Genomic DNA, 57671 nt, shown 5'->3' with positions numbered 1-57671 from the left:
CTGTCGCTACAATGTACACTTCACGCGATCGCGCACGAGAAGCGTCTGGCTTACGAATCTTAACTTTCGTAAACAGGGAGCGAATTTCCCGTAGGTATTCATCAAAGCCATCTCCCTGGAACACCTTCACCAGGAAACTTCCGCCTGGTGCAAGTACATCACGACACATTTCCAATGCTAATTCAACCAGATACATTGATTTAGGTATATCGACTGCCGGAGTACCACTCATATTCGGGGCCATATCAGACATGACCACCTGAACTTTTTTATCCCCAACACGCTCAAGCAAAGCTTTCAGGACCAGTTCATCACGAAAATCGCCCTGAAGGAAATCGACACCAACGATAGGATCCATTGGTAGAAGATCACATGCGATGATCCGCCCTTTACCACCGATCTGGGTTACAACATATTGGGACCAACCACCAGGCGCAGCACCTAAATCCACGACTGTCATACCCGGTTTAAAAATCTTATCGCTCTGTTGTATTTCATCAAGTTTAAACCAGGCGCGGGAGCGTAGCCCCTTTTTCTGCGCCTGAATTACATATTTATCGCTAAAGTGTTCTTGTAACCAGCGACTGGAGCTAGCCGAACGCTTTTTATTAGACATCTCTTTTTCCAACTATCTTAATTAAGAGCCCGCGCATCTATTGCTTAGCTCGCGTAAACTCCCCAATCGACGTAGACCGATTTGGTGATACACATGAGATGGCGGTAGAATGAACCGTTTTCAATCCCAACTTAAGCAAAAAAGACGATGAATCTGAATAACAAACAAAAACAGCACCTGAAAAGCTTGGCCCATCCGTTAAAACCAGTAGTAATGCTGGGCAATAACGGGCTAACCGAAGGGGTGCTGGCTGAAATCGAACAAACGCTGGAACATCATGAACTTATTAAGGTGAAGATCACTGCTGAAGAGCGTGAAACCAAAGCCCTAATTGCTGATGCCATCGTGCGTGAGACCGGTGCCGTTAACGTCCAAATCATCGGTAATATTTTAGTGCTCTATCGCCCAGCAAAAGAGCGCAAGATTATTTTACCGCGTTAATGACGCCTGTTTTATAGAAAAGGTGCCATGCACTTTGTTCTGATAAAAGGCCGCGAGCGGCCTTTTACTTTTCTTTACAACTTCATTTCTTATAAAAAATGTGTACTTACTATTCAGATGGACAAGTATTACACATAATCTACATGAAGAATTTCATATTCTACTTCGCCGCCTGGAGTACGAATAACAACCACATCATCGACTTCTTTACCAATCAGGCCACGAGCAATAGGTGAGTTAACTGAAATAAGATTTTGTTTAAAATCAGCTTCGTCATCACCCACAATCCGGTATTGCTGCTCTTCTTCGCTATCTACATTTAATACACGCACCGTCGCGCCAAAAATAACGCGGCCGTTATTTGGCATTTTGGTGATATCAATAACCTGCGCATTAGAAAGCTTGGCTTCAATTTCTTGAATACGGCCTTCACAGAACCCTTGCTGCTCGCGGGCTGCATGATATTCCGCATTTTCTTTTAAATCGCCATGCTCACGGGCATCAGCAATATCAGAAATAATTTTAGGCCGACGCACGCCCTTTAAATAATCCAGTTCTTCACGCAATTTATCTGCGCCACGTACCGTCATCGGAATCTGTTTCATCTTTTAAATACCTCTAAATCTATCCTGTTCAAAAAGCCGTCATCCTAACGTTTTCGAATGAAAATGCGGCTAGCCTAATGCCCTACCCGCCTCCAGGCGATAAACAAAAAAAATCACCCCCGGAGCCAAAACCCCAAGTCAGGATCAATTTTGCATTTTGATATGCATTTTAACGTAGAGTTCCTTTAGGGTCATCGTTTACTTTCGCCCTCGTTGCACCGTAGTATGGCAACACGTTATTCAGCAGTTATACCGAAATTATGCATTTTTCACGAATTGTCAGTGGATTGGCCTGTGCTATTGCGCTCAATATCAGCATATCTAACGCCAATGCGGCTCAGGTTGAGAATTACACACAATATCTGCCTGATGGGGCAAATCTTGCGTTAGTCGTACAAAAAATCGGGGCCACCACCCCGGCAATAGACTATCACGCCCAGCAAATGGCCCTGCCCGCCAGTACACAAAAAGTCCTGACGGCGCTGGCCGCGCTGTTACAGCTTGGCCCTGATTTTCGCTTCAATACCACATTAGAAAGCCACGGTACGATCACCGATGGGGTATTACGTGGCAATTTAATTGCGCGTTTTGATGGCGACCCCACCTTAACACGTCAGCAGTTGCGTAATATGGTAGCGACGCTAAGAAAAGCAGGTGTGAAGCAAATAGCAGGCGATTTGATCATTGATACGTCGGTTTTTGCCAGTCATGACAAAGCCCCTGGTTGGCCGTGGAATGACATGACGCAATGCTTTAGTGCCCCACCAGCGGCGGCTATTGTCGACCGTAACTGTTTTTCTGTCTCTCTCTATAGCGCCCCCAATCCCGGTGATATGGCATTTATTCGTGTTGCCTCCTATTACCCAGTGCAGATGTTCAGTGAAGTTCGTACCTTAGCCAAAGGCTCGCCAGATGCACAATATTGCGAGTTAGACGTTGTTCCAGGTGAATTAAACCGCTTCACACTTACCGGTTGCCTGACACAACGTAGCGAACCGCTGCCATTGGCCTTTGCGGTACAAAATGGAGCCAGCTATGCCGGGGCTATTTTGAAAGATGAACTGAAGAGAGCTGAGATCCAAATTGACGGCAGTTTGCGCCGCCAAACTACGCCAAATGCAGCAGGAACCGTGCTAGCACAAGCACAATCCGCGCCGCTACATGACTTGCTAAAGATCATGTTGAAAAAATCTGACAACATGATTGCCGATACCGTGTTCAGAACGATTGGTCATCAGCGTTTTGGGGTGCCGGGTACATGGCGCGCCGGCGCTGATGCTGTACGTCAGGTTTTACGCCAAAAAGCGGGTGTGGATCTGGGGAACAGTATTGTCGTGGATGGTTCGGGATTATCACGCCATAACCTGATTTCACCGGCAACCATGATGCAGGCACTGCAATATATTGCTCAGCATGACCAAGAGCTTAACTTTATCTCGATGCTGCCATTATCAGGCTATGACGGCACATTACGTTATCGCGGTGGGCTACACGAAGCGGGGGTAGATGGTAAGGTTTCGGCTAAAACTGGGGCATTACAAGGCGTATATAATCTGGCTGGATTTATTACTACCGCCAGTGGGCAACGTATGGCATTTGTCCAATTCTTGTCGGGCTATGCAGTGCCTCCCGAAGATCAAAAAAATCGCCGGGCACCTTTGGTTCGTTTCGAAAGTCGCCTGTATAAAGACATTTATCAGAATAACTGAGAACCATGAAACTACTGATTGTTGAAGATGACGAACTGCTGCAGCAAGGGATAGCGATGGCACTGACCAACGGGGGTTACGCCTGCGATTGTGCCGGTACCGCAGCCGAGGCGCACAGTTTATTGCTAACCAGTCAGTACAGCATGGTGATCCTCGACCTCGGATTACCGGATCAGGATGGGGCCGCATTATTGCGTCAATGGCGTCGCCAACATATCACACTGCCGGTGCTGATCCTCACTGCCCGCGATGCACTTGAAGACCGGGTTGATGGGTTAGATGCTGGCGCTGATGATTATCTGATAAAACCTTTCGCGTTAGCCGAGTTACTGGCGCGCGTCCGGGCGCTGATCCGCCGCTATCAAGGGCAGAGTGACAATCTGGTGCAGCAAGATGACCTGAGTCTTAACTTATCAACGCAGCAGGTCTGTTTGCAGGGCCAACCGTTGGAAGTGACTCCCAAGGAGTTTGCCATTCTCTCACGGTTAATTATGCGAGCCGGTCAAACCGTCAATCGTGAAATGCTGCAACAGGATCTTTATACCTGGAATGATGATCTCGGTTCTAACACGCTGGAAGTGCATATTCATAACCTACGACGTAAATTGGGCAAAGATCGTATCCGGACGGTGCGCGGCATCGGCTATCGACTGGAAGTTCTATGATGATCAGTATGCGCCGTCGTCTTATTTTAATGTTGGCGTTAATATTACTGGTTACTCAGTTGATCAGTGCATTCTGGCTCTGGCATGAAAGCCAAGAACAAATTAGCTTCCTGGTTGATGAAACTCTCAGTGCAAAAGTGCGCAATGAGCGAGTGGATACCGAAATAGCCGAGGCTATTGCTTCACTGCTTGCGCCGTCACTTATCATGATGGCCATCACCCTATTGCTCTCGTTCTGGGCGATCAGTTGGATCATTCGGCCACTGGATCAATTACAGCAGAAATTAGCTGAGCGTTCGGCTGATAATCTCACCCCGGTTGTTGTAAACAGTGACATGCAAGAAATAGTCTCTGTCACCTCAACACTCAATCAACTGTTATCCCGGCTCGCCAATACCATCCAGCAGGAACGCCTGTTTACTGCCGATGCGGCACATGAGCTACGCACTCCTCTTGCCGGTATTCGGTTGCATCTTGAGTTGATGGAGCAGCAAGGTATTGCTGAAAGTAAGCCGCTCATCAGCCGCATTGATTTATTAATACATACCATTGAGCAATTGCTGATGCTGTCCAGAGCTGGGCAAAATTTTGCCAGCGGGCTTTATCAGACATTGGACTGGGTTGAAAATGTGGTGCAACCATTGCAAGAGGAGCTCGCGGAGATGTGTGCGCTTCGCCAACAGACCTTGCAGTGGAAAATTCCTCCCCATGCTCAAACCCAGGGCGACGCCACATTGCTACGTTTGATGCTGCGTAATTTGGTCGAAAATGCCCATCGCTATAGCCCGGTTGGTAGCCAAATATCCGTCAATATTGCCGCTGATGCACAGGGCACAGTATTGCAAGTCATTGATGAAGGTCCAGGAATAAAACCGGAACAAGCAGGTGAACTGACACAAGCATTTCGCCGTATGGACCAACGCTATGGTGGCAGTGGCTTAGGGCTAAACATTGTTATCCGCATTGCCCAATTGCACCAAGGCCGGCTGACACTGGAGAACCGCCTTGACCGCTCCGGATTAGTGGCACAATGCTGGATACCGACAACGACTCATCGTTAACTCTCCGCAGATTAAACAAAAGGGCCACCACGAATGGCAGCCCTTGTTCAAATCTGACGCTATTAACCAATCACTGCTGTGGGACTTAACGCTCGTAGATAAACTCTACGCCGTCATCATCTTCTTCATCCCAATCATCATCGTCTTCGGCTTCCGCTTCGGCTTCCACTTCAGCCAGTTGTTCACGGTGATAATCATCCCACATGAATTCAACTTTTTCTGGCGCGCTTTCAGCAATAGCCATCGCTTTGGGTTGCGAGTTAAGGAAGTTCATTACATCCCAGCATAGCGCATTCACATTTTCGCGATTCGCTGCCGAGATCATATAATACTTATCTTCCCATCCCAGAGCTTCTACGATCGCTTTAGCGCGTGCTTCAGCTTCTTCCGGGTCTACCAGGTCGATCTTGTTGAAAACAAGCCAGCGTGGCTTCTCAGCAAGGTTCTCACTGTACTGCTGCAATTCATTAATAATGATTTTGGCATTTTCGACCGGATCAGATTCATCAATCGGTGCTAAATCCACTAAATGCAACAATACGCGGCAACGTTCCAGATGTTTCAGGAAGCGAATACCCAAGCCAGCACCTTCTGAAGCGCCTTCAATCAGCCCTGGAATATCGGCCACCACAAAGCTCTGTTCGTGATCCATACGTACCACACCCAGACTTGGGATCAGGGTGGTAAATGGATAATCAGCCACTTTTGGTTTCGCGGCAGAAACGGCACGGATAAAGGTCGACTTACCGGCATTAGGCAGCCCCAACATACCGACATCAGCCAGCAACAGCAGCTCTAACGTCAGATCGCGTGTCTCGCCTTCGGTGCCCATGGTTTTCTGACGTGGAGCACGGTTTACTGAAGATTTGAAACGGGTGTTGCCTAAACCGTGGAAACCCCCTTTCGCGACCATCAGGCGCTGACCGTGACGGGTCATATCACCCAAAATCTCGCCGGTTCCTTGGTCCAGTACACGAGTACCGACCGGAACTTTAATGGTGATATCTTGACCACGTCTCCCGGTACAGTCACGGCTCTGACCATTTTGCCCACGCTCAGCGCGGAAAGATTTCACAAAACGGTAGTCGATCAAGGTATTGAGGTTTTCATCAGCCAGCAGGTAAATATCACCGCCGTCGCCACCATCACCACCGTCAGGGCCGCCATTAGGAATATATTTTTCGCGACGGAAACTGACACAACCGTTCCCACCGTCGCCGGCTACAACCAGAATCGTAGCTTCATCTACAAACTTCATTTACTTTCTCCGTAACTCATTCATCAAGCTGCTATTTTTACCGAGCAACCTGATTTATTTCTGTCCGACGTGGCCACCAACGGTGCCCAATTGCGGAAAACATTGCACCTGCCACTACCACGAATGCGCCGACGTATCCCACAAAGTTGAGGGAAGGTGCGGCAAACATATCTGGCCAGGCCAGCGCCAATAAAATTGAAAAAAACAAGGTAAACAGCGGCGTCAAAGTGACGAGAGCGCTTACCTGCGCTGCCTGCCAGCGCGCCATGGCTTCAGCCAAAGCGCCGTAGCCAACCAGGGTGTTAACCCCACAGAACAGTAAACAGGCAAGTTGCCACCCATTTAGCTGCAAAATAACGGCTGGCTTCGCTAATGGGAACAGTGCTATTGCACATAAAGTGTACAACAATAATAAGATTTGTTGCGATGCCATACGCCTTAATAGCACCTTCTGAGCGACACCATAGCTGACCCAGACCACCGCCGCACAGATGCCTAATACCACACCAAGAGTGTAATCCGTCAGCCGAGTAAAGATTTCATGCAGACTGGTGTTAAAAAATAACAGCAGGCCGCAAATCAACATACCCGCGCCAATAACTTGGCTGATGCGCATCCGCTCCTTTAAAATCAGGACACTGGCAACCATCATCCCAACCGGTGAAAGCTGCCCGATAACCTGAGATGTCGTCGGACTAAGATATTGTAATGATGAGCTGAAGAAGATGAAATTCCCCAGCAAGCCACAGGTCGCAATGATCAGTAATACCAACCAGCGACGTTGGCGAAAAAGTTTAAGAGAGGGCAACTGACGACGCGAAGCCAGAATAATCCCCAAGCCGATAGCTGCCATCATAAAGCGATACCAAACAATGGTATAAGGCTCCATAACTTCGAGCACTTGCTTCATTGCAATCGGCAAGGCACCCCAGAATACGGCAGTGGTTAGTGCCAAAAAAATACCTAAACCAGCCTGCTGCTTCGTATCCATTTTTTACCAGGGGGGTTAACCCAGAAATGTAAAAAGCCCCGCAACGAAATTGCAGGGCTTACATCTATTTACAGGACGCGAAAAACTTATTCAGCTTCGATGCTGATAAATTTACGGTTTTTCGGGCCTTTAACTTCGAACTTGACTTTACCGTCAGCCAAAGCAAACAGAGTATGGTCTTTGCCGCAACCTACGTTGATGCCTGCATGGAACTTAGTGCCACGCTGACGAACGATGATGCTGCCTGCCAGTACTGCTTCGCCGCCAAAACGTTTTACGCCAAGACGTTTACTTTCGGAGTCACGACCGTTACGAGTCGAGCCACCAGCCTTTTTATGTGCCATTTATCCGCTCTCCTAAATCTTAAGCGCTGATGCCGGTGATTTTAACATCAGTGAACCACTGACGATGACCTTGCTGCTTACGGTAATGCTTACGACGACGGAATTTAACAATCTTAATCTTCTCGCCACGACCGTGAGCAACTACCTCAGCCTTGATCTTGCCACCATCGACTAAAGGAGCGCCGATATTGATTTCTTCACCGTTAGCAATCATCAGAACTTGGTCAAACTCAACAGTTTCACCAGTTGCGATGTCCAGCTTTTCCAGGCGAATGGTTTGACCTTCGCTTACTCGGTGTTGTTTACCACCACTTTGGAAAACCGCGTACATATAAAACTCCGCTTTCCGTGCACTCCACTTTTGTAGTCCAGAGCGCACTATAAATATTCACAATAGGGCGCGAATTCTACGCAAAAATGTAGTGAATGACAAGTATATAATCAGCACAAGAGAAGAAAAAAAGCACAGTTTCTTACATCTCGTTTATTTGATAGATTTTTCAAGTACAATCATAGTCTCAGGGAACGTCATGTAATAATGTGGGCGGTAATCTCATCGCAGTTAAAGAGAAAAACAGCTGAATATAACAATGAACCTAGAAAAGATTATCGAGTTAACCGCGCCAGATATGGCGGCAGTAAACACAACAATTCTCGACCAGTTGAACTCTGATGTTGTCCTTATCAATCAGTTGGGCCATTACATCATCAGTGGCGGTGGAAAACGAATCCGTCCAATGATTGCTGTTTTGGTAGCCCGAGCGCTGAATTATCAGGGCAACAAACATATCACGGTCGCAGCATTGATTGAATTTATCCATACAGCGACTCTGCTGCACGATGATGTTGTCGATGAATCAGATATGCGTCGTGGTAAAGCCACAGCGAATGCTGCATTTGGCAATGCTGCCAGTGTATTGGTGGGCGACTACATCTATACACGTTCATTCCAAATGATGACCAGCCTTGAATCACTGCGGGTTCTTACATTGATGTCAGCAGCAACTAACGTTATTGCTGAAGGCGAAGTTTTGCAGCTCATGAACTGCAATAACCCTGACATCACTGAAGAAAATTACATGCAGGTCATCTATAGCAAAACCGCTCGCCTGTTCGAAGCAGCATCACAGTCTGCTGCCGTGCTGGCAGATGCCAGTGAAGAACAAGAACTGGCATTACAGAATTATGGGCGTTATCTCGGTACTGCCTTCCAGCTTATTGATGACTTGCTGGATTACAGCTCTGATGGCACCACTTTGGGTAAAAATACCGGTGATGACCTAAACGAAGGCAAACCGACCCTGCCGTTACTGCATGCAATGCATAATGGCACACCAGAGCAAACAGCGATGATCCGGCAAGCAATTGAACAGGGTAATGGCCGTCATTTACTTGAGCCTGTCTTGCAGGCCATGCAACAGTGCGGCTCTCTGGACTATACCCGCCAACGTGCTGAGGAAGAGGCAGATAAAGCGATTGCTTCATTACAGATTTTACCTGAAAGCCATTATCGTCAAGCCCTGGAAGGGTTAGCGCATATTGCCGTGCAACGCTCATTTTAAGAAATGATTAGGAAACTCTGGCGTAACTGCCCGAGTTTTCCTTCTCACAAACAAACCAAACACAGTCCAGCCTACCAACCACTTCATATCTAAGCCATTTTATAGCTTATTGCCGACTTTAGCTGATAAAGGTGAGAGCTGATTATTGCCCCCACTGACTCGCACTAATCCGTCTTCAGTCGCTCTATAAGACTTTTAGCACCTTCGCGAAAAATGAAAGTAATGACCTGCTCCCTTTCTGTCTCGGTAAAACGATAATAGGCTTCAACCCATAGAGACAGCGGGTCTTGTCGCGTCGGCGTATACTTGGCGGGATCTTCCCTTAACTGTAATGAATTCAGTATCGTAGTGGGTAAACTCTCAATATGATACTCAACAGCCTTTCCCTGCACACCACGGCGGCGGCGCTGTTCCCATCCCTCACGTTTAGCCATGAGGTTTACTCCTTGTGGTGATGACGGTAGCCCATCAAGACCTGCCAATTCCTTAGCGGCAAACCACTCTTTTTTCATGGCGTTGCTTCCTAATATGCGTTGTGACACAAAACAGGAATATTTAGAAAACATTTAAAATTTTTCAGAAAATAAATGTTACTATGCTTCTAAATGATTACTTTATGTTCACAGTACGATTAACAATGTACCGTTATTTATATCACTAACACGTCAGCTGCTTAGAAAAAAAAAGGATTAAAGATGATTTTAAGGAAATCTGATTGGCATCCAGCCGACATCATTGCGGCACTACGTAAAAAAGACACCACACTGGCGGCCCTCTCTCGAAAAGCGGGCTTAAGTTCATCTACACTTGCCAATGCGTTAACACGCCCTTGGCCAAAAGGGGAATGGTTGATTGCTGAGTGCCTGGACATTCATCCTTCTGAAATCTGGCCAACACGCTATTTTGATGCAAAGACAGGGGTTCTTCTTGACCGAAAAGTAAGGATACGCCAGGCCAATGTACCGGCATAAAAAAACCGCCGATGAATAATGTCGGCGGTTGATGCGGCCATGTTCAGAGGTCACTTTCGCCTTCTGTAATGGCCATACTCTCTATTATCACTTTCTATGCCCAAGTCATTAGCGCTATGGCAGACACCTGAATCATTAACCTTGGTCAGTGATTCAGGTGAACAAAAGCCACTGCGACATCAAACAACTCAGATATAGGTGTTATTTGACGAACTCTTCGCCCAACTTGATATCGTTATGTAACACATCAAGCATGCTGTCCAGTGCCTGCTGTTCAAAAGCACTCAGTTTGCCAATGTCTTTACGTTCAGCAACACCGTTTTTACCCAACAGGATTGGCTGAGCAAAGAAGCGGGCATATTTGCCATCGCCTTCAACGTAAGAACACTCAACAACATTGCTTTCGCCTTGCAGAGCGCGAACCAAAGAAAGACCAAAACGTGCCGCAGCCTGCCCCATGGACAGAGTCGCAGACCCGCCACCGGCTTTTGCTTCAACAACTTCAGTACCCGCATTCTGGATACGTTTAGTTAAATCGGCCACTTCTTGCTCAGTGAAGCTGATACCAGGGACTTGCGACAACAATGGCAAGATAGTAACGCCAGAGTGACCGCCAATAACTGGCACTTCGATATCCTGAGGTTGCTTCCCTTTCAGTTCAGCAACAAAGGTGTTTGAGCGAATGGTATCCAGTGTGGTGATACCGAATAATTTGTTCTTATCGTAAACACCGGCTTTTTTCAGTACTTCTGCGGCAATAGCAACAGTGGTATTGACCGGGTTAGTAATGATACCGATTAGCGCTTTCGGGCAAGTGCGCGCGATTTGCTCAACCAGATTACGGACAATACCCGCATTCACATTGAACAGGTCTGAACGATCCATGCCTGGCTTACGTGCAACACCAGCAGAAATCAGAACAATATCTGCTCCTTGCAGTGCTGGAGTAGCATCTTCGCCGCTGAAACCTTTAATATTAACAGCAGTAGGGATATGGCTCAGATCAACCGCGACACCTGGAGTCACTGGCGCGATATCATATAATGAGAGGTCTGAACCTGAAGGAAGCTGGGTCTTGAGTAGAAGAGCGAGGGCCTGGCCGATACCACCAGCAGCACCGAGAACTGCAACTTTCATCCTATACTCCTTATTATATTTAATTTAAATTTGCCGTGAATTCATCTATTTACGCACCTTAATTTATTGCGATTTTAAACACAATCTATTAACAGTCAGATTGAGATATCACGCATCAAAAAGGCGCATAATGCGCATGTATTTTAGAGTAAATCGCTTATTCATTAATGATATAGCGCACATTATTCTAAAATTTACTGAAGTATTCATGACAGGTTAATCGGCGGTTACATTACACCCTTCTGTTACATCAGAACAACATCATTTTAATAACATTTTGGTTACCAATTCCGAATACTAATAAAAGGCTGATTTAGCATAATCGTAACAGTAAGGTGATGTTAAAATTCCAATACACCTTGATATCAGGGCTTTTATCGCCAATACTCCATAGTCATGTTGAATAAAAATTCATTTAAATGCATAATAATCCCATTTACTATTGACTGCTCAGGGCATAAAAAATGCGTAACCCCGCAAAACAAGAAGATCTTATCAAGGCGTTTAAAGCGTTATTGAAAGAAGAGAAATTCAGTTCTCAAGGTGAGATCGTTTTGGCCTTGCAGGAAGAAGGCTTTGAAAATATCAACCAATCCAAAGTTTCGCGCATGTTGACCAAATTCGGAGCGGTCAGAACGCGCAATGCAAAAATGGAGATGGTTTATTGCTTACCTGCTGAGCTGGGTGTGCCGACAACCAGCAGCCCGCTGAAGAATCTGGTATTAGATGTTGATTATAATGATTCGGTGGTTGTCATTAATACCAGTCCAGGTGCAGCCCAGTTGATCGCTCGTCTGTTGGATTCATTAGGTAAAGCAGAAGGTATTCTTGGTAGCATTGCTGGTGACGATACTATCTTCACCACACCTGCCAGAGGTTTTACCGTTAAGCAGTTGCATGAGGCTATCCTCGGGCTATTTGAGCAAGAACTTTAATCTCCGCACCTTGCTATCTGATCTAAAGATGCGGCTATATCTCTATATGATATGCCGCATTTGCTCTCTCAAACCCATAACACCAACCTAAGAAACAGGAAATATCACTGCTTCTTACTTTTAAAACCATTAGATAACACTGCCTTTCCCCGATAGATGGTCAAAGCTGCCATTCTATTTCGCACTTTTAGTCAAAAACACTTATCACATTGAAAATATTATACTTTTACTAAAAGTTGCTGTTTTTTAACCACTTTTTATTCCTTTTCGTTCTAAAAAAGTAGTAACCAACGATAAAGTGACATCAAATATTATTAGCCCGCTATTAATATTCTCAGTTACTAGATGTATACTCATTTTCGTGACGTAAATCACACTTATTGTGAAGTGATAAAAGAATAACTAGAGGCATAAACATGAACGTTAAAACTACTATCGCAACCATTAGCATTCTATCTGCACTATCATTTGGCGTTTTTGCAGCAGATTCCATCAGCGATAATCAAGCCGCTAATTTGAAACCCATGGGCACTATTACTGTGAGTGGTATCAACGGCGCACCCTCTGATATTCGTCAGGCTCTGTCTGATAAAGCCGATGCTATGGGTGCAAAAGCGTATAAAGTTATCGAAGCACGCGCAGATAATAACTGGCACGCCACCGCCGAGATTTACCAGTAAGTCTTTGCTCGCCACTATTGGCAATAGATGTGTAAGACAACATCGAAATTCGAATTAAATAACCAGTAAAAACAACAAACTGAAAGTATCAAAATCCATGATAAGCACTTTTGGGTTGTTGTGAACTATTGAGGAAAAATCATGAAAATCAAAACGACTCTGACGGCTCTTAGCCTACTTTCTGTTGTTGCTTTCGGTGCTCAAGCAGCACAATCAATTGATGCTGCGCAAGCCAGCAAAATGACTGACTTAGGTGCTATCAGTGTTAGCGGCATTACTGGTGCCCCTTCTGATATTGAACAAGCCATCGCAGATAAAGCAGACAGCAAAGGCGCTACCGCTTACAAAATCATTGGTATAAATGATGATAATGGCTGGCATGCCACTGCGAAGATTTACAAATAAGTTAAGCAATAAGCATGAAAGTAAATGCCCCATTTAGAGGGGCATACTTTCGAACACGATGGTTTATCCAATCGGTTGAAACATTAATTTTCAGCATATTGAATAGAGTATTGATTGAAACAAGGTCTTGATGGACCCCTTGGGGCACGTCAGCACCACAACAGAATAATCCCTCGTCGTCTATCCGACGAACCCTTTTACCCCCGCTCTGCGGGGGCTTTTTTTATCCAGCTTAGTCCTGAGGTTGGGCGTCTTGCTCGGCTTTTTTAGTTAGGGCACTCAATAGCTTATCGTGAATCCCACCAAAACCGCCGTTACTCATCACCAGAATATGATCACCGGGTTGAGCTGTCTTCACGACCATATCAACCAGCGTATCAATATCGGCACTCCAATGTGCAGGCTGAATACAAGCCTCTGCGACTTCCACCACTTGCCAAGGAATGTGTTGAGGCTGGAACAGGAACACTTCATCGGCACGACCTAATGACGGTGCCAACTCATTTTTGCACAATCCCAGTTTCATGGTGTTAGAGCGAGGCTCCAGCACCGCCAAGATTCGTGCCGTTCCTCCCACTTTGCTGCGCAGTGCCGCCAGCGTGGCAAGGATAGCGGTTGGATGATGAGCAAAATCATCATAAACAGTCACCCCATGAGCTTCACCACGAAGTTCTAGCCGACGGCGGGCGTTAATAAAATCACCCAAAACCCGACAAGCATCGGCTGGCAAGACCCCCACATGGCGGGCAGCAGCAATGGCCATCAAGCCATTATGCATATTATGTTCGCCCACCAGTGACCAACTGACCTCACCCACTAATTCATTATCGAGAAACACTTCATAGACACTGGCATCAATTGACACTTTACGAGCAAACCAACTGCCGGTTTCACCAACCAGCTCTTGCTCACTCCAGCACCCCATCGCCATCACTTGCTTGAGATGATTGTCATTATCCGGAACAATGATTTTGCCTTGCCCTGGGACGATGCGAACCAGATGGTGGAATTGCTTCTGGATCGCTTTGAGATCGTCAAAAATATCAGCATGATCAAACTCAAGATTATTCATGATCAAGGTTCTTGGGCTGTAATGAACAAATTTGGAGCGCTTATCAAAGAAGGCGCAATCATATTCATCAGCTTCAATCACAAAGAATGGGCTATTGCCTAACCGGGCTGAAACCTCAAAATTCCCCGGCACACCGCCAATCACAAAGCCGGGTTCATAACCGCAAGCTTGCAAAATCCAGGCAACCATCCCGGCAGTGGTGGTTTTACCGTGGGTCCCGGCAACAGCTAATACCCAGCGCTCTGGCAACACATGGTCATGTAACCATTGTGGGCCGGAAACATACGGGATGCCTTGTTCTAATACGGCTTCAACACACGGATTACCACGGGTCATGGCATTACCGATGATGACTAAATCTGGGGCTGGATTCAGTTGCGCGGGATCATACCCCTGGATCAAGTCGATCCCTTGATTCTCCAGCAGGGTGCTCATCGGCGGATACACGTTAGCATCCGATCCCGTCACTTCATGCCCTAATGAACGGGCGAGCATTGCCAGGCCGCCCATAAAAGTGCCGCAGATACCTAATATGTGAATGCGCATAAATTTTCCGTATTAATAAGCTTCGAATTTGTAGCCATTCTACCGCTCAGAATCAAAGAGAAGAAATGGAATTGCCTATGAATCATTCTCACCTTTGGGCTACACTGCTGCCATTGGGTGAGTTGTTCGTTAATAAATCGATATTTAACCGTAGATTCAGGGATTGTGTCATGAAAACGTTAGGCGAATTCATCGTTGAGAAACAGCTAGACTTCTCTCACGCCACCGGCGAATTAACTGCATTACTTTCAGCAATCAAACTCGGCGCAAAAATCATTCATCGCGATATCAATAAAGCAGGACTGGTTGATATTTTAGGTGCCAGCGGTGTTTCTAATATTCAGGGCGAAGACCAGATGAAACTGGATCTGTTTGCCAATGAAAAATTGAAAGCTGCCCTCAAAGCCCGTGGCGAAGTTGCTGGTATCGCCTCCGAAGAAGAAGATGACATTGTTATCTTTGATGGCGGGCGAGCAGAAAATGCCAAATATGTGGTTCTGATGGATCCGCTGGATGGTTCTTCAAATATTGACGTGAATGTGTCCGTCGGTACTATTTTCTCCATCTATCGTCGTATTACCCCATTTGGCACCCCAATTACCGAAGCCGACTTCCTGCAACCGGGCACCAAGCAAGTTGCGGCAGGTTATGTGGTTTACGGTTCTTCAACCATGCTGGTATATACCACCGGTTATGGTGTCCATGCTTTCACTTACGATCCTTCACTGGGTGTTTTCTGTTTATCCCATGAAAAAGTTCGCTATCCCGCAACCGGTTGCATGTATTCCATCAACGAAGGGAATTACATTAAATTCCCACTGGGTGTGAAGAAATACATCAAGTATTGCCAAGAGCAGGATGAAGCCACCAAGCGCCCATATACTTCGCGCTATATTGGCTCACTGGTAGCCGACTTCCATCGTAATCTATTGAAAGGCGGCATTTATATTTACCCAAGCACTGCCAGCCATCCACAAGGGAAATTGCGTTTGCTGTACGAATGCAACCCGATGGCATTCCTGGCAGAACAAGCCGGTGGTAAAGCAACTGATGGGGTTAACCGCATTCTGGATATCGTGCCGGAGAAATTGCATCAGCGCGCACCTTTCTTCGTCGGCACAAAATCCATGGTTGAAGATGCAGAAGGCTTTATTGCTAAATTCCCGGATGATGAAGAAGCGAAGTAACTGGCGCGAGTGCCGTAAAAAAGCCACCGATTAGTTTGGTGGCTGGATGTTTATGGCAAAGACCAGAGAGCAGCGGCCCTAAGCCGCTGTTTTTTTTATACGACAGCCAGTTTATCGCCCTGCAATTTGAATACCGCCATGCTGGCGGACAATGCATCGGCTTGTTCCTCTAATGAACGCGTCGCGGCTGCGGCCTGTTCAACCAAAGTCGCATTCTGCTGGGCAACCTGATCCATTTGAGCAATAGCCACATTCACTTGCTCAATTCCGCTACTTTGTTCATAAGTCGCAGCGGAGATCTCGCGCATCAATGCGGTCACGCGACTGACCTCACCCGCAATCTCAAACATGGTTTTCCCTGCGGATTCAGCCATATCCGCCCCTTCACGTACCCGATGTTGTGATTCAACAATCAAGTCTTTAATCTCTTTGGCTGACTGCGCACTGCGCTGTGCCAGATTGCGCACTTCGCCCGCCACCACAGCAAAACCACGCCCCTGTTCACCGGCCCTGGCCGCCTCTACCGCTGCGTTAAGCGCCAGAATATTCGTCTGAAATGCAATGCCGTCAATCACGCTAATAATATCGGAGATACGCCGCGAACTGGTGGTGATCGCCTGCATCTTATCCACCACATGGCTAACAGCTTCACTCCCTTTATTGGCAATATCCGACACACTCATCGCCAGACGATTAGCCTGATCCGAGTTTTCAGCATTCATTTTTACCGTCGCGGTCAACTGTTCCATACTGGCCGCCGTCTGCTCCAATGAAGAGGCCGACTCTTCAGTACGTGCCGCCAAATGACTGTTACCCGCAGCCAACTCCCGCGAACCGACACCAATTTGCCCGCCAACATCACGTACATTGCTGACCGATTCCACCAGCGACTGCTGCATGGTTTGCAAGGCTCTTGCCAGCCGCGCCAATTCCGTATTGCCGTCACTGTTAATGTTATGAGTTAAATCACCATCGGCTATATATTCAAGCTGATGAATTGATTGCTCCAATGGCTGCAAAATAATGTACTTAAGCGCGAACCACGCCAGCACCGCAGAAATCAGCGTAATCAGCCCCGCCGCAACAATGATGGCCAATTTGATGTTGGCTGCACTGGTGGCTTTATCAATTTGCAGTTGTCCCGCATCCAGTGCATAGCTGCGAAAAGTAGCGACATCATTGTTAAATGCTTTGCTGATATCGGTGATGCTCTTTTCCAGCACCTCATAATACTCATCGGCATAGCCCGCCTTGATGGCGGCCAGCATGGGAACTACGCCCTTATCAACATAATTTTTATAACTTTTCTGGATGTTAGTTGCCAGTTCCTGCCCGTCTCCCCGGTCAGATACTGCGCTGACAAAACGTGCCATTTCTGTTTGTGATAATGCCAGCGAATCCTCGGCCTGCTTTGCCGTTTGCAAAGATTCATCAATCAGCCCTATCTCTAATTGATGGATGGCTAGTGCCGCTTCAGTTCTGGCACTTAAGGTGGCATTAAAGCTATTCGATAACGATCCCAGTTCCTCCCCCTGGATTTGATTTATTATTTGTAGCGAGCGCGAACTCTCCTGGATTGAATTTATTCCAATCACACTGACAATTAATAGAATCAAAGACATAAGGCTTAGTTGAGCAATAAGCCCATTCTTAATGGTAATCTTTTTTAACATCGGTTTTTTCCGGTTATGTGCAAATGGTTAAGATTACAAAGCGTTAGCATTACAGCGGACAGTCTTATTGTTTGATTTAGTTATCGGCTGTAATAATGTCGTCTTGAACCATCGCCAGAAAAACAGCTTAAAATAGATACATTTAGATAATGACGGTATTTTATCTCAATGGAATAGCCTTGATTCAGGCAATCTCACCACCATCAAGCAGTGAAAAGGACAGGAATTCACATAAGACTTGGCTATAATAGCCGGCACTCCATTTCTGGTTTGATAAAAGGAAACCGACATGAGCTTGAACCAAGTACCCGCAGGTAAAGACCTGCCAGAAGATATTTATGTTGTGATCGAAATCCCTGCCAACGCCGATCCAATCAAATATGAAATCGACAAAGAAACCGGTTCTCTGTTTGTAGACCGTTTCATGTCTACTGCAATGTTCTATCCGTGCAACTACGGCTACATCAATAACACCTTGTCATTAGATGGCGACCCAGTTGATGTGTTGGTGCCAACGCCGTATCCGTTACAGCCAGGCTCAGTTATTCGTTGCCGCCCAGTTGGCGTGCTGAAAATGACCGATGAAGCGGGTGAAGATGCCAAGTTGGTGGCTGTTCCACACAGCAAACTGACCAAAGAATATGACCACGTTAAAGACGTGCAAGACCTGCCAGAGCTGCTGAAAGCACAGATCAAACACTTCTTTGAGCATTACAAAGATCTGGAAACTGGCAAGTGGGTGAAAGTTGACGGTTGGGAAGATGCCGCAGCAGCTAAAGCCGAGATCCTGTCCTCTTTCGAACGTGCGAAGAAGTAATTCTTTGTCGCGGACGTCATAAAAAACACCGCCCTTGAGCGGTGTTTTTTTATGGCTATTTAACTTTACAGCTTATTATTTTCTTCATGGCGCTTTAACCAATCGCCACTGTAGATACGCGGTAGCCCTTCAATCGGTAGACGATAAAGGTATATCCACGCACTGCCATAAGGCGTCTGGATCAACTCACGCCGATAATCTTTGGTATTACTTTTCAGCTCATCTAACTCATTCATAATAGACGAGTTAATACGATAAACTTCACAATGCACGGTGCCGTCTCCGGGCACAACTGCCGGATAATGACCTAAATCGTACATATCAAAACCTTCCAGGTCATGTTCACCCAATAACTGGGCGTCCGTCATCCAATGACTATTACCTTGCTTGCGTCGTAAACTACCGTAGACAATAATTCGCATTGTTAGAACTCAAACTGATAAAGCACATCTAATGCCTGATCAATACCAGACACCGCTTCCAGATACAACCTGGGCATCAACCGATAACGTAATGTTAACGTAGCCAGCGAGTCAAATATACCCACACCGTATTTTACTTGCAGATCTTTAGTGACATATCCACTGACAACCACTTGTGAGCTATCGCCAACCCCCTGAGTATCCAGTGCCAGGTTGCTTACACCAAATGCCTCGCCAATTTTACCCACAAGTTTACCACTTTGTGCAACCCCCATACCGACCAGCATGGACGTCATCAAGCCGCTGTCAGCCCCAGAATTGCCCAGCCCCTGCCCACGTAGCAGATAAGATAATGCTTCTTGCTGGGACATCGCCGGATCCGAGAAGATCTCCAGCCGTGGTGAGTCCGCCATTCCCGTCACCCGCACGCCAGCCGTCACACCGTCGGCAGTAGCATCAGGATTTCGAATGGCTTCGATATTGAGTAGCGGCTGATCCGGTGGGCCGGAGAACAGCAATACCCCTTTGTTAACAATTAAATCCTGACCATAAGCACGGAAACTACCAGACGGAATATTAATCTGCCCATTCAAACCTAAGCCGCGCTGGTCCTGCACCATTTTCAAGTCGCCCTGTAAGCGCGCTTTAAGGCCAAATGCATTCAGGCGAACATCATTACCAACGTGAATCACCAGATTACTGTTAATTGGGATACTGGTAGAGCGCGGCGAAATAGGTTTCAGATCGTTATTTAGCATGACTTCGTCAGGTGAAACCCCCACGGCACTTTCTGGCACTTCCTGCACGGTAATACGCGCCCAGGGAATATCGACTGAGCCATTCAGAGTAAACAGCTGTGGCGTGGCTTCAAAGACAATGTCCGGGGACACATCTATCCGCACCATTGGCGGAACCGTCACCCGCAGCTTGTTACCTTTGGCGGCAATCCGGGCACGCCAGGCATTGATATCACGCCAGTCAGCATCACCAGAAAGATTGAGTTGCCCTTGAGAAGTGCGGATTAAGCCCTCTAATGTTGAGGTCATTCCGTCAAAATTCATCACCAGACGCCCTTCGGTGATATCAAATGGCATCCAACTGCCGTCAACATCTACGTTATCCAGCGCCAGGCGGCCAAAGACCAGTGGGCTTTTCGCATTCCCCCCCAAACGCAGATTAGCATTTAAAGTACCCGCGGCTTTTTCGCCATCACTCAGAATCGGGTTAATCATGGCCAGCGAGAAGTTACTGATAGCAATGTTACCGGATAGATTACGCCGCCCTTCTGGATCAGCAACCTGCACCTGCCCGGAGAACTGGCCATTATTGACCAGCTTAACCAACCAGTCCGCACGCACTTGGCCATTGGTCAAGCCGCCATTCAAATTCAATGTTTCAAAGGCTATCGGCAGCGGATTACCCTGCACCATTTGCTGCACTTTGACACCATTGCCACTGAGTGAAACCCGCACATCCGGCAAAGCGCCGCCCGCTCTCCAGCTGACATCCGCGCGCCCAGTGAATACCCCGCTCATGGTGGTATCTGGGCCAAGGAAAGGTTTAATCATGGCGAGATCAAAGCGATTGAGTACCACACTCGCCTGCCCACTCGGGCCAGCTTCTATCGCTCGCGGCACACACAGTTCCGCATTGGGGTTAAGCCAACAGTGTGGCCCAATAGTGACCTGCTGTAGGGTATTTTGGTAATCCAATGCAATGGCACGGCTGATACGCCATTCACCAACCGGCGTGTCAAAGCGCGTATTATTGAGGGTACCGCGCCAGCGTTCTTGCTGCCGGTCGAAGCTCCCCTCCAGTGCCAACTGACCAGACACCGGCTCACCTTGCATATTCAGGCGCAACTGATGCTGCCTTTCACTGCCACGCGCCTCCAACGTCAATAAGCTAATCAGCAAGTCAGCTTGTTTAAGTTGCTCGACCCTGATGGCTAACTGGCCTTGGATTTGGTCGGTCGAACGCACGTCACCGTCAATTTTAACCCGATTAATGGTCAATTCTTGCCATTGCAGGCGGCTCGCCGTGAGATCGGCCAACAGTTGTGGCGCTTTAAGGTTGCCGCGTAATTTCAGTGTTCCGTTCACCACGCCGCCCAACCCCGGTAACGCGCCATCAAGCTGCGGGGCGTCAACATTGGCATCGAGCTGCCAGTTATCGCCAAGGTCGCCTTTCACATCCAAATTATTGCGCCCTAACGCCAGCTTGATGCCGGGAATATGCCACTGACCCGCCGCATTCCCGGTCAAAGAGCCACGCGCGGTTACGCGATTTTGCTTCACATTGCCATCCAGCGTCAGCTCTGGTACCTGTAATTGCCAGCTACCGCCATGGATACTGCCGCGAGTCACCATCTTGCCATCCAGTTTTGCTGGCCACTCCGGCCACTGCTTCGCGGTATTAATACCTGACAGCGTTAACACCGAGTTCCAGCTAATGGCTTTGCTCCAATCCACCACACCGGTAAGGTCAGTGTTACCTTGCAGTGCCGCCAGACGCAAACGCGTCAGATTGAATTGCTCGACATTGCCTTTACCATCCAAAGTGAATACCGCTGGCGGCAAATCGGTGCCTTTAAAATCAGAGCGAATTGAGAGTGCGTAATCTGTCGCCTGCCCGTTAAAACGCATTCTGAGATTATCGAGCTGAAACTGAGGCTCGCCACTCAATGGCCAACGCAACTGCTTGCTTTGCAAGGTTAATGCCAGAGGCAATCCCGCCTGAGCCAGCGCAGTTTCTGCGGCTAGCTGTGCACTGACCGGGCCAGATAAATTGAGATCGACTTTGAGCTGCTCACGCAATGCGCCGCCAACCGTCAGTTTTACTTTCTCGCCTTTCAGTGGTTCGATGTTCAACGCACTGTTAACCACCATACTGAGCGGCCACTTATCAGCAAGTTGTGCCTCACCATGGGCAGACAACCCACCCTGTGGCGATTTAACATCCAGCGTATCCAGAGTGACCCGGTTATCCAGGGTACTGGCACGTAGCAAAAGACTGCTGATAAGGACATCGGTATCACCAGTAAGCCGCAGTTGTTGCCCTGAAATCTCCTTAATATTCAAATCCAGTGGCAAACGAAAATCAGGTAAGTCCGGCAGTAGAGGTTTGGCGAACAGCTCTTTTAGCGTCTCTCCCAGAGGAGTTTCTGGCTCGGCCGGGGCTGCGGCCTGTTGCTCAATAGCTTGTTTGGCGGCAATCGCGGTTTCAACCGCCGGTTTCGCCGCATCAGGGACAATAGCCGGTACCGTTTTCGGCAACGCTATCAGTAACCCGCTGATTTTAGTTGGCATTAAGTCCAGCGCACGCTGTTGCCAATGTGCGCCAGTTCGGAATTCATCCAGCGAAATTGCGGTATCATCAATAGTGACGTTGACATTATTGAGCGACAACAGGCGCAAAGTAAGGGGATACGGGGTGCTCAGCTCGCCCATCGGCTCGGTGCTGGCTGGTGCCGGAGCCGCAGGTGGCATGGCCTTGGTATCCACCACCACATCGACATCCTGGGCTGTCAGAGCATTAACACATAATTCGCTGCGTTTTAGGCAAGAGAGCTGCAATGACAGATGAAATTGCCCCGCTTTGACCGTCACACCCGGCATTTGGTACTGAATACCCTTGAGTGTCAGATCACGCCAGCCACCGCTGACACTGGCAATATCCAAGCCGGGCACCCAGCGTGCGGCGCTGTTGATGACAAAATGCAAACCGCTGGTGGTGCCGAGTAAGCCCACCACAGTTCCTACCAACAGTAGGATAATGAGCAGAAACGCAATACTGAGTCTCTTTACCCACCTTAGTTTCTTTACCGGCATCGGTTTTTTTACCGGCATCTGTTCCTCTATTTGCGTCATAGCTCAGGCCCCAAACCGATATAAAATTGCACGCCACGTGCTTCGTTGTCACCAATAGGTTTCGCGATATCCAGCTTAATCGGGCCAACAGGGGAAGCCCAGCGCACCCCAAACCCGGCACCGGTTTTTAAATCACTCTTGCGAATATCATTTACCGCTTCACCGGTATCGACGAATACCGCCCCCCACCAACGGCCAGTGACGTTATATTGATATTCCACAGAGCCAGTCGCCAATTTAGAGGCACCGGTTAACTTACCTTCGCTATCACGCGGAGAAACATCACGGAACTTATAGCCGCGAATACTGCGGTCCCCACCGGCGAAGAAGCGCAGTGATGGCGGGACACGGTCAAAATTATTGGTTTCAATCCAGCCCAGGTTGCCACGCACCACAAAGCGGTTTTTCTCACCCAAGGTGCGTATCCACACGTTTTGCGCCTGGAAAATGCCGAAATCAACATCAGAGCCCCACGTGGTATCCGACACATCAATCGAGTAACGCTGACTGTCGCCCCAGACCGGCATAGCGCCACCGCGCTGGCGGGTACGGTTAATACTCACCCCCGGATACAGCAACATGGTGGTGTCGGTCACACTGCCCTGAGTAAAGTGATCCAGACTCCAACGCAGGTTTATCGCCCGCTGCCAACCACTGGAAAGATCCCAGAAGCGAGCGACGTTAAGTGTGGTGGTATCTGATTTGGTGTCATTGAGGTCAGTGCGTTTAAACCCGCCCTGCAACAGGTAATACTGCTCAAGAGGATTTTTTAACAGGGGAATGCGATAACTGAAATCCAGTGTTTGCTCAGGTGCCGACAGTGTGGTGCTGGTCGTCAGACTGTGGCCATAGGAGTTCATCCAAGGCTTACGCCAACTGGCGGTCAGGCGCGGGCCGACATCAGTCGCATAACCGCCCCCCAACTCAACAGTATTTTCGGTGCGTGGCGTGACAACCGCATCGAGCGGCAAAATTTTGGTCTTTTTGGCATCGCGGAAATCCGGCGAAACCACCACTGAGTTAAACCAGTTAGTGGCAGACAAACGGCGGTTCAGTTCGGCCAGATCATCAGCCGAATACAGCTGCCCATCATGAAAAGGCACCAGATTTTGCAGGAAATCCTCACGGATTTGTGAACCCTGGAAGATAACTTTACCGAAGCGGTAGCGCTCGCCGCTGTCGAAATCAATATCCCAAAAAGCCTGGCGCAGTTCGGCTGCTACACCTAACTGGCTTTTGATCATATTGGCGTCAAAATAACCACGACGCAAAGCCAGCCCCGTCAGTGAGCTTTTGAAGTTGTCAAAATCGCCATGATTTAGGACTGAGCCAATTTTTGGCGTATCGCGGCGCACCAGCGCCAGATAATCAGGATCAGTTTTCGCCCCGCCTTGTAGCACGATATCCACACCGGCAATCAAAACCGGTTCTCCGGGCACCACCTTGGCGATTAAAACCGAGCGGGCCGGAGCCGGACGCTCTTGTAAATCAAAGGTAATGGTGGGGTCGTAATAACCCAAAGCCCGCAGCCCCTGACGAATCGCTTCATCCACCCTTGAGCGGAAACGCCCGTCGGCGGTGACTTCATCAGTACCAATTGTTGATAAACGCGCCCTGACGTTTCGCTCTAAATCCCCGCTAAGACCCTCAACCTGCAACCGAACATTGGCAGCATAGGCAATAGGTGTAGCGAGCAATACACACAAAAAACAAAAAATGGGGTATCGTGGCACGCGTACTCCTAGCTTATTAATTATACTTTCCTGTAAAACGGCCTCGCGGACGATCAAAAATTCAGTGGCAATACTCACACTATCATTCCGCATTCAAAGACTGATTTAAGCCTATTACTCCTAAAACTCCACCTTAAGCCGCTACATTAACGCAGAATGGGTCTTATTGTGTGCAAACTCGCAATCAGATACAACTGTCTGTCGCGATTCACTGTAAACATCTTGTTAGTCATTTGCTGTAAACTTAAAATTCACTGTCAACATCGGAGTCTATTGTGGTGCAAAATTTTGATAAAACCGCCGTCATTGATGCGGCGAATGCTTTGCCGGGGCGACTGACACCGATGCCGGTTGCAACTCTGCATGTTGTGAATGGGCACTCCATGACGCATATCCCTGAAGGTATGGAAGTAGCTATCTTCGCCATGGGCTGTTTCTGGGGCGTCGAGCGCCTGTTTTGGCAGCAACCGGGGGTCTATAGCACCGCCGCGGGCTACAGCGGTGGCTATACGCCAAACCCAACCTACCATGAAGTGTGCAGTGGGCGTACCGCCCATGCCGAAGTGGTTCGTGTGGTTTTTGACCCAAGGGTCATCAGCTATAAGCAACTATTGCAGATTTTCTGGGAAAATCACGACCCAGCACAGGGAATGCGTCAAGGGGGCGATGTTGGAACACAATATCGTTCAGCTATTTACGTCTTGACGCCAGAGCAGGAAGCACAGGCTCAAGCGAGCAAAGTACAGTTCCAGCAAGCCATGGAACAAGCGGGCGACCACCGGACGATTACCAGCGAAATCGCTCCCGCGCTGCCGTTTTATTACGCCGAAGATGACCACCAGCAATATTTATACAAAAATCCACATGGATATTGTGGCTTAGGCGGGATTGGGGTTTGTATGCCACCCAATTTGTAAGGCTGGCGGCGCTCTCATCGCTGCTGCTATACTAGCCGGGCTGTTCACTCAGCCCGATAACGGTTTTCTTCCGTTGTCTTAAAACTCAACATGAACTATATACCCTATATATTTCAAGGCGCAGGCAGGCGGCAAGCAAGAGCCTCCGATGAGCTTGCGCGAGTCAGTCATTTGGGTGAGTTGAGCAGTCAAAGCATCTGTAACTTGAAAGATGACCGGTATGGCCTTCCTTAAGATCGCCGACGCTATCGTCGGTACGACACGGATAGATTATGTTAAACAGTATTTTACTGATTCTTTTTTTAATTGCAGTGAGTGCCTTTTTCTCGTTATCCGAGATTTCGCTGGCCGCATCACGCAAAATTAAATTAAAACTTCTGGCAGATGAAGGCGATATCAACGCCTTACGGGTACTTAAACTACAAGAGACTCCGGGGATTTTCTTCACCGTGGTCCAGATTGGGCTGAATGCCGTTGCCATTCTCGGTGGTATTGTCGGTGATGCGGCATTCTCTCCGTCCTTCAGAGTGGTATTCGAACGCTTTATGTCACCTGAGCTTGCCGATCAAGTGAGCTTTATTTGCTCATTCGTTCTGGTCACCAGCTTATTTATTCTGTTTGCCGACTTAACCCCGAAGCGCATCGGTATGATTTCACCTGAAGCGGTTGCCGTGCGAATCGTCAACCCGATGCGCTTCTGCCTGATGATTTGTCGTCCATTAGTTTGGTTCTTCAATGGAATGGCCAATCTGATCTTCCGCTTATTTAAGCTACCAATGGTTCGAAATGACGATATAACTTCGGACGATATCTACGCCGTGGTGGAAGCGGGCGCATTGGCCGGGGTGCTACGCAAGCAAGAGCATGAACTGATTGAAAACGTATTTGAGTTGGAATCACGCACGGTTCCATCTTCAATGACATCACGTGAAAGTGTGATTTATTTCGATCTGCGGGAAAGTGAAGACAGCATCAAAGAGAAGATTTCGACGCATCCGCATTCGAAGTTCCTGGTTTGTGATGGTCATATCGATCAAGTGGTGGGTTATGTTGACTCCAAAGACTTATTGAATCGGGTTTTGGGCAACCAGAGCCTGGTACTGAGCAGCGGTGTGCAAATCCGCTCGGCCTTGATTGTGCCGGATACTCTGACACTGTCTGAGGCGCTTGAGAGCTTTAAGACGGCGGGTGAAGACTTTGCCGTTATCCTTAACGAATATGCTTTGGTCGTTGGGATAATTACCCTGAATGACGTAATGACCACCCTGATGGGGGATTTAGTCGGTCAGGGGCAAGAAGAGCAAATTGTGGCCCGTGATGAAAACTCATGGTTGATTGAGGGCGGTACGCCGATTGAAGACGTGATGCGCGTGCTGCATATCGATGAATTCCCGCAGTCCGGCAATTATGAAACCATCGGCGGCTTTATGATGTATATGCTGCGCAAAATTCCAAAGCGCACTGATTTCGTCAAATATGCCGGTTATAAGTTTGAAGTGGTGGATATCGATAGCTACAAAATCGATCAGTTATTGGTAACCCGGCTCAGTGACCAACCTGCGCCGATACTGCCAAAAGCCCCGCATGAAAGCAGTGATGCATAGATAATGCATCCTAATAGATTGAATTAATAATAGTTTGAAACATTAGCGGCCCCGATTAAGGGGCCGCAATTAAATTAGTCTAGGGTATGACCCAAAGTCATTGATGTTGCAGCTAGGCTGAATCCCGATGAACTAACTCAAGTCAGTGATTCGCGGCTAACAACGCTGCAACTCCAAATACGCAGAGTATCAGCCCATCTCAGCTTGCAAACGCATCACCTGCCGATTAACTTCTGACATCACCTCAAAGTGGCGTTTATCCCTAACTTTCGGGATTAAAATCTTGCCTTTATCAAACTCAAAAGCCCCCATGTCTTTGATATACAACCGACCACGGAATAACGTTTTGACATACATCGCGATTTTTGCCGGGTTGTAACGTTGGAAGATCCTCATTGTTTTACTTTCCTCCCATAGCACCAATACGTACCTTTTGGCGGCTTAGCGACCAAGATCACAGGTAGCGTAAGATAATTGCAGAGTAATAGACCTAGAGTATGGGCTTAAGTTCCCCCAAAATCAGTCATTGATGCTGGATTTACATAAAATTACAGAGCCACGCAGAGAAAATGAGAGATCGAGACAGAATAACCATCTAGTAAATGTCAGAAATAATTATTTTCAACAAACAGGACAGACCTCCGATCTGCACCTATTATTGGAAAACTGATACCCAATAATTTCCAAGGTACAGGAATAAGTGCCCAACATGACTCATAAGATCCTAAAGGACATTCCATGATAAAAAATAGCCTGCTTATCCTATCGCTGCTGTTCACCCCCGTCATCGCCAGTGCTCATACACTCCAACTTGACCAGCGTGTACCGCCGGTGGGGGTCAGCGATAAAGGCGAATTAAATTATGATAAGGCTACTGATCAGTTTAGCTATAAAAACTGGAATAGCTCGCAATTGCCCGGCAAAGTGAGAGTCATCCAGCATATTGCTGGCCGCACCTCGGCAAAGGAGTTGAATGCGCCGCTAGTAGAAGCCATCAAGCACGCTAATTTGCCACACGATCGTTACCAAACGACGACAATCGTCAACACCGATGATGCAATCATTGGCACTGCCATGTTTGTGCGCAGCAGCATTGAAAGTAATAAACGTGAATTCCCTTGGTCACAGTTTGTGGTAGACAGTAACGGGAATGTTCAAAAGGCCTGGGATCTGGCGGCGAAAGGTTCGGCAATTGTGGTGCTGGATCAGCAAGGAAACGTTAAATTTGTCAAAGATGGCGCACTGACGCCGGAAGAGGTGCAGCAGGTCATTGCCCAACTGCACCAATTACTGAAGCCTTAAAACAGCGACACTCTAAAGCCGGGGTTCAGGAAAGATTCACGCGGGGTATAAGAAAGTGGCTTACCCTGCCAATCATGAACCAGTGCCCCGGCAGCAATGGCGACAGCATGCCCGGCTGCGGTATCCCACACATTGGTTGGCCCGAAGCGAGGGTACAATTGCGCTTTCCCCTCCGCCACCAAACAAAACTTGAGTGATGAGCCGACCGAGACCGTCTGATGCTCGCCCAGTTGCGACAAATAATCTTCCAACTCGGCATCACTGTGAGAGCGGCTTACGACTACCAGCGGTGGCAGTGCATCTCGCACTTGAATTTGCATACGCCGGCCCCCCTCTTCCTTCCACGCCTTGCCATCTTCGGCGCTGTACATCACTTCAGTCACTGGGGTGTAGACCACCCCCAACACCGGTACCCCTTGGTCAATCAGGGCAATATTGACGGTGAATTCACCATTGCGGTTCAAAAATTCTTTGGTGCCATCCAGTGGGTCAACCAACCAATAGCGCTGCCAATGCTGGCGCACCGCCCATGTCGGCGGATCTTCTTCAGATAACAGGGGAATATCGGGGGTCAATGCCGCCAATCCAGCTTTGATAATTTGGTGAGCCGCAAGATCAGCCGCAGTGACTGGTGAATCATCTTTTTTATGGGCCACATCAAGGGGCTTATCACCCTGATAGACCGCCATAATCGCCACGCCTGCCTCGCGGGCTAACTGGCAAATTTGCTCTAACATCATCCACCCCTTGGTATTATGAGTCATGTCGAATATTGATAGTCAGAATGTATCTGATTGATCTCAGTTGATCGGAAATGGCCTCAAGACATTTTGTCCACTCTACATTCATTTTAGAACGCAAAGCTAAAATAAAAATTAATCATCACAATGCTTATCCCCGGTTGGGCAGACTAATAATTTCCCTGCCAAATAGCCACCTTTGTCATCTAACTTTGAATAAAATCAGTGGCATCAACCTGCTGCAACTGTGAGCACCTGCGCGTTATCTCAATGCGTTTTCTGCCAAACTTCACACTTTATTATGACAATTTATTAAATTTACATATTCTTTTGCGATACATGTCGAATTGTTTTCTTAATGGAAAAGCCACGATGGAGAAAGCCATGTCTAAGCGTCCGCTGACGTTATCCCTGCTTGCCAGCCTGATTGCTGTCGCGACATCCATGTCTGTGTTCACAACACAAGCCGCTACCGTTGACTTGCGAGTACTGGAAACCACCGATTTACACAGCAACATGATGGATTTCGATTACTACAAAGATAAGCCTACCGAGAAGTTCGGTCTGGTGCGCACGGCCAACCTAATTGAAGCCGCCCGCCAACAAGCAACCAACAGTGTGCTGGTGGATAACGGAGACCTGATTCAGGGCAGCCCGCTGGGTGATTATATGGCAGCCAAAGGACTCAAAGCCGGGGAAATTCATCCGGTCTATAAGGCAATGAATACCCTGGACTATGCAGTGGGTAACATCGGCAACCATGAGTTTAATTATGGTCTGGATTATCTGAAAAAATCGCTGGCAGGGGCCAAATTCCCCTATGTAAATGCCAACGTCATTGATGTCAAAACGGGTAAGCCACTGTTTCAGCCTTATTTAATTGTCGACACTCCGGTAAAAGATCGCGAGGGGAAAACACACAATCTACGGATCGGCTACATTGGTTTTGTGCCGCCACAAGTGATGATATGGGACAAAGCCAACCTGAGCGGCAAAGTCACCGTTAACGACATCACCGAAACCGCTCAAAAATGGGTACCGGAAATGCGCAAACAAGGCGCTGATTTAGTGGTGGCGATCCCCCACTCCGGCCTCTCCAGTGACCCTTATAAAACCATGGCTGAAAACTCGGTTTATTACCTCAGCCAAGTGCCGGGTATCGATGCCATCATGTTCGGTCATGCCCATGCCGTCTTCCCAAGCAAAGATTTTGCCACTATCAAAGGCGCGGATATTGCACAGGGGACATTGAATGGTATTCCTGCGGTGATGCCGGGCCAGTGGGGCGACCATCTGGGTGTGGTAGATTTTGTCCTGAATAATGACCAAGGCCCATGGCAGGTGACTCAAGCCAAGGCCGAAGCGCGCCCTATCTTTGATAAAGCCGCGCAAAAATCGCTGGCTGCCGAAGATGCAAAATTAGTGAAAGTGCTGGCCGCTGATCATCAGGGCACCCGTGATTTTGTCAGCCAACCCATCGGCAAAGCATCAGATAATATGTACAGCTATCTGGCGTTGATCCAAGATGACCCAACCGTACAAATCGTGAATAACGCCCAGCGCGCCTATACCGAACACTTTATTCAGGGCGATCCTGATTTAGCTGACTTGCCGGTGCTTTCTGCCGCCGCGCCGTTTAAAGCGGGTGGACGTAAAAATGACCCGGCCAGTTTTGTCGAGGTAGAGAAAGGTGAGCTGACCTTCCGTAATGCCGCTGACCTGTACCTTTACCCGAACACGTTAGTGGTGGTAAAAGCCAGTGGTGCAGAGGTTAAGCAGTGGCTCGAATGTTCTGCTGCGCAATTTAATCAAATCGATGTGAACAGCAGCAAGCCGCAATCACTCATTAATTGGGATGGTTTCCGTACTTATAATTTCGATGTTATTGATGGGGTTAATTACGAAATCGATGTGAGCCAACCGGCGCGCTACGATGGTGAATGTGCATTGATTAACGATAAAGCTGAGCGGATTAAAAACCTGACATTTAACGGCAAACCTATCGATCCAACAGCGACGTTCCTGATTGCTACCAATAACTACCGCGCCTACAGCGGTAAATTTGCTGGCACTGGTGACAGCCATATTGCTTTCGCCTCCCCGGATGAGAACCGGGCCGTTTTATCGGCTTATATCAGCGCTGAAACCAAAAAGCATGGGCAAGTCACTCCACAAGCCGACAATAACTGGCGTCTGGCAACTCTTGAGAGCAAACAACCGCTGGATATCCGCTTTGAAACCTCGCCAAGTGCTAAAGCGGCTGAGTTTATTAAGCAAAAAGCACAATATCCGATGAAAGCGATGGGAACTGACGACATCGGTTTTGAGGTTTACCAAATCGATTTACAGCAGAAATAATCTAAGTCAGTGCTATAAATGCAAAAAGGGCGACATTATGTCGCCCTTTCTCATATCACTGCCGGGGATATTACAGAATTTCCAGCAGTTCCACTTCAAACATCAACGCACTGAATGGTGGAATAGTTGCACCGGCACCACGCTCGCCATAAGCCAGGTTGTGTGGGATGTACAACTTCCACTTAGAGCCCACTGGCATCATAGACAGAGCTTCAATCCAGCCGGGAATGACGCCGCTAACCGGGAACTCTGCGGGTTGGCCGCGCTCAACTGAGCTGTCAAATACGGTGCCGTCAACCAAGCGACCGGTGTAATGCACACGTACGCGGTCTTGGCGGGATGGAATCGGGCCGTCACCCGCCTGCAACACGGAGAACTGCAAGCCAGACTCAGTCGTGGTAACGTCATCACGCTTGGCATTCTCTTCCAGGAAAGTTTTCCCTTCTTCAACCAAAGCCTGCTGGCGTTCAACACGGACTTTATCAGCACGCTCGTGAACTTCACGCAATGCACGGTGCACAACATCAACAGGAACGGTCGGTGTATTCCCTTCCATCGCGTCACGCAAACCTGCCAATAATGCTTCTGGCAATAAACCTTCCAGCCCGGACTCTTGCAATTGTTGCCCGATTTGTAAACCAATTCCGTAGCTTGCTTGCGCTTCAACGCTTTCAAAAGAAGGGGTTGTCATGGATTTTCCTTTAGTCGCTAATCATGTCGAAGCCGCAAGCATAACAGCAGCAGGGGAGCGCGGTAAAATCTTGCTTCGCTAATGATGACTTTTGTCGAAGAAAAAGAAACAATGGCAGCAGGCTAACGGGGAAATTCCCTGTTTAAGTATTATAATGTTCTGCCTTTTGGCATCAATCAGTTAGCCAGTCAGCCCAACTTCAAGTAAGAAGAGTTATACTTAGAAGCCTACTAGTGCATTACCATTTTATTATTTATGTAGTTTTACGTCGTTGAAGAGAGGTCACCATGGGCAGAATCGCGCCCAGGAGAAGGAAAAGTACCCGGGTTTATCAGCCACTGCTGCATACCTGGCTGAATATCAGGCAGCGGATTTTGCCGGATGCTAAAACGACGGATGAGCAAAATCTGATGTCTGAAGTCAGCGCATCTGAACATATTGCTCCTGCTGAGGATATTGCCTCTACTGAAAGTCATGTTTCCCCTGAATCTGCGGCTACGCCGGCTCAGGAAACAGGTATTAAAGGACTGTTGCTGAAAATCTGGCACTTGCCGGACAATTTTCAGTGGATGGAGCCATTACCTTTCTTCCACCGTCGCTGGATTATCATTGCGACGACGGTATTGCTGCTAGCACTGCTGTGGCCAGTATCACGCGATAACACTAATAATTCATTCCCGGTTAGCGCGCCGTCAACTGAGGTTCCACTACAGGCCCAATTACAAAGCGACCTTCATTTACAAAACAATCTTGATGCTCCGCCACCTCCTACGGTGGCGCCTTCCGTGACACCTGAAGCCACTCCCCCAGTACAGGGAAATTGGCAGAGTTATCAGATTCAATCAGGGAAAACACTGGCGCAACTGTTCCGTGATAATAACTTACCGGTAAACGAAGTGTTTGCGATGGCACAAGTTGAGGGTAACGATAAACCGCTGAGTAATCTCAAGGCCGGGCAGGAAGTTAAAATTATGCTGGATGCTCAAGGTGTGGTGGCTGCACTGGCCATTGAAACCACCAGTAACGCGCAAGTGCTGTTTACTCGACAAAGTGATGGCAGCTATCGCCGCGATCGTTAAGCGCTATATCCCATCGCCCGCTTTTATCGACCAATTCTCTTCTTTAGTACTGTCTAACTCAGTGCTCCGACGGCTATTTCCCTTGGCGCCAGAAAGCAAAACGCCAGCACGAGGCTGGCGTTTTAGCAGGTTAACAGCCGCGTAACTTACGCTTCTGCAACCACGATCACGTTCAGTTGCGCGAACACGTCGCTGTGTACCTGGAAGTGAACTTCATGATCACCTGTGGTACGCAGAACGCCATTCGGCAGACGAACTTCGCTCTTGGCCACTTCAACGCCAGCTGCAGTTACAGCATCAGCGATGTCGCGAGTACCAATAGAGCCGAACAGTTTGCCTTCATCGCCAGATTTAGATGCGATGGTGACGCTGCCCAGTTCGTTAATTTTAGCTGCGCGAGCTTCAGCAGCAGCCAGAACGCCAGCCAATTTGGCTTCCAATTCTGCACGGCGTGCTTCAAAGAACTCTACGTTTTTCTTAGTTGCCGGAACAGCTTTACCTTGTGGAACCAGGAAGTTACGAGCGTAGCCCGCTTTAACATTCACTTGGTCACCCAGGCTGCCCAGGTTTGCTACTTTATCAAGCAGAATAACTTGCATTACCTTATCCTCTCAAAGTCGTTAATGGACAGTGGCCGATTACTGATGACGATCAGTGTACGGCAACAAAGACAGGTAGCGTGCGCGCTTGATACAACGGGCGAGCTGACGCTGGTATTTTGCGCGAGTACCGGTAATACGGCTCGGGACAATTTTACCACTTTCAGTGATATAGTTTTTCAGCGTAGCGATATCTTTATAATCAATCTCTACAACGCCTTCCGCGGTAAAACGGCAGAACTTGCGACGACGGAAATAACGTGCCATTTGGCTAGTCTCCAGAATCTATAAATTCAATCTGCTCGGCATGCAGAACCAATTTGTTTAGCCCATTGCGGCCTTGATGGCAGCTAATGAAGCCTTCAACGGTTAACTGACTGCCGACCGTTATACTGTGAGTTAATGCTTGTGACTTTTGCCCGCTGACGATGATGGGCATTCTGCACCATGTTTGTCGGCTAAATCCGGCTTCCTGCTGTGTTGATCGGTGCTCAAGCACAAATTGACAATGCGGAATTCCAGAAGGACTTACTTTTCGAACCGGTGTCTTGCACACAGTGCCAGAGAGTACCAGACGATTAGTGGTCACCACGGCAATTACTCTTCAGAATCCCCAGCTTCAGAATCATCATTGGCTTCTGACGCAAAGTCGTGACGCTCACGGCGTTCGTCTTTCGCTTTAACCATTGGTGATGCTTCAGTTACCGCGTGTTTAACGCGCATAACCATGCTACGGATAACGGCGTCGTTGAAGCGGAAGTTTGTTTCCAGCTCATCGATCGCTTCCTGCGGAGCTTCAACGTTCAGCAGAACGTAGTGAGCTTTGTGCAGTTTGTTGATCGGGTAAGCCAGTTGACGGCGGCCCCAGTCTTCCAGACGGTGGATCGTACCAGCAGCATTAGTGATAGTTGCACTATAGCGCTCGATCATGCCCGGAACCTGTTCGCTTTGGTCAGGATGGACCATAAAAACGATTTCGTAATGACGCATCGATTATTGCTCCTTACGGATTATTCAGCCTCCTGATAGGGTCAACCGCGGCCCATGGAGGCAAGGAACGTATTTGTGTGCGGCTGAAAAATGACGCGTAACTATACTTGCGGGCGCTTGGAAACTCAAGGACTGGCGGGGATTTATTCTGGTTCTAACCATTACTCAGCTAAAACCGCACTTTTTGTTCATTCGACAACCAATGGATGTAGATCCATTAGTCTGATAAATCTTTCAATAAAATCATTAGCTCAGCATAAATGTTATTCATTTTTTTTGACAAAGTGAATCAATTGCCAGGTATTTTTAAATTAACAAAAGCGACTAGAATTATTTACATCCACCGCAAAACAAGCGGCGCAGCAGATAGATAACTTATTCAAAGTATATAAATAAGATTCTGGAGTCACCTATGAAACATACACTCGCCATCGCAGCTGCACTCGGCTTGGTATTATCAACCAGTGCGTTCGCTGCTAATGAAATAACCGCCCAGCAAGCTATGCAGCAACAGCGCGTCAGTATTGGTGCTCTGTCACTGGGCCACAATGTCGTTTCCCCTGATGATGCCACGGCACAAGTCAGTAAATTAGCGGATGAACGCGGGGCAAGCTCTTATCAGATAATCGCTATGCATGAACCCGGCGACAATAGTTCTATACACGTTAATGCAGTTCTGTATCGCTAAGATTCAATAGACAAATACAACACCAGAGAAATACCGACAAAAAAGAAAGCCCATACTCAATTTCCCCCGCCTGTCGGGGGCTTTTTTTATAGATACTGACTGAAAAACCGCGTCCCGGCAGCCAAAGCGCTCGGGGTGATTTTATGGCCAATGCCCACTTCGGTAAGATATGTCAGGTGCTTATCCCCTCCGCTCGCTCTCAGTTCCTGTACCAACCGCGCACTCTCTGCCGCTGGCACGACATCATCAACTTCGCCATGCCACACCAATAATGGGCGGTCAGTGATTTTGCCCAACTGATGGGAGAGTTCGTAATCAGCCAAAGGAGACAAGCGGCGCTCAAACTCCGCCGGGCTAACCTCGTGCCCCGCCTCTAATGGCGGAAATAGTGTCTGTGCCAGCGAGGTAAAATAGCCGGACCCCATAAAATCGGCAGCAACACTGACCCATGGATAGCGGGCAAAAGCTCCCAGAGTGGTCATTCCCCCCATCGATGCGCCCGCGACGCCAATACGCTCGCCCTCAATTAACCCCGCCTGCTGATAATGTTGTTTAAGGGCTGGCAACTCATCAATATTTGATTTTAAGATCTCCCAGAAATGCGATAGCCGTTGAGTTTCATTGCCGTTAAACCGCGCGCCATGCATATCCGCATCTGGCGCTATGGTACGAAAACCAGCTTGGGCAAAAGCATAGGCAAAGTAGGAGTAAACCTCTTTGGACGAGGTATAGCCGTGATAAAAGAAAATAGTCGGTAACGGCTGCTGGCGCTTACCTGCTGGGGCCGCATGGATGACCTCAATACCATTAATATTTTCCAGCGACATCTCAATCATGGCGAAAACCCTTTGTTTATTAGGCCGAGCATAAACAGGAAAAACCGATTTATACCGCATAAATTCAGTGTGCCAAAACCAAGATATAAAGTCTTAAATCAATTTCTTCCAAGATATTACCCACAGACGGGCAGTGGCAGAGTTACACTTGAGCAATAATGGGCTTGGTAGCGACAGCCCTACGGATAAAGAGGCAAAAATGAATATAAAGCGTGCGATGATATTCTTACTGATCACTCTCGGGCTCTCGGCTTGCAGTGTTTTTTACGTTACCCCGGTTCCTCCTCCCGCGGTTCAGCCTTATGCGCAAGAAATCACCCGAGCCCAAAGTGTTAACTTACAAAAAGTAGGCACAATTTCGGCTCAGGTATTTGGTAGCCCGATGGATATCGAAGCAGAAATTAAGCGCAAAGCTAATGCCAGCGGTGCGCCTTATTATTTGATTATCATGATGTCCGACAGTGTTTACCCCGGTATCTGGTATGCCAATGCCCTGCTATATAAGTAATTGGCCCTCGCAACAGAGAGCAATATTGTTAACGTGAGCCGGATGCCCGGCTCAGTAGCAATGAACAAACCGCTTCCGGCAGCATGTACTGGTCACGGTGGTCCAGCGTCATACGGCACCAGGCATCGGCTAATGGTGGCGAAGCAAAACGCAATAATTGCGCCGCGCAGCACAAATCAAACAGTTGCTGGGTTAGCGCCCGCCCCTGCTCTTCCTTTGGATTTTTTAGCCGCTGCTGCAACTGTCGCCATGCACGATCAAATAGCCGATTTTGCCCACGTACGGGGTAAAACTCTTGCTGCAGTATTTCTAGCGCGGCGGGCAGCTTACGCAATGTGCGCAACACATCCAGGCACATAATATTGCCGGAGCCTTCCCAAATACTGTTTACCGGCATTTCACGATAGAGCCGCGGCAACTCACTTTGCTCGCAATACCCAATGCCCCCCAGCACTTCCATCGCCTCCGCAACAAAGGCGCTACCCAACCCGCAGACTCGATATTTAGCCGCCGGGGTCAGTAACCGACTGAATATCTGCTCCTGAGGGTCGCCGGTTTTTCCCCATGCACTGGCTAAGCGCATCAGCAATGCAGTATGGCCCTCTAAACGCAATGCCATGCGGCTTAGCACTTGTCGCATCAAAGGTTGCTCTACCAGTGCCTTACCAAAGGCCTGCCGCTGCCAGGCGTGATACAGCGCCACTGAGAAAGCGCGTCTCATCAAGCCGTGGCTGCCCAAAGCGCAATCAAAACGGGTATATCCACCCATTTTCAGAATTTGGCGAATACCGTCGCCCTCCTCGCCCAATAGCCAGGCGGTGGCATTATCGAACTCAACCTCACTGCTGGCATTGGAGCGGTTGCCGAGTTTCTCTTTTAAGCGCTCTAATCGAACAGCATTATAGCTGCCATCCGGCAATATTTTAGGTAGGAAGAAACAGGATAATCCGCCCTCAGCCTGCGCCAAAACAAGGTGCGCATCACTTTGCGGCACGGAGAAAAACCATTTATGCCCCACCAGTCGATAAGCCTCGCCATTGCCGCGCACCTCCAGCGGTTCTGCCTTGGTGGTATTGCTGAGCACATCAGATCCTCCCTGTTTTTCTGTCATGCCCATGCCAATCAGCAAACCCCGTTTCTGGCTGGCCGTAACTTGATGAGAGTCATAGCGGTCTGAAAGCAGTGGCGGTAACCAACTACGGAATTGAGAGGGAAGGGTTTGTTGCAGCAGTGGAATCGCGCCAAATGTCATGGTGATTGGGCATAACGAGCCCGCTTCTACCTGTGCATGCAAAATAAACCGGGCTGCGCGTGCCACAAAAGAACCTATCCGGGCATCTTCCTGCCAAGGCAAATTATGTACCCGGTGATTGACCAGCTCTTGCATCAACACATACCAGGCGGGATGAAAGCGCACTTGGTCCAAGCGCTGCCCTGCAGCATCGTAACGTAATAACTCTGGAGGATTGGCGTTCGCCAGCCGCCCTAACTCAAGTGATTCTTGCGAACCTAGTTGTAGTCCAATCCGCGAGAGATCCTCGCCATCCCAGCCAGCATGTTCCCGCATCACTGCTTCCCGCAAGGCGGTATCAGACAGAAATAAATTACTGTTCGATAAAGGCTCTGGCTGATTGAAAACCAAGTGAGTCTGCCACTCCATACCTTCCTCCATTTCGGTACTCATTACGAAACCAGTATCCATAAATCAGGGTTAAGTATGGTGCAGACGAAGCTTTTTGCTGGCGGGCTTATCACAAATAGAGATTAATCTACTCTATATGACTGATAGTGGTGAAAAATTCCTCTATCCGAAAAAAAAGCCAACATCCGAAAATGTGGCCTTTTTGAAATGCAGGAATGAAATGCATATACCCAAGTTATTTCGAGGTACAGGTAGGCGGCAAATGAGCAAGTCCCAGCAGCTTACACCAGTAAGTGACTGGGATGAGTGAAGGCAGCCAACACCCCTGCATTTTGAAGGGCGACGGGAATATTAGACTTTCAGTGCTCGCTGACGTACCGCTTCAAATAAACAGACGCCCGTCGCGACTGACACATTCAGTGAGGAAACACTGCCGGCCATTGGAATACTGATCAGCTCATCACAGTGTTCGCGGGTTAAGCGGCGCATACCCTCGCCTTCGGCTCCCATCACTAATGCCATTGGGCCCGTCATCTTGCTCTGATACAGCGTATGGTCTGCTTCACCGGCCGTCCCGACAATCCATACATTGTGCTCTTGCAACACGCGCAAAGTCCGCGCCAGATTAGTGACTTTAATCAATGGCACATTTTCAGCAGCACCACTGGCCACTTTCTTGGCAATCGCATTAAGCTGTGCAGAGCGATCCCGTGGCACGATGACCGCGTGAACACCAGCGGCATCGGCGCTACGTAAGCAGGCACCTAAATTGTGCGGGTCAGTGACTCCATCCAGCACCAGCAAGAACGGCGTTTCCACGCTTTCCAGCAACGCCGGTAAATCATTTTCCTGATACTGACGCCCTTCACGGACTCGCGCCACGATACCCTGATGGACTCCGCCCTCAACCTGTGAATCCAACCACTGGCGGCTGGCAACCTGAATCACCAAACCGGCAGCTTCCAATTCGGCAATCAACGGCTGTAGGCGACGATCGTCACGACCTTTCAGAATAAAAACTTCCAGAAAACGTTGTGGATCATTGTCTAACAAGGCTTTGACGGAGTGAATGCCGTAAATAATTTCGCTCATGATGCTCTTTTACATGTGTCGGCAGACAAAATAATTTGCTTGCCAATGATTAAATTAATGCGGGCGACCGGAGCCACCCGACAATTCAGTAGTCAAATCATGCAGTGGGCCATTACTGGTCGCTGCTGGTTTTTTTCTTCGCACGCTTAGCCTTAGTGGCGGCGGCAATTTTCTTGGTCTTGGCAGAGGCTCTTTTCGCCTTGGCTTTGGCCTTTTTCTCGGCCTGCGCTTTCTCATCTAACTGGGCAGCGGCATCCGCGGGGCGGAAAGCACTGTCTGGCTCAAAGTTCGCTGGTTTTTTAGCGCGACGAGGGCGTTTTTGCCCGCTCCCTGCTGGCGCACTATCACGACGCGGCGAACTCGATGAGTTGCTACGACCACCACGGCCAGTGGAAGTATCGCGCATAGTTCGTTGACCATCAGCTTTCTTGGCTTTGTCACGCGCCGTTTTACCTTCCCCCCGTGGCTTGCGGGTACTGGAAACCAGTGCAAAGTCAATTTTGCGCTCGTCCATATGTACCGCTTCCACCCGGATCTCGACGGTGTCGCCCAAGCGGTAAACCTGGCCCGAAGATTCGCCGATAAGCCGCTGACCAATGTTGTCGTAACGGTAATAGTCATTGTCCAGGCTGGAAACATGCACCAGACCGTCAATAAACAGGTCATCCAGCCGCACGAAGAAACCAAAGCCGGTGACACTGGCGATAATACCGGTGAAGACCTTGCCCACCTGATCCTGCATAAAGTCACACTTCAGCCAATCGGCCACATTACGGGTGGCTTCATCGGCACGACGTTCGGTCATTGAGCAGTGTTCGCCCAATTGCAGCATGTCTTCGTATTCACTGTGCCAGCCACCGGTAGGTGTCCAGCGCTCTTTAACATTGCCGTGCTCTTTCGCTAACTGATATTTGATAGCGCGGTGCATTGCCAAGTCTGGATAACGACGAATTGGCGAGGTGAAATGCCCATAAGAGGCCAATGCCAGACCAAAGTGGCCACGGTTTTCTGGATCGTAAATCGCTTGTTTCATGGAGCGCAGCAACATCGTTTGCAGCATTTCATGATCCGGGCGATCGGCAACTTCATCCATTAACACCGCATAATCTTTCGGCTCAGGCTTCAGACCGCCGCCTAACGTCAGCCCCAACTCGCTGAGCACACTGCGCAGCGCTGAGATATGGTCGTCACTTGGGCGGTCATGCACACGGAATAACGCTGGCTCATTGTGCTTTTCCACAAACCGCGCGGCAGCAATGTTCGCCAGAATCATGCACTCTTCAATCAGCTTGTGCGCATCATTGCGCATAGTTGGTTCAATGCGTTCAATGCGGCGTTCAGCATTAAAGATAAACTTGGCTTCTTCTGTTTCGAAGGCAATACCACCACGTTCCGCACGCGCCTGATCCAGTACTTTGTACATCGCATGAAGTTCTAACAAATGCGGCACTAGCGGCTTATATTGCTCACGCAGTGATTCTTCACCATCGATGATGCGCCACACTTTGGTGTAAGTCAGACGAGCATGGGAGCTCATTACTGCTTCATAGAACTTATAAGACGAAAGCTTGCCCTGTGAGGAGATAGTCATCTCGCACACCATACACAGGCGGTCTACCTGCGGATTCAGAGAGCAAAGGCCGTTTGACAGCACTTCCGGCAGCATAGGAACCACTTGCGATGGGAAGTAAACCGAGTTACCACGGCTGCGGGCTTCATCGTCCAGTGCCGTACGCGGGCGCACATAATAGCTGACATCCGCAATGGCAACCCATAAACGCCAGCCACCGCCGCGTTTTTTCTCGCAATACACCGCATCATCAAAGTCGCGGGCATCTTCACCATCAATGGTGACCAATGGCAAATTACGTAAATCTACCCGGCCTTTTTTCGCCTCTTCCGGCACCTGTTCTTTCAAGTCTGCCACTTGTTTTTCAACTTGCGGCGGCCAGGTATGCGGAATTTCATGGGTACGCAGCGCGATATCCACGGCCATACTGGTGCCCATGTTCTCACCGAGCACTTCCACTATTTTACCAACCGCTTTCGTACGGCGGGTCGGGCGCTGTGTCAGTTCAACCACCACCACGTAGCCCATACGAGCACCGCTGATAAATTCTGGCGGGATCAGAATGTCAAAGCTCAGACGGCTGTCATCCGGCACCACGAAACCCACGCCAGCATCGGTAAAGTAGCGACCGACAATTTGGCTGGTTTTCGGTACCAAGACCCGCACAATTCGCGCTTCACGGCGGCCTTTACGATCAGCCCCCATGGCTTGGGCCAGCACCACGTCACCGTGGATGGCCATTTTCATCTGCTCGGCAGAAAGGTACAGATCTTCTTTACTTCCCTCTACCCGCAAGAAACCAAAACCATCACGGTGACCAATAACAGTACCGCGTAATAGGTCCAGGCGCTCCGGCAAGGCATAGCACTGACGACGGGTGAAGACTAACTGCCCATCGCGCTCCATTGCGCGCAGGCGACGGCGCAGCGCTTCTAAAGCCTCTTCACCGGATAAATTAAGTTCATTGGCCAGCTCTTCACGGCTGGCAGGTGTTTCGCGCTTCGCGAGATGAGCCAAAATGAATTCCCGGCTAGGGATCGGCGACTCATATTTCTCTGCTTCTCGTTCCAAGAATGGATCTTGTGACATTGCGGTTCCTCCGTTGTCATCAGCAGGTCTTTACCCTGCGTACTTGAAGTTACAAGGGTGTTAGCTGCGCGCTCTCACCCGAATCACTTGCTGGTGTAAGCTCATCAGGATTCGTTTGCGGGCTGTCTACCTGCAACCCCAAGTTCTTTGGGTATATATTTCTTTGATTAAGAAAAAAATTACTCAATAAATAATAGCTTATAGAGCGGAGTATTATCTTGAACCATATCGGCCAAAGTATAGTTATCCAACTCGTTTAGGAAACTTTGTACCGCCTGATTAAGCACTTGTTTCAGACGGCAAGCGGGTGTTATATGGCAAAAATCACTACTGCAATTCACCAGAGAAAGAGGTTCCAACTGGCGTACCACATCGCCAATCCGAATCTGATCAGCCGGTTTACCCAGCCGTATCCCGCCATTTTTCCCTCTTACAGCAGTGACCAACCCTACGCGGCTCAACTGATTGATTATTTTAACCATATGATTGCGAGACACGCCATAGACTTCAGTCACCTGAGAAATGCTGGTCATTTGGCCTTCAGGTAGCGAGGCCATATAAGTAAGCGCCCGCAAACCATAATCAGTAAAACTTGTTAACTGCACGTATACCCCTGAGTATCAGTTTACCCGGCTTAAACCCATCTAAGATGACACGTTTTGGATAGGTTATAAGTGCGATTCTAAGTGCTATTTAGAAAACTTATACTTTGAATGATAAACCAGCCACAAAGCTTGCGGCTAATCATTTAGGTGAAGGGTAGGTCTTTTGATGTAAAAACAGCTTACCGAAGGAACAACAAACCGGGCATTAGCCCGGTTTGGATGTTTTGATAACGTAGATTTGACGATAATGCTGTCAATTACGCATCAAATGGGTCGCGCAGGATCATGGTTTCTTCACGATCAGGGCCGGTAGAGATAATATCAACCGGAACACCTGTCAGCTCTTCTACACGTTTGATGTAGTTCAGAGCTGCCTGTGGCAACTTACTGTGTTCTTTCACGCCAAAGGTCGTTTCTGACCAGCCCGGCATAATTTCGTAAATTGGCTCAATACCTTCCCAGCCTTCTGCAGCCAGTGGTGTGGTATCAACTTCACGGCCATCAGGCATGCGGTAGCCCACACAAATCTTCACTTCTTTCAGGCCATCCAGCACGTCCAATTTGGTCATGCAGAAGCCAGACAAGGAGTTGATTTGCACAGCACGGCGCACAGCAACAGCATCCAACCAGCCGGTACGACGGCTACGGCCAGTGGTCGCGCCATATTCGTTACCTTGCTTACGCAGGAATTCGCCTGTTTCGTCATTCAGTTCAGTCGGGAATGGACCTGCACCAACACGAGTAGAATACGCTTTTACGATACCCAGCACATAATCAACATAACGTGGGCCCAGGCCTGAACCTGTTGCTACGCCACCAGCGGTGGTGTTAGATGAAGTGACATACGGATAAGTACCGTGGTCGATGTCCAGCAAGGTGCCTTGGGCGCCTTCGAACATGATGAATTCACCTTGCTTACGAGCATTATCCAGCAATTCAGAAACATCAACTACCATAGCGGTCAGAATATCGGCGATAGCCAATACTTCATCCAGCACGGTTTGATAGTCAACTGCATCTTCTTTGTAGTAATGCACCAACTGGAAGTTGTGGTAATCCACGATTTCTTTCAGTTTGATAGCGAAGGTTTCTTTGTTGAACAAATCACCTACACGCAGACCGCGGCGGGCAACTTTATCTTCATAGGCAGGACCGATACCACGACCGGTAGTACCGATTGCTTTTGCACCACGTGCTTTTTCACGCGCATTATCCAGAGCCACATGATAAGGCAGGATTAATGGGCACGCTTCGGAGAGTAACAGTCGCTCACGTACAGGCACACCGCGCGCTTCAAGTTCTGTCATCTCTTTCATTAAAGCGTCAGGCGCCAGTACCACACCGTTACCGATGATGCTGGTTACGTTTTCACGCAGAATACCTGAGGGAATTAAATGAAGAACGGTTTTCTCACCGTTGATAACCAAAGTATGGCCAGCGTTGTGACCACCTTGATAGCGCACAACATATTTAGCCCGTTCAGTCAGCAGGTCAACGACCTTGCCCTTACCTTCGTCACCCCATTGGGTGCCCAGTACGACGACGTTCTTACCCATCTCAAAAATCACCAGGTTGCTTAAAAAAGGATTCTAACATCTCATTCGGCTGCTTTCAGTACTTTTTAACACATAACTGCACAATTTTTGTGCTTACATTTAGCCACCCATGCGGCTACGCAACATGTAGTAGATAACCACGCCAGCAACCACTAATCCTCCGCCAAAACGGCGCAAAGTGGCATCAGGTAATTGAGTCATCGCTTGAATCATTTTGCGCCAGGCTTTGGGATAAAGCATCGGGCCAAGCCCTTCAAGCACCAAAACCAAACCCAATGCTAACAAGATAGTCGAATTCATTGTTTATCTCAGCGGGAAAAGGCTGCCTCAAATAAAAAAGGCCCGCGTGAACGGGCCTTACTGTTACGGTCAAAAATGGGCTGTCACAATCACCGTTATGGGCGTTTGCTAGAGTTATCCGGCGATCTCATGTAGCGGAAGAAATCGCTATCCGGGCTCAGAACCATCACATCATTGCCGCTGCTGAAACTGTTTTCATAAGCACGCAGGCTACGAATGAAAGCATAGAAGTCTGGATCTTTACTGAATGCATCAGCAAACAGACGAGCCGCTTCTGCATCGCCGCCACCGCGAGTAATACGCGCCTGACGTTCTGCTTCTGCCAGTGTACGTGTCACTTCATAGTCAGCAGTTGCACGCAACTTCTCGGCTTCTTCCTGACCTTGTGAACGGTGACGACGGGCTACCGCTTCACGTTCAGCACGCATACGCTGGAAGATAGCGTCAGAAACTTCAGCCGGTAAGTTGATTTGCTTGATTCGAACGTCAACCACTTCAATCCCGAGTGCCGCCATGCTGTTTGGGTTAACCGCCGGCTGTTTGCCACGGGTTTCCTGTTCAACACGCGCTGCCGCAGAGGCAATAGCATCATCAGCTTCAGTCGTCACGGCTTCCTCACCATCACCCACACTACCGGTGTTCAGCGCATCACGAACATCTGAAGTCAAACGACCACGGGAGTCAGTGACGATATCGCGAACATTCAGGCGACCAATTTCAGAACGCAAACGGTCACTGAATTTACGTTTCAACAGCACTTCAGCCTGAGAAACATCACCACCACCGGTGGCCAGATAGTAACGGCTGAAATCGCTGATACGCCATTTCAAGTATGAGTCAACAATCAGGTCTTTCTTCTCGTTGGTCACAAAACGGTCAGCTTGGTTGTCCATAGTTTGAATACGGGCATCCAAGGTCTTCACTGTTTCGATAAACGGTATCTTGAAGTGCAGGCCCGGTGCATACACCAATGGCTTGTTATCACTATCACGCAATACCTTACCAAAGCGCAGCACGATGCCGCGCTCACCTTCTTGTACCACAAACAGCGAAGCGTAGAGTGCTACCAACACCACAACGACGATAAGTAAAAAAGACTTACGCATTGGTTATTCTCTCCCTACGCGAGTGGAAGTATCACGCTGAGCATTCGCCCGGCGCTGATCCATGATAGAGCCACTGGTTGAGCCGGTGCTTGAGTTACTGGCACTAGACTCTTGGCTGCTATTAGCAGAGGAAGGCGGATTCAAACGAATCAGACTTGTGTCTTTGCTGCCATCCGCTTTATCTGTGCCTTGTCCGCGCATCAGTTGATCCAGCGGTAACACCATCAGACTGTTGCCTTTGTCATTAGCCAACACTTTGCGGGTATGACCGAGGACCTTCTCCATGGTTTCGATGTACAGACGTTCACGGGTAATTTCCGGTGCAGCCTTATACTCAGGCAGCAACTTGGCAAAACCGGCAACCTCACCTTGCGCTTCCAACACTTTACGTGCGGCATAAGCACGAGCATCTTCTAACAGACGCTGCGCCTGACCATTAGCACGTGGCTGAACTTCGTTGGTGTAGGCTTCTGCTTCACGGATATATTGTTGTTCGTTTTCACGAGCAGCAATCGCATCATCAAATGCCGCTTTAACTTCTTCAGGCGGTCGTGCTGCCTGGAAGTTAACGTCCAGCAGAGTGATACCCATGTTGTATGGACGAATAGTTTCTTCCAGTACACGCTGAGTATCGCTACGAACGATGGTACGGCCTTCGGTCAGGATTTTATCCATGGTGTATTTACCAATAACACCACGTACTGCGCTGTCAGTTGCCTGACGCAGGCTGTCATCCGGATTCGTCACGCTAAACAGATAAGCGGCCGGGTCAGTCACGCGATACTGAACGTTCATTTCGATGCGAACGACGTTCTCATCAGAGGTCAGCATGACACCTGAAGCGGCCAATTCACGTACGGATTCGACGTTCACCGGAGTCACTTCATCGATAAAGGTCGGTTTCCAGTTCAAACCAGGTTGCACGATGTGGCTTAATTTACCCAAGCGTGTAACAACACCGCGCTCAGCTTCTTTAATTGTATAGAAACCACTTGCTGCCCAGATAACCACAACCGCAACCACGGCGATGCCAACAATACGACCACTGAAACCAGGGCCTCTTGTGGTACCACCATTATCATTGCCGTTTCCGCCACCTTTGCCACCGAGGCTACTCAGCTTTTTGCTCAGTTTACGGAAGATATCATCCAGATCAGGCGGCCCTTGGTCACGACCACCTTTATTATTGTTATTTCCGCCAGAGTTGCCGCCATTATTATTGCTGCTCCCCCACGGATCGCGGTCCTGTCCGTTATTACCGGGCTGATTCCACGCCATGTTTTAGCTCCATTCTTCTATGATTGGTTTTCTTCAGGCCAAGAGCACATGCCAAAGAAGCTGGCTCTCAATCTCACAAGAAAGATCAGATATTCCCTTCGCATTTGAAATTGCAGAGGTCTTAGCACCGTTCATTCACCTGAATCATTTACTTGTGTAAACTCATCGGGATTTATTCACTTGCTGCCGACCTGCAACCCCAAACTCTTTGGGAATAATCAATTAATTAGCCACAACGGATTAATTAATAATATAACTGATCAACTCCTGCTCTTGTTTACAGAGACGACGCCAATCAACGATAGGCATTCTTATCACCATACCGACGTTCCCGTCCTCGTCTATCCACTCTTTTTCAATTGCCTGAAGCTGGTAAAAACGGCTACGCAAACGGCCTGCCTGAGGTGGCAAACGCAATTCAAAGTGTGCGATCTCACCTGAAAGGCGCTCCGTCAACGCTTGAAAGAGCAACGGGATACCTGCGCCGGTTTGGGCTGAAAGCCAAACTCTGACTGGCAGATTTTCTTCGTTGCGATCAATTCGCGGGACAAAGTCATCCAACAAATCAATTTTATTCATTACTAATAATGTAGGAATTTCATCCGCCTCGATTTCTGCCAATACAGAATCGACTGCGGCCATATTCTCGGCTACCCGAGGATCAGCTGCATCAATAATGTGTAACAGTAATGAGGCTTGCCGCGTTTCTTGTAATGTCGCTTTAAAAGCAGCAACCAGATCGTGCGGCAAATGCCGGATAAAGCCTACCGTATCCGCCAACACTGTATCGCCCACATCAGCCACGTTGATACGGCGTAAAGTAGGGTCCAGGGTGGCAAATAATTGGTCAGCTGCATAAACATCAGCTGCCGTAATTTTGTTAAACAGGCTGGATTTACCGGCGTTGGTATAACCCACCAAAGATACTGTCGGAATATCAGCACGGGTACGCGCACGCCGCCCTTGCTCTCGCTGCTTTGCTACTCGCTCCAACCGGCTTAAAATCAAGCTGATTCGGTCACGTAACAAACGACGGTCAGTCTCCAACTGGGTTTCACCTGGCCCTCTTAGGCCAATCCCCCCTTTTTGACGCTCAAGATGCGTCCAGCCGCGTACTAAACGGGTCGCAATATGGCGCAATTGCGCTAATTCGACCTGTAATTTACCTTCATGGGTACGGGCTCGTTGGGCAAAAATATCTAAAATAAGTCCGGTACGATCAATAACCCGGCATTCGCATAAACGCTCGAGATTTCGCTCTTGCGCCGCAGAAAGGGCATGATCAAACAAGACAACAGACGCGCCACTGGCTTTCACCGCGTCAGCAATTTCTTCGGCCTTTCCCTCACCAACAAAATACTTAGGGTGCGGAGCTTTGCGACTACCCGTCACAATTTGCAAAGCCTCTACGCCCGCAGAAGATACCAGCGCTTCAAATTCACGCAGATCTTCTGTGTTTTTGTCTTGTGAGAAATAGATATGAACCAGTACGGCCTGCTCACCGGCTTCATAACGGTCAAACAAACGTGCAACCTCTCAAACGGATCAAAACCGCTAGTGCGGAGAACATAAGCCCGAATCCGTTGCCTATGTTCCCCGTCATGGTTGACCAGCAATGCGCTTTATTCAGCGTCATCGCTATCCTGCTGCGGCTGTTGCGGCGCAGATGGATTACTACCATGATAATTATTGGTGCTACCACTCGGATTATTGCTGTGATGCGAAACCGGGCGAGAAGGCACTACAGTAGAAATGGCATGCTTATAAACCATCTGACTAACTGTATTCTTTAACAGAATGACAAACTGATCAAAAGACTCAACTTGGCCCTGCAGTTTAATGCCATTCACTAAATAAATAGAAACCGGAACCCGTTCACGACGCAATGCGTTCAGGAACGGATCTTGCAAAGATTGCCCCTTAGCCATTCTATATTTTCCTTATTTGCTTGTTGTTATTAACTAAGAACCTATCGGCTCGAAAATAAACTGCGTAAAAAAAATCCGCGCGTTGAGTACTAATCAATTGTACACAATCATTCAACCTATGCACTAACAACCTGTATTACAGAGTCTAAAGCCTCTCCCGGCTTATCACTGTCGAGCCACTGGACTGAGCCCCAGCCCCGCAACCAGGTCATTTGGCGCTTTGCCAGTTGACGTGTCGCACAAATTCCGCGGTAAACCATTTCGTTGTAATCAATCTCACCAGCCAGATAAGACCACATCTGCCGGTATCCCACACAACGAATGGCAGGCATATCCGTATGCAAATCACCACGGTCAAAAAGCGCCCTAGCCTCTGCTTCAAACCCGGCATCCAGCATCTGATGAAAACGTAATTCAATCCGCTGGTGCAAGAGTTCCCGGCTAACAGGCGCAATCGCAAATTGGTGAACCCGGTAAGGTAAGGTTTCACCTGAGATTTTAGTCAGTTCTGTTAGAGTTTTACCTGAAATCAAAAAAACTTCCAGTGCTCTGGAGAGCCGTTGGGGATCATTAGGATGAATTCGCGCCGCTGCGACCGGATCTATTTCGGCCAACTGCTGATGCAATGCTTCCCAACCCAGTTCTGCTGCCTGCTGCTCAATGTGCTCGCGCACTTGAGGATCAGCCGACGGCAACGGCGATAGCCCGTCTAATAAGGCTTTAAAATACAACATAGTGCCCCCCACCAGCAGCGGAATGCGCCCGGCGGCGGTAATCTCGGCCATCTCTTTTAATGCATCTTTACGGAAATCGGCTGCGGAGTAGGATTGCGCAGGATCACGGATATCAATCAGCCGGTGCGGTGCTAATGCCAGCTCTTCAGCGCTGGGCTTCGCCGTGCCGATATCCATGCCACGGTAGATCAGGGCTGAGTCGACGCTAATAAGTTCAACAGGTAGCCGCTGTCTCAGCGCAATGGAGAGCGCTGTTTTACCCGAGGCAGTTGGCCCCATAATAAAGATTGCCGGTGGCCGGTCTAGATTTTCAATGTCATTCATGTTTCAGGGTTGCCAATGCAGCCTTTATATCAATAGGTTGTAATAGCCCAGCAGGCGGTGATTTTACCAACTGTGGACAAAGACGTTCAACATCCGTCAATAACTGTATCGCTTGAGACACATTCCATACCTCATGTTCACTGCCAAGATGGCGAGAAATCCATGTGGCCAGAGCATCTGGCGATATCTCTTCATGTTGCGACAGATAGCCTAACAGTTCCGGTATCAGTTTTTGTAAATTTTGTTGGCGTAATGGTAAAGATACTGCACGTAAGGTCGCTCTTGCGTGTTCAACCGCCAATTCTATCCCCATGGTTGCTAACAATTTCTGATGGCGCTGACATGCAGCGGCCTCATTTTTATCTAATGTCAGTTTTAGTGGGATTAATAAGGGTTGAGGACGCAGTCCTTCGGCTGGCGGGTTCAATTGGGCTTGTTTCAACCAGCGTTCGGCAACTGTCAGTGCCAGTAATGCCAGACCTTGCTTATATTCAATCAAAGCATAGGAAGGGGGAAATACCGTTAATACTCGGCCAAAGCTGTAGTTATCACCATGAAGTGGCTCTTCCGCTGGTATCTGACGCGCAACTGGGGCCGGAGTGGCTGTGCCAACCGGTTTACTCTCAGTCGCCGGTTGCACCAGTTGACGATATAATTCGCCTTGCTGCTTTTGATAAGGCTGGCCCGGTTGATAGGCCGGAATAGGTTCGCGAGCAGAGGAGCGCCCAGTTGTTATTAGCTGCCCCGCAGTGGGTGCCCGTTCTGAAGAACCTGTTTGCGAAGGCCGTGCTGGTGACGATGATGCTCGCTCTACTGTTGCCGGTTCTGGTTGAGCATATTTATTAACTCCCGCCGCCACACGATTTTCCGGCTGCCAGCGCGGAGCCTCTATCTCTTCGCCATCTCCATTAATATTTAATGCCGGAGTGGCAGCTTGCTGCAAGACAGTGGTCACTGCCTGATAAATAAAATCATGCACCAGCCGTGCCTGATGGAAGCGCACCTCATGTTTTGCTGGGTGAACATTAACATCAACCTGATGTGGGTCGATATCCAGATACAAAACATAAGCCGGTTGTTGGTCGTCTTTGAGTAAATCCTGATAAGCCTGACGGATTGCGTGGTTTATCAGCCGGTCACGCATCATGCGGTTATTGACGTAGCAATATTGCATTTCACTGAGTGTTCGGCTGGCGGCAGGATCGGCCACCCAACCTCGGATGGTCAAATCGCCATGTTGCCAGGAAATGGCTAATGCATGCTGCAAAAACGCCGGACCACAGATACTGGCCAGACGGCGCTCATGCTGGGAAGGGTCTGGTGCTGCGCGATATTGGCGCATTAACTTACCGTTATGACTGAGATTAATCGCCACATCAAAGCGCGCCAGCGCAATGCGCCGCACCACTTCATCAATATGACCAAACTCAGTTTTTTCAGTGCGCATAAATTTGCGGCGAGCAGGGGTATTATAAAACAGATCCAGCACTTCAAGAGTGCTACCCACTGGATGGGCCGCGGGCTTAATGGTCACGGCCATATCGCGGCCTTCGGCATAAGCTTGCCAGGCCTCATTCTGCTGCGCGGTGCGCGACGTCAGCATCAACCGAGAGACGGAACTGATACTGGCTAAGGCTTCGCCGCGAAACCCCATACTGAGGATAGCTTCCAGATCTTCTAACGAGCTTATCTTGCTGGTGGCATGGCGCGCCAATGCCAATGTCAGGTCGTCTTTACTAATGCCACAGCCATTATCACGGATGCGAATCAATTTCGCCCCACCACGTTCGATGTCAATATCAATCCGCGTAGCACCCGCATCCAGACTATTTTCCACCAACTCTTTCACTACCGACGCAGGCCGCTCTACCACTTCACCGGCGGCAATTTGGTTGGCGAGCTGTGGTGGCAGAATCTGAATTGGCATAGCAGTTCCTTTCGCTTATGACTGTGGGATCGTGAGAGTTTGCCCCAGTTGGACATTACCTGACTTTATCTTATTCGCCCGCTCAATCTCACTCATCGACACGCCATATCTGGCAGCAATGGCCGACAACGTATCACCGCGTTTTACCTGATGTTTCACCGGTTTGGCCTTCGCGACTGCTTTGGGTGCACTAACGGCGACTGCGCTGCCCGATGCCGGAACTTTTAACCGCTGACCAACCCAGACCACATCATTTTTCAGAGTGTTATTTTGCCGCAATACCGCCATGCTGACACCGTATTGGCTGGCAATGCCGGATAAGGTTTCGCCACGCTGCACTTTATGGATCTGGGTTTTTCCCGTAGCGACTGGCTTGGTGGCAGTTGACCTGCCGCTTTGTGCGTTACTAACAACCGGCTCTGGCTGATTAACACTAGATCGCCGTGAAGAAGAATCAACCGCCGCTGTTTCAATGAGCGGGCGGTTTTCGACCTTTGGGTCGGCTTGTAGCGGATGCGCCAGGAAATAACTGCGTAAGCCTTTATAAATGGCATTCGCAATTTTCTCCTGATACGCGCTACTGCCAAGCAGCCGCTCCTCCGTACTATTACTGATAAAACCGGTTTCCACTAACAACGAGGGAATATCCGGTGAACGTAACACCCCAAGACTGGCGTGTTCAGGGCGACGTTTATGAATGTCCCCGATTGATTGCAGCTCATTCAGCACTTTCGTTGCCACGTCATAGCCCACGCGTTGCGAGTGACCAAATTGTAAGTCCAGCACTGCCTGACTCAAATAAGGGTCTGATGCCGTGTTTGCCAGCACATCCCCCGCACCACCGAGTAGCTCAGATTGCTTCTCATGCTGCTCTAACCAGTTACCCATTTCACTGTTGGCGCGACGATTTGATAACACCCAGACCGACGCCCCCGTCGCGCTGCGGTTCGGCGCGGCATCAGCATGGATGGAAACCAACACGTTTGCACCCTGCTTACGCGCCACATCAGAACGGCCCATGACTGAAATGAAGTAATCGCCATTACGGGTCAACACCGGTTTAAACATCGGGTCACTGTTAAGTAGAGCCTCAAGCCGACGGGCCACAGCAATAGTGACACTCTTCTCTTGCAGACCATTTTGCCCAATAGCCCCTGGGTCCTGACCACCGTGCCCAGCATCGATGGCGACCACGACGCGATCACTATTTGCCACGCGGGTAGTTTTAATCGGACGAGCGGTATTCGTGGTGGTGCTTTCGCTACTCATCACCACAGTTGGCTTATTGTTAAACGGATTTTTAGCCACTGACGCCGTATTAACGCTGGTCACCCGCGACTCGGTATTTGCACTTGCCGCCTGTGATGCCAGCCGCCCAGCATTAGGGCTAGGCGTATTGGTTTGGCTGAGTGGCGTATTATTTTGGGCTAATGATGTACTGTTCGGACTTGGTGTGGATTGAACCTGACGAACTGGAGCGCCACCCACGGCGGTCATGGTAATCACCACCGTGTAATTATTACCCGACTGCTGTGTGACAGCGCGGGTTTTCACTTTTTGCGTCAGTTCCAGCACCAGCCGGGTGCTTTGCTCATCTTTAGGGGTACTGGAGCGAATTCTTTTCAGCAGGTTTTGTCCACTAAACTCCAGTGGCAATCCCGAGAGGTTGCCGCTCTGACGTACATCCAATACCACCCTTTCTGGGGCGTTTAAAGAGAAGAAGGCGTAAATCGGTTGCCCATCAAAACTGAGCGTAACCCGGCTTTCGGTCGGGCCATTGTTGACCTTGATATCGGTGAGTTTCATGGCAAATGCAGCAGGCAGAGTGAACAAACTCACTAGCACCAGCATTACCGTGGTCAATGTTCGTTTCCAGCGCATTTTTTGCGTTAAACAATTTATTCTTATTCGCGTCAAGCTATGCGTCATTATCAAATTATCCTTGCACAGCAGCTAAACGGCGCAACACATCAGCACCCGCATCAGAAATAGCCATCAGGCGAGCTTCACGCCCTTCGTCCTGATAAGCCAAATGCAGCTCTACGTCTGCCTGAGGCAAGAATCCAGCCCCTTGTTGCGGCCACTCCACCAGACAGATTGCCTGCTTATCAAAATAATCACGAATACCCATAAACTCCAGCTCCTCAGGATCAGCCAGACGATACAGGTCAAAATGGTAAACCGGCCTTGGCGTCAGCGCATAGGGCTCAACCAAAGTATAAGTGGGGCTTTTAACATGCCCTGAATGGCCGAGGGCTTGAAGAAAGCCGCGGCTGAAAGTCGTTTTTCCGGCACCTAAATCGCCGAACAGATAAATCACGCTGGCACCATTGAAGGCATGGGCCAAAGCGGCCCCTAATGCAACTGTCGCTGCCTCATCAGGCAGAGGTAAAACGAGTTCTTTCATTCTATGATATCTATCTTGCTAACTCAGGATTAACGTACTTCGGAATAACCGGCAGTAAATCTGTCGCCAGTAAACCCCGGGTGCCTTGAACTTCAGCCAGTTTGTCTGCGGCAACGCCATGCACAACACAACCCGCGCAGGCAGCATCATACAGCACCAGCTTTTGTGCTATCAAACTACCAATAATGCCGGACAGAATATCCCCCATACCGCCAGAGGCCATACCGGCATTACCTACATCGGCAATCGCCATCTCGCCCTGTTCACTGGCTATAAGGGTACCAGCCCCTTTCAATACCACCACACCACCATATTGTTTAACAATGTTACGGGCGGAAAGTAAGCGGTCACTCTCAATATCAGCGACGTTGCAACCGAGCAGACGAGCAGCCTCGCCAGGATGAGGAGTCAATACTCGATTCTGACGCCTATGCGGATTTAATGCCAGTAAGTTGAGTGCATCTGCATCCCATAATGCTGGTTTATCACTTTGTTGCAATAAATTCAGAGCATTCCGGCTCCAGTCGGACTGACCTAACCCCGGCCCAACCACCAATACATCAGCCCAACGAATACTTTGCTCGAGCGTTTCATCGGTTAATTCCTGCACCATCAGCTCTGGACGAGCGGCCAGAATCGGCGCGACATGCTCAATGTGAGTGAGTACTCGCACCAATCCCGCGCCGGTGCGCAAAGCGGCTTCCCCTGCCATTCGAATAGCGCCTCCCAGCCCTTTATCGCCGCCAACCAGCAATAAACGCCCGTGTTCACCTTTGTGTGCACAAGGCCGACGGGGTTTTAGCCACTGCGGTAGATGTGCCGCAGTCATGCGTTCAATTTGCACCGGTTGAGCAGCTAACCATGGCGTGAGTCCCAAATCATTGCAGTGCAAATGCCCCACCCAGTCACGCGCCTGCCCCGTGAGTAAGCCGGGTTTTAAGGTGACAAAAGTCAGGGTGTGGTCGGCGCGAATCACTGAGCCAGGTGCAGCACCGCTGTCGGCACTCAAGCCAGAAGGAATATCCAACGCAATCTTGGCTGCCCGATGGCGGTTCGCGGTATCAATCAGCGTGGCATAAACACCTTGTGGCGCGGCGCGCAGGCCAATACCCAGTAAGCCATCAATAATCAAATCAACATGCTGTGGCCACGGAATATCTGGCTGATGAATAATACCCCCCGCCGCCAACCATTGGGCTTGGGCCTGATGAGCTTCTGCCGGGAGTGGGCGGTTGCCCGGACAGGCGATCAGTGTAACATTCAGACCCGCCGCTAATGCCCGGCTGGCAACGATATAGCCATCACCCCCATTATTGCCGTGACCGCACAAAATCAGCCAGTGACGTGCCGCGGGGTATTGCTTGCGTGCCAGGTCAAATGCAGCATTTCCTGCTCTGACCATCAAATCAAATAGGGTCAGGGAGAAATGTGCGGCAGCGATGGCCTCATTCTGACGCACCCAATCCGCAGAAAAAACAGAGTGTGGTAAACTAACACCGATTTGTTTCTTACTATGGTCCGTCATGGCACACCCCCTCGATCTGAATCAATTAGCCCAACATATCAAGCAATGGGGGCAATCGCTAGGTTTCCAGCAAGTCGGTATCTGCGATACGGATTTGTCTACGGAAGAACCGCGGTTACAAGCTTGGCTTGATAAACAATATCATGGCGAAATGGCCTGGATGGCCCGCCACGGTATGCTGCGCGCGCGCCCCCATGAACTATTACCGGGAACGTTGCGGGTAATCAGCGTGCGCATGAATTATCTGCCTGCCAAGGCGGCCTTTGCCAGCACCTTAAAAAATTCAGCACTAGGTTATGTCAGCCGTTATGCATTGGGCCGTGATTATCATAAGTTATTGCGCCAGCGTCTGAAAAAATTAGGCGATCAAATCCAAAGCTATTGTCTTGAGCAGCAGGAATCTGGGGCGGGCAGTGAAGTTAATTTTCGCCCGTTTGTGGACTCGGCCCCGATAATGGAGCGGTCACTGGCAGCAAAAGCCGGGATTGGCTGGGTTGGTAAGCACTCACTGATTTTGAATCGCGATGCGGGCTCCTGGTTCTTTCTTGGCGAGTTGCTCATTGACCTGCCACTCCCTGTCGATAAACCACAAGAAGAGCAATGCGGGCGCTGTGTCGCCTGTATCACCACCTGCCCGACCGGGGCGATTGTCGCCCCCTACACTGTTGATGCGCGCCGCTGTATCTCTTATCTGACTATTGAGTTGGAGGGCGCAATACCCGAAGAATTTCGACCATTAATGGGTAATCGGATTTATGGTTGTGATGATTGCCAGCTAATTTGTCCGTGGAACCGCTTCTCACAATTAACCGATGAAGAAGATTTCAGCCCGCGGGCAGTGCTGCACACACCACAGTTATTGGATTTATTTGCCTGGAATGAAGAGAAATTTTTACGGGTAACGGAAGGTTCTGCCATTCGGCGTATTGGTCATCTGCGCTGGTTGCGCAATATATCGGTCGCACTAGGTAATGCGCCCTATCTTGACCGCATTGTATTAGCGCTGGAAGCTCGCAAAGGTATTCATCCCATGCTGGATGAACATATTGAATGGGCAATATCACAACAATTGAAAAGACGGTCTACACTGATTGTGGACGTGCAAACGCCGCAGAAAAAACGGCTGGTGAGAGCCATTGAAAAGGGTCTGCCGCGAGACGCCTAACCCCACTTTTACCTGAGGTCGAATGACTTTTGGTGCAGTTTTTTAAACTATTTTTGTAATCAATGAACTCAGAGTTTTCCTGTGCATAAAAATAAAAACACCTTGTCAATCAAGTGCAAAAAAAAGCACAAGTGATCGGCATAACGTTTTCACATAAAAATATATGCAATTAAATCAAATGGATATAAAACAAGAAATTAAATCGGTCAAATTATGAGCCGAACACAAAAAGAACAGAATCTGTGGATAACTCTGTTGAAGAAGTTAATACAATGTATGTGAAACGGGGTGCAGCGCGTAACTTGGCTGTGGATAATTAAAACTGAATTGAATGAAAAAATTTGGAGCGGGAAACGAGACTCGAACTCGCGACCCCGACCTTGGCAAGGTCGTGCTCTACCAACTGAGCTAT

The 57671-nt window shown here is 48.9% G+C and carries 55 protein-coding genes (1 of these 55 running past the window's edge); 19 read left to right on the top strand and 36 right to left on the bottom strand.

The features are described 5' to 3' along the window. Positions 1–616, bottom strand: the 5' portion of a protein-coding gene (rlmE, locus tag FTA96_RS11960; RefSeq protein WP_050110318.1) for a 23S rRNA (uridine(2552)-2'-O)-methyltransferase RlmE. The gene continues 14 nt to the left of window position 1, outside the view; 616 of the gene's 630 nt are visible here — the first part of the coding sequence; the start codon lies at positions 614–616; its stop codon lies off the left edge, out of view. Between the two features lie 147 nt (positions 617–763). On the opposite strand from rlmE, the gene yhbY reads away from it, so the two are divergent. Beyond that, positions 764–1057: a ribosome assembly RNA-binding protein YhbY gene (gene yhbY, locus FTA96_RS11955; RefSeq protein WP_004389225.1), complete on the top strand. Its 294-nt coding sequence runs from the start codon at positions 764–766 to the stop codon at positions 1055–1057. 128 nt (positions 1058–1185) lie between these two features. Here the strand turns inward: yhbY and greA are convergent, their stop codons facing one another. Next, positions 1186–1662, bottom strand: a complete 477-nt coding sequence (greA, locus tag FTA96_RS11950) for a transcription elongation factor GreA (protein ID WP_004707053.1) — start codon at positions 1660–1662, stop codon at positions 1186–1188. Between the two features lie 260 nt (positions 1663–1922). Between greA and dacB the strand changes: the two genes are divergently transcribed. Genes dacB through pmrB form a run of 3 tightly spaced genes read left to right on the top strand, consistent with a single transcriptional unit; the run spans position 1923 to position 5097 of the window. Next, positions 1923–3371: a serine-type D-Ala-D-Ala carboxypeptidase gene (gene dacB / locus FTA96_RS11945; RefSeq protein WP_050121735.1), complete on the top strand. Its 1449-nt coding sequence runs from the start codon at positions 1923–1925 to the stop codon at positions 3369–3371. 5 nt (positions 3372–3376) lie between these two features. Next, entirely contained in the window at positions 3377–4036 is a 660-nt protein-coding gene (gene pmrA, locus FTA96_RS11940; RefSeq protein WP_145573875.1) for a two-component system response regulator PmrA, read from the top strand. Continuing rightward, on the top strand, positions 4036–5097 hold the full coding sequence (pmrB, locus tag FTA96_RS11935) for a two-component system sensor histidine kinase PmrB (protein WP_050135661.1): 1062 nt from the start codon (positions 4036–4038) through the stop codon (positions 5095–5097). Before pmrA ends, pmrB begins: the two co-directional genes overlap by 1 nt. 85 nt (positions 5098–5182) lie before the next feature. Here pmrB and cgtA read toward each other — a convergent pair whose 3' ends face one another. The 4 genes from cgtA to rplU all read right to left on the bottom strand — a co-directional run bounded on the left by cgtA (position 5183) and on the right by rplU (position 8021). After that, positions 5183–6355 (bottom strand): Obg family GTPase CgtA, encoded by a 1173-nt coding sequence (cgtA, locus tag FTA96_RS11930; protein ID WP_050110321.1) that lies wholly within the window; start codon positions 6353–6355, stop codon positions 5183–5185. Positions 6356–6392: 37 nt separating this feature from the next. Next, the gene (locus FTA96_RS11925; protein WP_050121739.1) at positions 6393–7346 is read right to left on the bottom strand and encodes a DMT family transporter; all 954 of its coding nucleotides are present in this window, start codon (positions 7344–7346) and stop codon (positions 6393–6395) included. Between the two features lie 86 nt (positions 7347–7432). Beyond that, a complete protein-coding gene (gene rpmA, locus FTA96_RS11920; RefSeq protein WP_002210179.1) occupies positions 7433–7690 on the bottom strand; it encodes a 50S ribosomal protein L27 in 258 nt (85 codons plus the stop codon). Between the two features lie 19 nt (positions 7691–7709). After that, positions 7710–8021: a 50S ribosomal protein L21 gene (rplU, locus tag FTA96_RS11915; protein WP_004707048.1), complete on the bottom strand. Its 312-nt coding sequence runs from the start codon at positions 8019–8021 to the stop codon at positions 7710–7712. 259 nt (positions 8022–8280) lie between these two features. Between rplU and ispB the strand changes: the two genes are divergently transcribed. Continuing rightward, positions 8281–9252 carry an octaprenyl diphosphate synthase gene (ispB, locus tag FTA96_RS11910; RefSeq protein ID WP_050110323.1) on the top strand — a complete coding sequence of 324 codons (972 nt, stop codon included), beginning with the start codon at positions 8281–8283 and terminating at the stop codon, positions 9250–9252. A 164-nt stretch (positions 9253–9416) separates the two neighbouring features. On the opposite strand, the gene FTA96_RS11905 is transcribed toward ispB, so the two are convergent. Then, positions 9417–9764, bottom strand: coding sequence for a DNA-binding protein (locus tag FTA96_RS11905; RefSeq protein WP_179210425.1), 348 nt, complete (start codon positions 9762–9764; stop codon positions 9417–9419). A gap of 183 nt (positions 9765–9947) precedes the next feature. Here FTA96_RS11905 and FTA96_RS11900 point away from each other — a divergent pair, with 183 nt between their 5' ends. Further along, a complete protein-coding gene (locus tag FTA96_RS11900) occupies positions 9948–10223 on the top strand; it encodes a helix-turn-helix domain-containing protein (RefSeq protein ID WP_050110324.1) in 276 nt (91 codons plus the stop codon). Positions 10224–10424: 201 nt separating this feature from the next. On the opposite strand, the gene mdh is transcribed toward FTA96_RS11900, so the two are convergent. Next, entirely contained in the window at positions 10425–11360 is a 936-nt protein-coding gene (gene mdh, locus FTA96_RS11895; protein WP_050110325.1) for a malate dehydrogenase, read from the bottom strand. Positions 11361–11824: 464 nt separating this feature from the next. On the opposite strand from mdh, the gene argR reads away from it, so the two are divergent. The 3 genes from argR (at position 11825) to FTA96_RS11880 (ending at position 13380) form a co-directional block, all read left to right on the top strand. Then, positions 11825–12295 carry a transcriptional regulator ArgR gene (gene argR, locus FTA96_RS11890; protein WP_004707043.1) on the top strand — a complete coding sequence of 157 codons (471 nt, stop codon included), beginning with the start codon at positions 11825–11827 and terminating at the stop codon, positions 12293–12295. Between the two features lie 416 nt (positions 12296–12711). After that, on the top strand, positions 12712–12975 hold the full coding sequence (yhcN, locus tag FTA96_RS11885; protein ID WP_050121741.1) for a peroxide/acid stress response protein YhcN: 264 nt from the start codon (positions 12712–12714) through the stop codon (positions 12973–12975). Between the two features lie 141 nt (positions 12976–13116). Then, positions 13117–13380, top strand: coding sequence for a YdgH/BhsA/McbA-like domain containing protein (locus FTA96_RS11880; RefSeq protein ID WP_050110327.1), 264 nt, complete (start codon positions 13117–13119; stop codon positions 13378–13380). A 232-nt stretch (positions 13381–13612) separates the two neighbouring features. On the opposite strand, the gene mpl is transcribed toward FTA96_RS11880, so the two are convergent. After that, the gene (gene mpl / locus FTA96_RS11875; protein ID WP_145534018.1) at positions 13613–14998 is read right to left on the bottom strand and encodes a UDP-N-acetylmuramate:L-alanyl-gamma-D-glutamyl-meso-diaminopimelate ligase; all 1386 of its coding nucleotides are present in this window, start codon (positions 14996–14998) and stop codon (positions 13613–13615) included. A gap of 170 nt (positions 14999–15168) precedes the next feature. Between mpl and fbp the strand changes: the two genes are divergently transcribed. After that, positions 15169–16185, top strand: a complete 1017-nt coding sequence (gene fbp, locus FTA96_RS11870; protein ID WP_050110950.1) for a class 1 fructose-bisphosphatase — start codon at positions 15169–15171, stop codon at positions 16183–16185. Positions 16186–16280: 95 nt separating this feature from the next. On the opposite strand, the gene FTA96_RS11865 is transcribed toward fbp, so the two are convergent. Beyond that, on the bottom strand, positions 16281–17858 hold the full coding sequence (locus FTA96_RS11865) for a methyl-accepting chemotaxis protein (RefSeq protein ID WP_050121743.1): 1578 nt from the start codon (positions 17856–17858) through the stop codon (positions 16281–16283). A gap of 289 nt (positions 17859–18147) precedes the next feature. On the opposite strand from FTA96_RS11865, the gene ppa reads away from it, so the two are divergent. Further along, positions 18148–18675 (top strand): inorganic diphosphatase, encoded by a 528-nt coding sequence (gene ppa, locus FTA96_RS11860; RefSeq protein WP_002210169.1) that lies wholly within the window; start codon positions 18148–18150, stop codon positions 18673–18675. A 65-nt stretch (positions 18676–18740) separates the two neighbouring features. Here the strand turns inward: ppa and FTA96_RS11855 are convergent, their stop codons facing one another. From FTA96_RS11855 to tamA, 3 genes are read right to left on the bottom strand one after another with little or no spacing between them, the layout of a single operon-like run. Further along, a complete protein-coding gene (locus tag FTA96_RS11855) occupies positions 18741–19097 on the bottom strand; it encodes a gamma-glutamylcyclotransferase family protein (RefSeq protein ID WP_050110946.1) in 357 nt (118 codons plus the stop codon). Positions 19098–19099: 2 nt separating this feature from the next. After that, complete coding sequence (gene tamB / locus FTA96_RS11850) at positions 19100–22927, bottom strand: autotransporter assembly complex protein TamB (RefSeq protein ID WP_222424312.1); 3828 nt, start codon at positions 22925–22927, stop codon at positions 19100–19102. A 35-nt stretch (positions 22928–22962) separates the two neighbouring features. Further along, positions 22963–24699 (bottom strand): autotransporter assembly complex protein TamA, encoded by a 1737-nt coding sequence (tamA, locus tag FTA96_RS11845; RefSeq protein WP_050110952.1) that lies wholly within the window; start codon positions 24697–24699, stop codon positions 22963–22965. A gap of 278 nt (positions 24700–24977) precedes the next feature. Between tamA and msrA the strand changes: the two genes are divergently transcribed. Further along, the gene (gene msrA / locus FTA96_RS11840) at positions 24978–25616 is read left to right on the top strand and encodes a peptide-methionine (S)-S-oxide reductase MsrA (RefSeq protein ID WP_145574006.1); all 639 of its coding nucleotides are present in this window, start codon (positions 24978–24980) and stop codon (positions 25614–25616) included. A 272-nt stretch (positions 25617–25888) separates the two neighbouring features. Then, positions 25889–27220: a hemolysin family protein gene (locus tag FTA96_RS11835; RefSeq protein WP_050110942.1), complete on the top strand. Its 1332-nt coding sequence runs from the start codon at positions 25889–25891 to the stop codon at positions 27218–27220. A gap of 189 nt (positions 27221–27409) precedes the next feature. Here FTA96_RS11835 and FTA96_RS11830 read toward each other — a convergent pair whose 3' ends face one another. Further along, the gene (locus FTA96_RS11830) at positions 27410–27616 is read right to left on the bottom strand and encodes a DUF1107 domain-containing protein (protein WP_032910425.1); all 207 of its coding nucleotides are present in this window, start codon (positions 27614–27616) and stop codon (positions 27410–27412) included. Between the two features lie 342 nt (positions 27617–27958). Here FTA96_RS11830 and FTA96_RS11825 point away from each other — a divergent pair, with 342 nt between their 5' ends. After that, complete coding sequence (locus tag FTA96_RS11825) at positions 27959–28522, top strand: YtfJ family protein (RefSeq protein ID WP_050121745.1); 564 nt, start codon at positions 27959–27961, stop codon at positions 28520–28522. Here FTA96_RS11825 and cysQ read toward each other — a convergent pair. Beyond that, positions 28519–29259, bottom strand: a complete 741-nt coding sequence (gene cysQ / locus FTA96_RS11820) for a 3'(2'),5'-bisphosphate nucleotidase CysQ (protein WP_050110937.1) — start codon at positions 29257–29259, stop codon at positions 28519–28521. The genes FTA96_RS11825 and cysQ overlap by 4 nt on opposite strands. A 375-nt stretch (positions 29260–29634) precedes the next feature. On the opposite strand from cysQ, the gene FTA96_RS11815 reads away from it, so the two are divergent. Then, the gene (locus FTA96_RS11815; RefSeq protein WP_145534009.1) at positions 29635–31620 is read left to right on the top strand and encodes a bifunctional 2',3'-cyclic-nucleotide 2'-phosphodiesterase/3'-nucleotidase; all 1986 of its coding nucleotides are present in this window, start codon (positions 29635–29637) and stop codon (positions 31618–31620) included. A 70-nt stretch (positions 31621–31690) separates the two neighbouring features. Here FTA96_RS11815 and FTA96_RS11810 read toward each other — a convergent pair whose 3' ends face one another. Beyond that, on the bottom strand, positions 31691–32311 hold the full coding sequence (locus FTA96_RS11810; protein WP_050110933.1) for a peptidylprolyl isomerase: 621 nt from the start codon (positions 32309–32311) through the stop codon (positions 31691–31693). A 287-nt stretch (positions 32312–32598) separates the two neighbouring features. Between FTA96_RS11810 and FTA96_RS11805 the strand changes: the two genes are divergently transcribed. Continuing rightward, the gene (locus FTA96_RS11805) at positions 32599–33390 is read left to right on the top strand and encodes a LysM-like peptidoglycan-binding domain-containing protein (RefSeq protein ID WP_050110932.1); all 792 of its coding nucleotides are present in this window, start codon (positions 32599–32601) and stop codon (positions 33388–33390) included. Positions 33391–33536: 146 nt separating this feature from the next. Here the strand turns inward: FTA96_RS11805 and rplI are convergent, their stop codons facing one another. The 4 genes from rplI to rpsF are packed head-to-tail and all read right to left on the bottom strand — an operon-like array spanning position 33537 to position 34979. Continuing rightward, complete coding sequence (gene rplI / locus FTA96_RS11800; RefSeq protein ID WP_004707026.1) at positions 33537–33989, bottom strand: 50S ribosomal protein L9; 453 nt, start codon at positions 33987–33989, stop codon at positions 33537–33539. A gap of 39 nt (positions 33990–34028) precedes the next feature. Then, complete coding sequence (rpsR, locus tag FTA96_RS11795; RefSeq protein WP_002210155.1) at positions 34029–34256, bottom strand: 30S ribosomal protein S18; 228 nt, start codon at positions 34254–34256, stop codon at positions 34029–34031. A 4-nt stretch (positions 34257–34260) separates the two neighbouring features. After that, on the bottom strand, positions 34261–34581 hold the full coding sequence (priB, locus tag FTA96_RS11790) for a primosomal replication protein N (protein ID WP_020282467.1): 321 nt from the start codon (positions 34579–34581) through the stop codon (positions 34261–34263). A 5-nt stretch (positions 34582–34586) separates the two neighbouring features. Further along, the gene (gene rpsF / locus FTA96_RS11785; protein ID WP_002210153.1) at positions 34587–34979 is read right to left on the bottom strand and encodes a 30S ribosomal protein S6; all 393 of its coding nucleotides are present in this window, start codon (positions 34977–34979) and stop codon (positions 34587–34589) included. A 412-nt stretch (positions 34980–35391) separates the two neighbouring features. Between rpsF and FTA96_RS11775 the strand changes: the two genes are divergently transcribed. Beyond that, positions 35392–35667, top strand: coding sequence for a YdgH/BhsA/McbA family protein (locus FTA96_RS11775; protein WP_050110930.1), 276 nt, complete (start codon positions 35392–35394; stop codon positions 35665–35667). Between the two features lie 86 nt (positions 35668–35753). On the opposite strand, the gene yjfP is transcribed toward FTA96_RS11775, so the two are convergent. Further along, positions 35754–36503: an esterase gene (gene yjfP, locus FTA96_RS11770; RefSeq protein WP_145508477.1), complete on the bottom strand. Its 750-nt coding sequence runs from the start codon at positions 36501–36503 to the stop codon at positions 35754–35756. 199 nt (positions 36504–36702) lie between these two features. Between yjfP and bsmA the strand changes: the two genes are divergently transcribed. Next, the gene (gene bsmA / locus FTA96_RS11765) at positions 36703–37011 is read left to right on the top strand and encodes a biofilm peroxide resistance protein BsmA (protein ID WP_050110926.1); all 309 of its coding nucleotides are present in this window, start codon (positions 36703–36705) and stop codon (positions 37009–37011) included. Positions 37012–37039: 28 nt separating this feature from the next. On the opposite strand, the gene FTA96_RS11760 is transcribed toward bsmA, so the two are convergent. The 15 genes from FTA96_RS11760 to nnr form a co-directional block, all read right to left on the bottom strand. Next, on the bottom strand, positions 37040–38683 hold the full coding sequence (locus FTA96_RS11760) for an isovaleryl-CoA dehydrogenase (protein WP_050152049.1): 1644 nt from the start codon (positions 38681–38683) through the stop codon (positions 37040–37042). Positions 38684–39004: 321 nt separating this feature from the next. Then, entirely contained in the window at positions 39005–39745 is a 741-nt protein-coding gene (gene rlmB, locus FTA96_RS11755; protein WP_032908742.1) for a 23S rRNA (guanosine(2251)-2'-O)-methyltransferase RlmB, read from the bottom strand. 112 nt (positions 39746–39857) lie between these two features. Further along, positions 39858–42404, bottom strand: a complete 2547-nt coding sequence (gene rnr, locus FTA96_RS11750; protein ID WP_050110922.1) for a ribonuclease R — start codon at positions 42402–42404, stop codon at positions 39858–39860. 179 nt (positions 42405–42583) lie between these two features. Then, entirely contained in the window at positions 42584–43009 is a 426-nt protein-coding gene (gene nsrR, locus FTA96_RS11745; protein WP_050110919.1) for a nitric oxide-sensing transcriptional repressor NsrR, read from the bottom strand. Positions 43010–43266: 257 nt separating this feature from the next. Continuing rightward, complete coding sequence (locus FTA96_RS11740; RefSeq protein WP_050110917.1) at positions 43267–44565, bottom strand: adenylosuccinate synthase; 1299 nt, start codon at positions 44563–44565, stop codon at positions 43267–43269. Between the two features lie 99 nt (positions 44566–44664). After that, positions 44665–44865: a DUF2065 family protein gene (locus FTA96_RS11735; protein ID WP_005193214.1), complete on the bottom strand. Its 201-nt coding sequence runs from the start codon at positions 44863–44865 to the stop codon at positions 44665–44667. A gap of 95 nt (positions 44866–44960) precedes the next feature. Next, the gene (hflC, locus tag FTA96_RS11730; RefSeq protein ID WP_004707014.1) at positions 44961–45971 is read right to left on the bottom strand and encodes a protease modulator HflC; all 1011 of its coding nucleotides are present in this window, start codon (positions 45969–45971) and stop codon (positions 44961–44963) included. 3 nt (positions 45972–45974) lie between these two features. Continuing rightward, a complete protein-coding gene (gene hflK / locus FTA96_RS11725) occupies positions 45975–47249 on the bottom strand; it encodes an FtsH protease activity modulator HflK (RefSeq protein WP_050110915.1) in 1275 nt (424 codons plus the stop codon). Positions 47250–47489: 240 nt separating this feature from the next. Continuing rightward, a complete protein-coding gene (gene hflX, locus FTA96_RS11720) occupies positions 47490–48773 on the bottom strand; it encodes a ribosome rescue GTPase HflX (protein WP_050110913.1) in 1284 nt (427 codons plus the stop codon). Positions 48774–48871: 98 nt separating this feature from the next. After that, the gene (hfq, locus tag FTA96_RS11715; protein WP_004392473.1) at positions 48872–49177 is read right to left on the bottom strand and encodes an RNA chaperone Hfq; all 306 of its coding nucleotides are present in this window, start codon (positions 49175–49177) and stop codon (positions 48872–48874) included. Between the two features lie 116 nt (positions 49178–49293). Continuing rightward, on the bottom strand, positions 49294–50235 hold the full coding sequence (miaA, locus tag FTA96_RS11710; protein WP_050110912.1) for a tRNA (adenosine(37)-N6)-dimethylallyltransferase MiaA: 942 nt from the start codon (positions 50233–50235) through the stop codon (positions 49294–49296). Further along, positions 50228–52162, bottom strand: a complete 1935-nt coding sequence (mutL, locus tag FTA96_RS11705; RefSeq protein WP_145573873.1) for a DNA mismatch repair endonuclease MutL — start codon at positions 52160–52162, stop codon at positions 50228–50230. Before mutL ends, miaA begins: the two co-directional genes overlap by 8 nt. A 15-nt stretch (positions 52163–52177) precedes the next feature. Then, positions 52178–54013, bottom strand: coding sequence for an N-acetylmuramoyl-L-alanine amidase AmiB (gene amiB / locus FTA96_RS11700; protein WP_050135641.1), 1836 nt, complete (start codon positions 54011–54013; stop codon positions 52178–52180). A gap of 85 nt (positions 54014–54098) precedes the next feature. Beyond that, the gene (tsaE, locus tag FTA96_RS11695; protein ID WP_050110906.1) at positions 54099–54569 is read right to left on the bottom strand and encodes a tRNA (adenosine(37)-N6)-threonylcarbamoyltransferase complex ATPase subunit type 1 TsaE; all 471 of its coding nucleotides are present in this window, start codon (positions 54567–54569) and stop codon (positions 54099–54101) included. Positions 54570–54579: 10 nt separating this feature from the next. Next, positions 54580–56094 (bottom strand): bifunctional ADP-dependent NAD(P)H-hydrate dehydratase/NAD(P)H-hydrate epimerase, encoded by a 1515-nt coding sequence (gene nnr / locus FTA96_RS11690; RefSeq protein WP_145573872.1) that lies wholly within the window; start codon positions 56092–56094, stop codon positions 54580–54582. On the opposite strand from nnr, the gene queG reads away from it, so the two are divergent. Beyond that, positions 56093–57259 carry a tRNA epoxyqueuosine(34) reductase QueG gene (gene queG / locus FTA96_RS11685; protein WP_050121755.1) on the top strand — a complete coding sequence of 389 codons (1167 nt, stop codon included), beginning with the start codon at positions 56093–56095 and terminating at the stop codon, positions 57257–57259. The genes nnr and queG overlap by 2 nt on opposite strands. Positions 57260–57671 lie beyond the last annotated feature (412 nt).

It is taken from the genome of Yersinia alsatica (assembly GCF_902170305.1).
Taxonomy (GTDB): Bacteria; Pseudomonadota; Gammaproteobacteria; order Enterobacterales; family Enterobacteriaceae; genus Yersinia; species Yersinia alsatica.
The sequence above is the reverse complement of the archived record's forward strand: the minus strand, read 5'-3'. Positions and strand labels throughout refer to the sequence as shown.

What these genes read in the sequence shown, in the direction of transcription:
- queG (WP_050121755.1), top strand. Translation starts at nt 56,093, where the DNA reads ATGGCACACCCCCTCGATCTGAATCAATTAGCCCAACATATCAAGCAA.
- ispB (WP_050110323.1), top strand. Translation starts at nt 8,281, where the DNA reads ATGAACCTAGAAAAGATTATCGAGTTAACCGCGCCAGATATGGCGGCA.
- rnr (WP_050110922.1), bottom strand. Translation starts at nt 42,404, where the DNA reads ATGTCACAAGATCCATTCTTGGAACGAGAAGCAGAGAAATATGAGTCG.
- hflK (WP_050110915.1), bottom strand. Translation starts at nt 47,249, where the DNA reads ATGGCGTGGAATCAGCCCGGTAATAACGGACAGGACCGCGATCCGTGG.
- dacB (WP_050121735.1), top strand. Translation starts at nt 1,923, where the DNA reads ATGCATTTTTCACGAATTGTCAGTGGATTGGCCTGTGCTATTGCGCTC.
- FTA96_RS11880 (WP_050110327.1), top strand. Translation starts at nt 13,117, where the DNA reads ATGAAAATCAAAACGACTCTGACGGCTCTTAGCCTACTTTCTGTTGTT.
- pmrB (WP_050135661.1), top strand. Translation starts at nt 4,036, where the DNA reads ATGATCAGTATGCGCCGTCGTCTTATTTTAATGTTGGCGTTAATATTA.
- greA (WP_004707053.1), bottom strand. Translation starts at nt 1,662, where the DNA reads ATGAAACAGATTCCGATGACGGTACGTGGCGCAGATAAATTGCGTGAA.
- cgtA (WP_050110321.1), bottom strand. Translation starts at nt 6,355, where the DNA reads ATGAAGTTTGTAGATGAAGCTACGATTCTGGTTGTAGCCGGCGACGGT.
- rpsR (WP_002210155.1), bottom strand. Translation starts at nt 34,256, where the DNA reads ATGGCACGTTATTTCCGTCGTCGCAAGTTCTGCCGTTTTACCGCGGAA.
- hfq (WP_004392473.1), bottom strand. Translation starts at nt 49,177, where the DNA reads ATGGCTAAGGGGCAATCTTTGCAAGATCCGTTCCTGAACGCATTGCGT.
- FTA96_RS11835 (WP_050110942.1), top strand. Translation starts at nt 25,889, where the DNA reads ATGTTAAACAGTATTTTACTGATTCTTTTTTTAATTGCAGTGAGTGCC.
- FTA96_RS11855 (WP_050110946.1), bottom strand. Translation starts at nt 19,097, where the DNA reads ATGCGAATTATTGTCTACGGTAGTTTACGACGCAAGCAAGGTAATAGT.
- FTA96_RS11775 (WP_050110930.1), top strand. Translation starts at nt 35,392, where the DNA reads ATGAAACATACACTCGCCATCGCAGCTGCACTCGGCTTGGTATTATCA.
- FTA96_RS11735 (WP_005193214.1), bottom strand. Translation starts at nt 44,865, where the DNA reads ATGAATTCGACTATCTTGTTAGCATTGGGTTTGGTTTTGGTGCTTGAA.
- FTA96_RS11815 (WP_145534009.1), top strand. Translation starts at nt 29,635, where the DNA reads ATGGAGAAAGCCATGTCTAAGCGTCCGCTGACGTTATCCCTGCTTGCC.
- FTA96_RS11830 (WP_032910425.1), bottom strand. Translation starts at nt 27,616, where the DNA reads ATGAGGATCTTCCAACGTTACAACCCGGCAAAAATCGCGATGTATGTC.
- pmrA (WP_145573875.1), top strand. Translation starts at nt 3,377, where the DNA reads ATGAAACTACTGATTGTTGAAGATGACGAACTGCTGCAGCAAGGGATA.
- mutL (WP_145573873.1), bottom strand. Translation starts at nt 52,162, where the DNA reads ATGCCAATTCAGATTCTGCCACCACAGCTCGCCAACCAAATTGCCGCC.
- miaA (WP_050110912.1), bottom strand. Translation starts at nt 50,235, where the DNA reads ATGAATGACATTGAAAATCTAGACCGGCCACCGGCAATCTTTATTATG.
- FTA96_RS11810 (WP_050110933.1), bottom strand. Translation starts at nt 32,311, where the DNA reads ATGACAACCCCTTCTTTTGAAAGCGTTGAAGCGCAAGCAAGCTACGGA.
- FTA96_RS11760 (WP_050152049.1), bottom strand. Translation starts at nt 38,683, where the DNA reads ATGGAGGAAGGTATGGAGTGGCAGACTCACTTGGTTTTCAATCAGCCA.
- amiB (WP_050135641.1), bottom strand. Translation starts at nt 54,013, where the DNA reads ATGCTGGTGCTAGTGAGTTTGTTCACTCTGCCTGCTGCATTTGCCATG.
- mdh (WP_050110325.1), bottom strand. Translation starts at nt 11,360, where the DNA reads ATGAAAGTTGCAGTTCTCGGTGCTGCTGGTGGTATCGGCCAGGCCCTC.
- FTA96_RS11925 (WP_050121739.1), bottom strand. Translation starts at nt 7,346, where the DNA reads ATGGATACGAAGCAGCAGGCTGGTTTAGGTATTTTTTTGGCACTAACC.
- cysQ (WP_050110937.1), bottom strand. Translation starts at nt 29,259, where the DNA reads ATGTTAGAGCAAATTTGCCAGTTAGCCCGCGAGGCAGGCGTGGCGATT.
- FTA96_RS11805 (WP_050110932.1), top strand. Translation starts at nt 32,599, where the DNA reads ATGGGCAGAATCGCGCCCAGGAGAAGGAAAAGTACCCGGGTTTATCAG.
- FTA96_RS11905 (WP_179210425.1), bottom strand. Translation starts at nt 9,764, where the DNA reads ATGAAAAAAGAGTGGTTTGCCGCTAAGGAATTGGCAGGTCTTGATGGG.
- rpmA (WP_002210179.1), bottom strand. Translation starts at nt 7,690, where the DNA reads ATGGCACATAAAAAGGCTGGTGGCTCGACTCGTAACGGTCGTGACTCC.
- FTA96_RS11740 (WP_050110917.1), bottom strand. Translation starts at nt 44,565, where the DNA reads ATGGGTAAGAACGTCGTCGTACTGGGCACCCAATGGGGTGACGAAGGT.
- FTA96_RS11825 (WP_050121745.1), top strand. Translation starts at nt 27,959, where the DNA reads ATGATAAAAAATAGCCTGCTTATCCTATCGCTGCTGTTCACCCCCGTC.
- fbp (WP_050110950.1), top strand. Translation starts at nt 15,169, where the DNA reads ATGAAAACGTTAGGCGAATTCATCGTTGAGAAACAGCTAGACTTCTCT.
- FTA96_RS11865 (WP_050121743.1), bottom strand. Translation starts at nt 17,858, where the DNA reads ATGTTAAAAAAGATTACCATTAAGAATGGGCTTATTGCTCAACTAAGC.
- rplU (WP_004707048.1), bottom strand. Translation starts at nt 8,021, where the DNA reads ATGTACGCGGTTTTCCAAAGTGGTGGTAAACAACACCGAGTAAGCGAA.
- rplI (WP_004707026.1), bottom strand. Translation starts at nt 33,989, where the DNA reads ATGCAAGTTATTCTGCTTGATAAAGTAGCAAACCTGGGCAGCCTGGGT.
- rlmB (WP_032908742.1), bottom strand. Translation starts at nt 39,745, where the DNA reads ATGAGCGAAATTATTTACGGCATTCACTCCGTCAAAGCCTTGTTAGAC.
- mpl (WP_145534018.1), bottom strand. Translation starts at nt 14,998, where the DNA reads ATGCGCATTCACATATTAGGTATCTGCGGCACTTTTATGGGCGGCCTG.
- tamB (WP_222424312.1), bottom strand. Translation starts at nt 22,927, where the DNA reads ATGCCGGTAAAGAAACTAAGGTGGGTAAAGAGACTCAGTATTGCGTTT.
- rpsF (WP_002210153.1), bottom strand. Translation starts at nt 34,979, where the DNA reads ATGCGTCATTACGAAATCGTTTTTATGGTCCATCCTGACCAAAGCGAA.
- FTA96_RS11900 (WP_050110324.1), top strand. Translation starts at nt 9,948, where the DNA reads ATGATTTTAAGGAAATCTGATTGGCATCCAGCCGACATCATTGCGGCA.
- ppa (WP_002210169.1), top strand. Translation starts at nt 18,148, where the DNA reads ATGAGCTTGAACCAAGTACCCGCAGGTAAAGACCTGCCAGAAGATATT.
- hflC (WP_004707014.1), bottom strand. Translation starts at nt 45,971, where the DNA reads ATGCGTAAGTCTTTTTTACTTATCGTCGTTGTGGTGTTGGTAGCACTC.
- argR (WP_004707043.1), top strand. Translation starts at nt 11,825, where the DNA reads ATGCGTAACCCCGCAAAACAAGAAGATCTTATCAAGGCGTTTAAAGCG.
- yjfP (WP_145508477.1), bottom strand. Translation starts at nt 36,503, where the DNA reads ATGATTGAGATGTCGCTGGAAAATATTAATGGTATTGAGGTCATCCAT.
- tsaE (WP_050110906.1), bottom strand. Translation starts at nt 54,569, where the DNA reads ATGAAAGAACTCGTTTTACCTCTGCCTGATGAGGCAGCGACAGTTGCA.
- bsmA (WP_050110926.1), top strand. Translation starts at nt 36,703, where the DNA reads ATGAATATAAAGCGTGCGATGATATTCTTACTGATCACTCTCGGGCTC.
- yhcN (WP_050121741.1), top strand. Translation starts at nt 12,712, where the DNA reads ATGAACGTTAAAACTACTATCGCAACCATTAGCATTCTATCTGCACTA.
- yhbY (WP_004389225.1), top strand. Translation starts at nt 764, where the DNA reads ATGAATCTGAATAACAAACAAAAACAGCACCTGAAAAGCTTGGCCCAT.
- nnr (WP_145573872.1), bottom strand. Translation starts at nt 56,094, where the DNA reads ATGACGGACCATAGTAAGAAACAAATCGGTGTTAGTTTACCACACTCT.